Below are 57537 nucleotides of genomic sequence, written 5' to 3' on the forward strand. Positions count from 1 at the left end.
GCAGGTGTGGCGAACGTCGGATTGATTTCCGAGCCGCCCCATGGCGACAAAGGGTAACCGCATGGCGAAGCGAAACCGCCGAGTCGGTTACGGCCTGCCCGTCGTTCTGGCGATCGTCGTTCATGTCGCGGCGCTGTTATTGACGATGTTGCGCTTGCCGGAGAGTGAACCGACACCGAGCTCCTCGTCCGTCGTACAGGCGACGCTGGTCAGCGACGTCACCGTCACGGATCAGGCCCAGTACGCCAAGGAGGCGCGGGCGCGAGCGGCTCAGCGACAGGCAGAAGAGGCGGCTCAGCAGGCGGCCGAACAGCAGTCGCAGGAAGAAGCACAGCAAGCAGCCGAACAGCAGGCTCAAGAAGAGGCGCAGCAGCAGGAAGCCGAGCGCCAGGCGGCTGCCGAGCAGGCCGAAGCGGAATCCGAGCGTCGCCAGCAGGCGGCGAAAGAGGCCGCCGCCGCTCGCGCCGAGGCTGAAGAGCAGCAGAAGGCCGCCGAATCCCAGCGTCAGGCCGAAGCGAAGAAGCAGCAGGTCGCCGCCGAAAAGCGGAAAGCTGAAGAGGCCGAGAAGAAGGCCGAGGCGGAAAAGCAGAAAGCGGCAGCGGCAGCGGCCGAGAAACAGCGCCAGGCGGAAGCCGAGAAGGAAAAGGCCGAAGCGGAAAAACAGAAGGCTGCAGAAGCCGAGAAACAGCGCCAGGCGGAGGCCGAAAAGAAAAAGGCCGAAGCGGAAAAGCAGAAGGCGGCGGAAGCCGAGAAGAAAAAGGCTGAAGCGGAAAAGCAGAAAAAGGCCGAGGCAGAGAAAAAGCGCAAGGCTGAAGAAGCGGAGAAGAAACGCCAGGCGGAAGCGGCAGCGAAAAAAGCGGCTGCCGATGCGCTGAGCGATTCGATTTCCAACGAGCAGGAGCGGATTGCCAATGCCGAGCAGTCCGATCAAGCGTCGAATAGCTTCATCAATCTGGTCAAGCGGGCCGTCGAGGATCGCTGGCACTTGCCGGCCAACGCGGACGGTGGTTTGGTAGCACAGGTTCGCGTAAGACTGGGGCCGTCCGGTGAATTGCTGGCAGCCAGCGTCACCCGCAGCAGTGGCAATCCCAGTTTCGATCGATCGGCGACGCAGGCCGTTGAAGCCGCGGCACCGTTCCGCGAACTGCAACAGCTGGATGCAGGGTTGCAACGGCGGTTTCGCGACTTCAATCTCAAATTCACCCCCGGGGATGTACAGTGATGAAACGATGGATGTCTCAAGGATGGAAAACCCTGGCCGCCGGCTGGCTGGTGTCGTTGATAGCCCTGACCTGTATGGCGACCACCGCCCAGGCACAGAATCTGACCATCGAAATCAATCGCGGTAGTGATCAGGCAACACCGATCGCGGTCGTGCCGTTCGAGGTCAGCGGCCAGGGTTCGTTGCCGCAGGATGTGGCGCAGATCGTCAGTGATGATCTGGAACATAGCGGGCAGTTTTCACCCCTGAGCCGGAGCTCACTCGTCTCGTTGCCGAGCAGCAGCAAGGATGTTTTCTACGACGACTGGAAACGCGTCGATGCGCGCTATCTGGTGGTGGGCAACATCGAGCCCCAGGGTGATCAGTATCGTATCCAGTACGAGCTGATGGACATCCTGGGTGGCAAGCGCATGCTGGGCGAAACCGTGACCTCCTCCGAGGGTAACCTGCGGGCCAGTGCTCACTACATCAGCGATCAGATCTTCGAGGCGATTACCGGTATTCGGGGGGCGTTCTCGACCCGCATCGCTTACGTCTCGGCCAGCGGTGCCGGGAATAACAGTCGCTATGCGCTCCATATAGCCGATGCCGATGGCTACAACAGTCAGCAGATTCTGTCGTCGGATGATCCGATTCTGTCACCGGCCTGGTCGCCGGATGGCAAGAAGATCGCCTATGTCTCGTTCGAGTCCGGCAACTCAGCCATCTATGTACAGAATACCTCGTCGGGCGAGCGCGTACGGTTGACGTCATTCCGCGGCATCAATGGCGCACCCGCATGGTCACCGGATGGCCGCAAGCTGGCGATGTCGTTGTCCAAGGATGGCCAGCCGGAAATCTACGTCATGAATCTGGCGTCGCGTCAGCTCACGCGGCTGACCAATAATCGCGCCATCGAGACGGAACCGGATTGGACGCCTGACGGTCAGTCGCTGATCTTCACCTCCGACCGAAGTGGCGCCCCGCAGCTGTACCGCATGTCGGCCAGCGGTGGACAGGCCGATCGCATCACATTTACCGGGAGTTATAACTCGGATGGGCGCTTCTCGCCCGATGGCAAATCTCTTTTCATGGTGACCCGTGACGGCAGCGGTTATCACGTGGCGAAGCAGGACATGGACACGAGTCGTGTCACTGTCTTGACTGATTCACGTTGGGATGAATCGCCCAGTGTCGCACCGAATGGCACCATGGTAATCTTCGCTACCCAGCAAGGGGCGCAAGGTGTGTTGGGGGCAGTTTCTTCGGATGGACGTGCGTCCTTCCGACTGCCTTCGGCGCAGGGTGACGTACGCGAACCCGCGTGGTCGCCGTTTTTGAACTAAACGACTACAGTCAGTGTGTCATTCGACATCCGAGCAAGGAGATGACAATGCAAATGAATACCTACGCGAAGACATTAGCAGTCGCGCTGTCGCTAGCAGTAATGGCTGGTTGTTCCAGCAGTGGCGGTACCCAGGAAGGGGACATGAATGGCACCGCGGGCGGCACGTCCGGCCAGGGCATGACATCCGGCCAGGGCACTTCCGGCTCCCAGATGGGCGCCAATGACCAGAAGCCCAACGTCGACACTATCTATTTCGCATTCGACAGCGAAGAAATTCGCCCTGAATTCGAATCGGTTCTCGATGGCCATGCGCAGTACTTGATGGCGAACTCGAGCACCAACGTGACACTGCAGGGTTATGCCGACGAGCGCGGTACGCGTGAATACAACCTGGGTCTCGGCGAGCGTCGTGCGCAGGCGGTCGAGCAGTACTTGACCGTTCAGGGCGTCTCTCCGTCCCAGATCCAGATCGTCAGCTACGGTGAAGAGCGTCCGGCAGTTCAGGGCCACACTGAAGAAGCTTACGCCAAGAACCGTCGCGTCGTATTTTCGTACTAAGCACCGACGGAGAAAAGCATGAAACACGGTCTGAAAAGACTGTGCGGCGCGGGAGCCCTGGTGCTCCCGCTGTCCGTATGGGCTCAGCAACCTGCCGTTGATGACCTCACCGGTCAGTCGAACGGCTTCTATAGTCAGACGGAAGCTCGCCAAAGTGGTGGGGGGACGCTGACGATCCTCAATCAGTTGAAGGATAATCAACAGCAGATTCAGCAGCTTCGCGGCCAAGTCGAAGAGCTGCGCTACCAGTTGGATCAGCTGAAACAGCAGACCCAGCAGCAGTATCTTGACCTCGATGATCGCATCTCCGGCGGCGGGATGGGGGCAGGAGGTGGCGGCAATTCCGGTAGCGATCTGGATAACACCAGTATCGATAACGGTGCGGCCAACGATGTCGCGAGCGATAGCGGCGCAAACGCCAGCAACGCCGGGAATTCGACGCAGTCCTCGTCCAACGCAGGTGACAGCGGTGGCCAGTCTGGAGCCGGCGGTCAAGACGGCCGTGATGCTTACCAGGCGGCGTTTCAACAGGTTCAGTCTCGCCAGTTCGACTCGGCCATCACCGCTTTCCAGAGCTTCATCAGCGACTATCCGCAATCCAGTCTCGTGCCCAATGCACACTACTGGTTAGGTGAACTCTATTCCGCGCAGTCGCAGCTCGATCAGGCCGTCAAGGCATTCGACACGGTTATCAGCGACTATCCGCAGAGCAACAAGGTTCCGGATGCGCTATACAAGCTAGGGCTGTTGAAAGCGCGTCAGGGGGATACCGAGGGCAGCCGTCAGCTGCTGCAGCAGGCTCGTGACGATTATCCCGACAGCAACGCGGCCCAGATGGCGAGCGACTTTCTCAATCAGATGGGTAACTGATCGGATCAGGACACCAGCATGACGTGCCACATCGACTATCAGGCGCCAACCGGGCTACTCGACGGAAAGATCGTTCTGGTGACCGGGGCGAACGCAGGTATCGGCCGCGCTGCAGCCATGAGCTACGCGCATCACGGCGCCACGGTGATTCTACTGGGCCGCAGCGTCAGTCGTCTCGAAGTGGTTTACGATGCCATCGAGGCGATGAACGGGCCGCAGCCGGCGATTTTTCCGCTCAATCTCGAAAGCGCGACACCCCAGGATTATCTGGCAGTCGCCTCTAAGCTGGAAAAGGAGTTCGGCCGCCTCGACGGCTTGCTTCACAATGCCAGCATTCTGGGAGAGCGGGTATCGGTCGAGGCCTACGATCTGGAGCTATGGGCTCGGGTCATGCAGGTCAACTTCACCGCCACGTTAGGTCTGACGCAAGCGTTGCTGCCGCTGCTGGGGCGCTCCAGCAGCGCATCCGTCGTCTTTACCTCGTCTAGCGTCGGCCGCCATGGGCGCGCCAAATGGGGTGCCTATTCGACCTCGAAATTTGCCACCGAAGGTCTGATGCAGATTCTGGCCGACGAGCATCGCGACGCTGCCATTCGTTTCAACTCGCTCAATCCTGGCGCCACGCGCACGGCCATGCGTCAGTCGGCGTATCCGGACGAAAACCCTATGGAGCTTCGCACGCCGGAAGAGATCATGCCGACCTACCTGTGGCTGATGGGCTCATCCAGCGAGGGCGTCAGCGGCCAGGCATTCGACGCCCAGCCACCGAAGGCGAAAGCCTGAGCCAGACGCATACCTCAGATCGCCGCTCGACACTCCATTCACCTTGCTTCGAGCAACGCCAGCAGGGTGTCGGTGAGTTCCGCCGGCGTGGCAAACCACTGCGTGGCCGGCCACGCGTCAATATCGTCATCTTCCGCGATATAGCCATAGCGTACGGCGATTGCCGCCATGCCGGCGCTATTGGCGGCTTCCATGTCCCGCCGATGATCCCCGATGTACCAGCATCGCGGCGCGTCGACACCGATCTGTCTGGCCGCTTCCAACAGTGGGGCGGGGTCGGGCTTCCTGACGGGAAGATCATCCGCGCAGAGCATGACTCCCGGTGCCAGGCCGAGTGCCGCAATCAACGGTTCGGCGTAACGCCGCGGCTTGTTGGTGACAATGCCCCAAGGCCGTCCGGCCGCTTCCCATCGCGTCAGCAGCGGCACGAGTGCCGGAAAGACTTCGCTTTTCTCCGCGACGGCTTGCGCATAGCGCTCCAGCAGAAACTCGCGCGCGGTAGCATGTCGCGGATGGTCGACGGCCCATCCCACGGCCAACGTGACCAGAGCACTGCCGCCGTTGGACACCTGGGCCCGAATGTCCTCGTAGGGTAAACGCGCCAGTTCATGGTGCTCACGCAGCCGGTTGGTAGCCTCGGCCAGATCGGGGGCGGTGTCGACGAGGGTGCCGTCGAGATCGAACAGCAGCCCTTGCGGCAATGCCGTCGCGCTCATTTGTCGTCGCCGCTACCGGTTCGCTCTTCTCCGAACCATTCGGGGCGGACATGCACCATGTAGTTGACCGATACGTCGCTCGCGGTCAGCCGGTAGCGTCGTGATACCGGGTTGTAGGTCAGCCCCGTCTGCTTCTGCAGCCTCAGGCCGTGCTGACGGCACCAGCCGGACAGTTCGGAGGGGCGAATGAACTTGCGATATTCGTGCGTGCCGCGCGGCAGCAGGCCCAGTACGTATTCGGCGCCGAGGATCGCGAACGCATAGGATTTCGGATTGCGATTGATCGTCGAGAAGAACAGGTGGCCGCCGGGCTTGACCAGCCTGGCGCAGGCTTCGATCACGGAGCCCGGATCGGGCACGTGTTCGAGCATTTCGAGGCATGTCACCACGTCAAATTCACCGGCGTGCTCAGCCGCCATCGCTTCCACACTGATGTTCCGATAGTCGACTTCCACGCCGCTCTCCAGCTGATGGAGTCTGGCGACCGACAGCGGCGCCTCGCCCAGATCGATCCCGGTCACGTCGGCGCCACGCATTGCCATGGCTTCACTCAGAATGCCGCCACCACAGCCAACGTCGATCACGCGCTTGCCGGCCAGCGATACCTGAGAATCTATGAATCCCAGACGCAGCGGATTGATGTCATGCAGAGGCTTGAACTCACCTTCCCGATCCCACCAGCGGCTGGCCAATGCCTCGAATTTGGCAATTTCGGCCCGATCGACATTGTCATGGGGCGCCGCGTTATCGTGAGGTGATGGTGTCATGGACTGGTTTCCTTACCGGAATGTCGATGTATCGCTGAGTTGGCTGAGTTCATGCCACCGAAAGAGGGGATGCGCCGGTGCAGCGGTACCTGGCTTTACGATATTCTACTATGGACGGTAGCCAGGCTGGATGCCAAGTTAGCAAAAAGGGCTGGCAATAATCGACATGGCCTGTCGCCATTGTGCGACTGTGCTTTCGGTGTCTCGCCCGCTAAGCTAGCAGGAGACTCGATGTCAGGCTCCCCACGCCCGTTGATTTCATACCCAGGAAGGGAAGGACCTAAAGATGATTCGCAAGGCTGTACTGCCCGTCGCCGGATTCGGCACCCGTTGTTTGCCCGCTTCCAAGGCGATCCCCAAGGAAATGATCACCATCGTCGACAAACCGGTGATTCAATACGTGGTCACCGAGGCGGTGAAGGCCGGTATCAAGGAAATCGTCCTGGTCACGCACTCGTCGAAAAGCGCTATCGAAAACCATTTCGACAAGCATTTCGAGCTCGAGACGCAGCTGGAAGCCAAGGGCAAGGATGAACTGCTCGAGGAACTTCGCAATATCATCCCCGATGACGTCAATATCATCAGCGTACGCCAGCCAGAGGCTCTTGGCCTCGGTCACGCCATTCTCTGCGCGCGTCCGGTCATCGGCAACGACCCGTTTGCGGTACTGCTGCCGGACGTCGTGATCGACGACAACGGCATGGCCAGCAACGATCTGATGGGCATGATCAAGGCCTTCGACGAGACCGGTAAGGCCCAGATCATGGTCGAGACCGTGCCCAAGGAGCTGACTTACAAGTACGGCATCGTCGCGCTCGAAGGTGACGAGCCAGCTGCTGGCGAAAGCGCACCGTTGACCGGCATGGTCGAGAAACCCAAGGTCGAGGAAGCGCCGTCGACGCTGGCCGTGATCGGTCGCTATCTGCTGCCGGGCGAAATCTTCCCGATCCTGGCAGAGACGCCGCCGGGGGCGGGCAACGAGATTCAGCTCACCGATGCCATGGAAACCCTGCGCAAACAAAGCGGTGCCGCCGCCTACCGCATGCAGGGGCAAACCTACGACTGCGGTAGCCAACTGGGCTATCTCGAAGCCACATTGGCCCTGGGGCGGAAGCATCCGAAGCTGGGCGAAGGCTTCCGTCAGTTGATTCAGCAATACGCGGCTGAGGAGTAGACCCATGCGGGTGGTCGTACATGGTAGCGAACTGGCCGCGGCGACTGCCGCCGCCGCGTTGTGCTCGGTCGGGCATCAGGTTACCTGGATGCCACATGCCGACTTTCCCTGGGAAAGCCTGGCCAATGCCGACTGGCTGATCAGTGAACCGGGCCTCAGGGACCAGATTCAGGCCGGCCAGGAATCGGGACAGTTGGTGATCGTCGATGCCGTCCCCGACGATGCTGAAGCCGATGTTCACTGGCTGGCACTATCGCCGGATCAACGCGAGGCCGCCGAGAGCTACGTTGCGGCGGTGCCGGGGCGACAAAGCTCGCCGCTGATCATCGTCAACAACTCGACGTTTCCGGTGGGCCAGACAGAGAAGCTGGAAGCGCTGTTGGGGCACTCTTCGCAGGTGGCCGTGGCGTTGCCGGACCGGATCGAGGAAGGTCGCGCCTGGGAAACCTTCACTCGTCCGGCACATTGGCTGCTGGGTAGCGAGGACGACTGGGGAACTCAGCAGATCCGTGAACTGCTGCGTGCCTTCAACCGACGTCATGAAGTGTTCCAGTTGATGCCGCGTCGTGCCGCCGAGCTGACCAAACTGGCCATCAACGGCATGCTGGCAACGCGTATCAGCTTCATGAACGAACTGGCTGGCCTCGCCGACTCACTCGCCGTCGATGTCGAGTACGTGCGTCAGGGAATGGGCGCCGATACGCGTATCGGTTTCGAATATCTCTATCCCGGCTGCGGGTTCGGCGGCCCCAATTTCTCCCGGGACCTCGTGCGTCTGGCCGACGTGCAGCACTCGACGGGGCGCGAATCCCACTTGCTCGAACATGTGCTCGACATCAACGAGAGCAAGAAAGAGACGCTGTTTCGCAAGCTCTGGAATCATTTCGAGGGCGAACTGGAAGGTCGCACGGTGGCCATCTGGGGCGCAGCGTTCAAGCCGGGAACCGCCCGTATCGATCACGCGCCGGTGCTGACGCTGCTGGAAGCGTTGTGGGCGCAGGGCGTCAAGGTCAAGGTACATGACCCGGCGGCCTTGCATGCACTGGCCGCGCACTATCCCGACCATCCGCAGCTCGAGCTATGTGAAGGAGACTTTTACAGTGCTTGTGAAGGGGCCGATGCTCTGATGCTGGTGACGGAGTGGAAATGCTACTGGAATCCGGACTGGAGACGTTTGCTGCAGGCGCTCAAGACACCGCTGATTCTGGACGGCCGCAACATCTACGATCCGGCTTACGTGGCGTCTCGAGGATTCGTCTATCGGGGTATCGGCCGCCGGGCCTGATTGCGGGTCTTGGTCCGGGTTCTAACCCCGGCGGTAACTTTGTAGCTCGAGCGCCGGTCACGCTAGACCGGCGCTCGACCCGCCACCTCGCTGTTGAGTTGCGCATATTCCCAGTTCAGGTGGGGCCACAGCGCATCGAAATACTCGCCACGGTCGTGTCGATGATCGATTCGATAGGCCTCGTCGGCCAGGGCGATCCCCAGTAGCGGGGTCACATCATCCGGTAACTCGGCAGGTGACGAGGTTGCCAGACGCAGACCGCTCCGGGAATCGAGCACCAGCCAGCACCATCCGGCGGTGGTTTCCTGGATCCGTGCGCGCCATTGGCACTGCAGTCCGCCGATCCCACCGAAGGCCGCCTCGATTCGTCGGGCGAGCCTTTCCGGCATCTCCACGCTTCGCGCGCTCAGTCCATGCCAGAAGAACACCAGGTTCCAGGCTTCCTGCGCCGAGTCACGCACGTCAGCTTCCTCGGCTTTTGCCAGCGCAGCCAGTGAGCGCCCGTCGTCGGAAGCCAGTTGCGCATTGAGCTCGTCGATGTGACGTCGATGATGGTGACTGTAAAGCAGGTCGATCTGTGCCCGGGAGACCTCGGGTTCCAGCGAATGTCGCTCGAAGGGAAGCGCGGGCAACTCGAACCGGGAAGCGAAATGGGGCATCGTATTCATCGACAGTGGGAGAGGAACGGAGTAGCGGAAAAAGAGTCCGACAGAGATCGGCCGACGGCGGGCATGCTACCGCGAACCGGGATCGGATCGCCAATGCGATACGCATTGCGGCCGTGGCCGTTATCATGCGAACCGTACGCTGCCAAGCCTAGGCTTTGCGATGGCTTTCACGTAACGTAATCGCGTCAGCGGTTTACGCCCGGCTTGCGGCATTGAGCCTTCATTCCGCGGGTCTCGCTCGACAGGAACCTTTTTGGCATATTTTCATCAGTTCGAGATTCCAGGCGTCGAAGATCATCTCGATCGCAGAATCGGCGTCCGCAACATTATCGGAAAGGTACAAGACGGCCATGCCATCACGATCCGACGAGCATCGCGCTTCTCCGAGCATCGTCCCCGACCGCAACGATATGACGGTGCCCAGGGCCGGGACACATCATTATCGAGGGGCCGGCGGCCGTCGTGCCCCCAGGGTATGGCCGCTGTGGATCCTGCTTCTGTTGCTGATTGCCGGGGCCTGCGCAGGCGGCTGGCAACTCTGGCAGACAGTGCAGGCGCAGAATGCGCAGATCGACCGGCTCAACCAGCGGCTGGATTCCACCGGCTCGACGCTGGACGCATCCGGTGAAAGCTTGCGCGCCGAATTCGACCGCCTCCGCGATCAGCTCGATGGCACTCAGGCCGCCGTGGGCAGTCTGGAAACCCGAGTCGCCGATTTCCGGCAGGGCGACCAGAAGGCCGAGCAATTCGAATCGCTGCAGAAGACCGACCAGAACCTCAGGGAGCTGATCGGGGCGTTACAGTCCTCGTTCACCGCGCTGGAGAGCACTGGCAAGGATGAGCGGGGCGCAATGACAGCACGACTTGCCACGCTCGAGGAAGGCCAGCAACAGCGGGATGATCGACTCGCTTCGCTCGGTGACGCCGTCGATCGGCAGCAGCAGGCCAATCAAGAGCAAGCCGACCAATTCAGCGCGTCGATCGAACAACTTCGCCAAGATCAGCAGGCGCTTTCGCAGCAGCTCGGGACGACGGATGATTCGGATGTTCAGGCGGCAATCGACGGTCTGCAATCGACGGTGTCGAAGCTCGAGACACGAGTCGGTACCCTGGCCCAGCAGGAGTCTCCGTCTGCGGACGACGTCGACCAACTCAAGGGAGCGGTCACGGAACTTCGCCAGGGCCAGACCGCGCTCAGCGCGAGTCTCGAATCGTTGCAGTCGCGTATCAGCGATATGCCCACCGGCGCCAGCGCGTCCCAGATTCGCGACCTCAGGGAACGGCTGGGGTCGCTCGAGGCCAGTCGCGCTCAGCTGACGCGTCGCGTGACGTCGCTGATCACCAACGTTTCCAACCTACAGCGCGGCGGAGGTTGAGCCGATGTCTCAAGCTAGAGTCCTACGGATGGGACTGCTGTGCCTTGTGCTACCCGCGGCAGGGCATGCCTGGGCGCTCGATGTCACCGTCAAGGGATTGAGTGGCCCACCGGCGAAGAACGTCGTCGACATTCTCTCGGAGCTGGAAGCCGACAGCCAGGCCACCCGCGAACGTCTCGACGGCGTGGTACGTGATCGTGCCGAGAAGGCACTGCAGGCGTTCGGTTACTACAACGCCAGTCTCGCCACCCGTTACCCCAACGAGGATAACAAACGCGTCGTCATCGATATCAAACCCGGCGAGCGCACGCAGATCACTCAGGTCGATCTTTCGCTCGAGGGCGATGCCAAACAGGACGAGGCGTTCGAGCAGGTCATGGCGAGCAGTCCGCTCAAGGTCGGCGACCCGTTGCTGCACTCGCGCTACGACGGTTACAAGGGGAAGATTTCCACGCTGGCACTGGAACGAGGCTACTTCAATTCGCGCTTTCGCCAGCAGCGTATCGAAGTTCGGCCGTGGGAGAACAGCGCCCGCATCTTTCTCGACTTCGATAGCGGGACACGCTATCGCTTCGGCAACGTTCACTTCAAGGGCAGCCAGATCGAGCAGCGCCGGCTCAGAAACATGATTCCGTTCGAACCGGGCGATCCCTACATTGCCGGGGATCTGGCAACGCTCAATCAGAACCTGGGACAAACCAACTGGTTTGCCGGGGTCGCGGTGCGCCCGCGCGTCAATGAAGACGCTTCCCCGACGCCGCCCAGCCGATGGTGGAGCGCCGCAACCGGGCGTGACACGACGGCCGATAGCACCGAAGTCATGGGTGGCCCCGGCCTGAGTGCGGCCCGTGAATTGACTGACAGCCAGCCGACGATCGTGCCGGTCGATGTCGAACTGACGCCGGCGGATCGCCATCAGTTCGAGGTCGGGGTGGGGTACGCCACCGACGTCGGTCCGCGAACGCAGTTCACCTGGACCATGCCCTGGCTCAATCGTTACGGCCACAGTCTGACCAACTCGCTGTTTCTTTCGGCGCCGGAGCAGCGCGTCTCCGGGGAATATACGATTCCGCTCGCCAACCCGTTGCGGGACAGTTACCGCGTTCGCTACGGGCTCAAGAACATCGACAACGAAGACACCAAGAGCTTCGAGAGCTCGGTGCAGCTGGCACGCCACTGGGAGTTTTCCAATGGCTGGATCCAGGATCTCTACTGGCAGACCACTTACGAAGACTTTACCCAGGCCGATCAGGACGACGCCGTGCTGCTGCTCTATCCCGGCATCAGCTGGTCGCGCACCCGCAAGCGCAACGAGACCTTCCCGAGCTGGGGCGACAAGCAGCAGCTGACGCTGGAGTGGTCGGATCCATCCTGGGGTTCGGACGCTCGCTTCGTGCGAACCACCTTCGATTCCCAGTGGGTGCGCATGCTGGGTAGCGAAAACCGTTTCGTCGGTCGGATCGGCGGCGGCGCCATGGCCACCAACACCTTCGACAAGGTGCCACCGTCGCTGCGTTTCTTCGCCGGGGGCGATCAGAGTATCCGCGGCTACTCCTATGAAAGTCTGTCCCCGGAAAACGATGATGGAGAACTGCTGGGCGGCCAACACATGTTGACCAGCAGCGTCGAATACCAGCGTCATCTGACCGGCAACTTCTGGAGCGCCACGTTCGTCGATACGGGCAACGCCTTCGACGAATGGTGGCCAGATGAGCTCAAGACCGGCGCCGGTGTTGGCGTGCGCTGGATTTCACCCGTTGGGCCGATTCGTTTCGATATCGCCCACCCGTTTGACGACGAGGAGGATTCTTGGCGTCTCCATTTCTCCATCGGACCGGAGTTCTGATTCGGCTGCTGCTGTTCCTGATCCTGTGGCTACTGGGCCTGGTGCTGACGCTCATCGGACTGGGCCTGTCTCCCTGGGGCAGCCACTGGCTGTTCGATCAGGCGCAGTCGCGCGGCTGGGTCGAGGCGCAGCGTTTCGAGGGCGCCCCGCTCGACGAGCTGACCATCGACGGGTTGCACCTGTCGGCCGGCACGCTGGATGTGGCCGTGGATCACTTTCACCTCGCCTGGGCCGATGACTGCCTGCTCAAGGGACGCGTGTGTCTCGACGATCTGAGCGTGGTCGGTGCGCGTATCCGGATGAGCGAGAGTGATCAGCAACCGACGCCGCCTCCCGAAACGGACGGCGACAGCGGCATGCCCTCGATCTCGGTACCGCTACCGATCGAGATTCGCCAGGTGCGGCTGGATGACGTCAGCGTTCAACTGGCCGACGGCACCGACGTTCATTGGCAGCATTTCCAGACCGGCGCCGAAATGGCCGGCAATCACCTGAAGCTACTGCCGACGACGCTGAACCAGGCGCGCATTCGATTGCCGCAAAGCCCGGACCAGGCGCTGGCCATGCCCGATCTTGGCCCCGGCGTCGTGAGTCCGGACGCCATGCAGGCGGCGCTGGCCGTTCAGGCTGCCGACGAGGACGCGACTGGCGAACGCGCCGCGTCTCCGGCGACGCCGGCTACTGTCGCCTCTGGAGCCGCATCGTCGACAGCCGGTGCCGACGCTGACTCCGACGATCGGGTGGCAGCCGTACTGGCGCCATTGACGCTGGCCGCGGCGGCCAACGTGGCGGATGGGGATACCTCGCAGCGCGACGCTCGCGTCGAACGGATCGAGCAGACGCTGCATGATCTTCGCCAGCAGCTACCCGACATTCAGCTGCCGCTGGAAGTCGAGGCACCCAGCCTGACGATCAGCGATGTCAGACTCGACGGGCCGAGCCCACAGCAACTGAACCGGCTGGAGCTAGCGTTCTCCGCCGTTGACCGCAACATCGAGATACAGAGACTGATGGTGGATGCCCCTGACGGCCACGTCGAGCTCACGGCGAGCGCCGAACTGCAGGGTGATATCCCGCTCTCGCTATCGCTGAATGGCCGCGTCACGCGGGCGCCGATCGACGGGCAGACGGTTGCACTCGACGCTTCCGGCACGCTCGCCGATCTCGACGTCAAACTACGCACCGACGGCGAAGCCAGAGCCGCGATCGATGCTCGAGTGCAGGCCTTCGAACCAGGTCTGCCGTTTTCGCTACACGTCGAAACGGGCCAGCTGCGCTGGCCGTTGGCGACGAGCCCGTTCGCGTCTCTACCCGACTCGGGCGAAGGGCTCGACGTTGCCGCAACCATCGACCCAACGGCTATCGAGGCCGCGCGGGCGGTGCGTGGCGTTGCCGCCGCCGATTCTGCGCCGCCGCAATACCAGCTCGACCACCTGACCCTGGATGTCGATGGCACTCTCGAGAACTATCGCGCCGCGGTGGATCTTGCCGGGCAGGGACAGGGACTGCCGCCCGTCGCGCTGACGGTGGCCGGAGAGGGCGATCTGAGTCATTTCCAGTGGCAGCCGATGCACGTCGCCAGTCAGGGCGGCGAGCTTAATAGCCAGGGCACGGTACGCTGGACGCCGGTGCTCTCGGCGAGCGTGAACCTCGATTTCAAAAAACTACCGCTGGGCGCTTTCACCCAGGCCGTGACCGGAGAGCTGAACGGTCAGACGCGCGCGGCATTCGCCATGCGCGACGATGGCGGCTGGCAGCTGTCGGTCCCTCAGTTGGCGATCGATGGCAGGCTCCAGCAGCGAGCGCTCAAGCTGAATGCACAGATCGATGGCAACAGCGAGATGCAGTGGAATATCCGCGAGCTGGATTTCCGTCAGGGTACCAATCGGGTCACCGCCAGCGGGCGCGTCGACCAGAATCTCGATATCGACGGCCGTATCGACGCCCCCGCGCTGGGCACGATTCTGCCAGCACTCTCGGGCGCCCTGCGAGGCCAGTTCGAGGGGCGTGGCACCCTGGAACGCCCGCAGATCGCCATCGATCTGCAGGGCAGCGGTATCGGCTATGCGGAGAACCGCCTCGATCGATTGACGTTGAAAGCCAATTCCACCGGGACGCAGGATCCGCAGTTCGACGTCGATTTCAATACCGCTGGCATTCAGGCCGGCGGTCAACAGATCAGCGCCATCGATCTGGGCCTGCAGGGCCGGCTGTCCAGCCATCAGCTCTCTCTCGACGTGAGCGGCGGTGAAGGTCTGCCGCTCTCGCAGGCCTCCATTCGCCTGCAGGGGGGCCTCGACAGCGCATTCCAGCATTATAAAGGCGCATTCTCGCGGCTCTCGGCCTCGACCGACTACGGCGATATCGCGTTGCGCGACTCGCTGGGCTTCAATGCCGACTTGACCCATTCCAGCGCCATGATTTCGCCGTTCTGTCTCGATCGGCAGCAAGGCGGGGCGCTATGCCTGACCGAACGCATGACCGCTTCCGCGGACCAGGGCCGAGCGGCGCTGTCGATCGATGACATTCCGATGGCACTGCTCGACGACTTCATGCCCGATGGTTGGCAGATCGACGGCCAGACCGGCGGCAAGCTGATTGCCAGCTGGTCACGTGGCGGTCAGGCCTGGGCCGCCAAAGCCGATATCGACAGCAACGTCGCGGTCAGCGGCGTCGATGCGCGCGGCGCGCCGTGGCAAGTGCCGGCGGCAACGATGTCGCTGTCGCTGGATGCCAATCAGCAGCGGGCCCGGACCCAGCTCGATCTGCAACTGGAAGACGCGGGGCGAGTTCAGCTCCAGGCCCAAGTCGACGACCCGGCCGGCGACGGCGCGCTGCAAGGGCGGCTGCAGATGAGTGATCTCCGCTTCAGTCCCTATCGGCCGCTGGTGGCAGGCATCGATCAACTGGAAGGGGCCGTCAACGGCGATGTCTCGCTCGGTGGCACGCTGGCCATGCCCGCGTTGAATGGCGATGTCGTCATCGATGGCGTCAAGGTCAAGGGTGGCGTATCGCCGGTCGCGGTGACCGATGCCAAACTGACGCTGGCCCTGCAGGGCCAGTCGTCGACGCTGCAGGGCTTCGTGCAGAGCGACGACGGCCGCCTCGAGCTGACCGGCGATGCCAATTGGCGAGATCCGGCCAACTGGCGAGCCAACGTCAATATCGATGGCACCGACTCGCCGCTGCTGGTGGCGATGCCGGCCTACGGTCGGCTGCGGGTGTCGCCGGACCTGCAGATTCATGCGATGCCGCAGCGACTTCAGGTACGCGGCGACGTGACCGTGCCGTGGGCGCGTCTGGAGATCGGCCAGTTGCCTGCCTCGGCACAGGCGCCCAGCAGCGATACCGTGATCATCAGTGAAGAAGATGATCGCCAGCAGCAGGCAGCCGCCGCCGCCCGGGAGAGCGAAGACGGGGCGGGTACCGCACAGGCTTTGGCCGATGCCGGCATGCAGCTCGATGTTCGCGTCAACCTGCATCTCGGGCCCGACATGAAGCTGGAAGCCTACGGCCTCGAAGCCGGGCTCACCGGCGATCTACAGGTTCGCCAGGGCACCGGCCCGGTCCAGCTGTATGGCGACGTCAATCTGACCGACGGCACGTACACTTCTTTCGGTCAGGATCTGATCATTCGCCAGGGGCAGGTGCTGTTCAGTGGCGCGGCCTCGCAGCCAAGCCTGCAGTTCGAGGCGATTCGCAATCCCGACACCACCGAGGACGACGTGGTCGCCGGGCTGCGGGTCACCGGTTCGGCATCGGCGCCACGGCTGACGATCTTCTCCGAGCCGGCAATGACGGAAAGCCGAGCGCTTTCCTACATTCTGCGCGGGCGAGCACCGGAGGACGCCGGCGGCGGTGACGATGCCCTGACTTCGGCATTGATTGGGCTGTCGCTCTCTCAGACCGGTAGCGCGGTGGGTCAGGTCGGCGAAGCGTTCGGGGTCCAGGATCTGAGCCTCGATGCATCGGGATCCGGCGACGACAGTCAGGTCGTGGTCAGCGGATATGTCTTCGATGACTTGAAGGTGAGTTACGGCGTCGGCATATTCTCTCCCATCGCCGAATTGACGCTTCGCTACCGCCTGATCCAGAACCTCTATCTTCAGGCGGTCTCCGGTGCTGCGCAGGCCGTGGATTTGATCTATACCTTCAGCCTTGGCCGTGCCACCGGCAATTGAAGGCCACCGGCAATTGACCCTAACGGCGTCCGACACCTCGGACGCCGACTTCGACATCTGGGAGATGACCATGTTTCAACGACGTTCCGAATCGCTCCCCACCGCGGAAACAGCACTCCCGGGGCGCGATACGCCCATCGCCATCAGCGGCGAGCACCTGATCAATGGCGCCTCGATGCAGCCACCGTTTCCGGCGGGGACCGAGCAGATCGTGCTCGGGGCCGGCTGTTTCTGGGGCGCCGAACGCCTGTTCTGGGAACAGGAAGGCGTCGTCGTGACGGCGGCGGGCTATGCCGGCGGTGTCACGCCGAATCCGACCTATGAAGAGACATGCTCGGGCAGGACAGGCCACACCGAGGTCGTTCTGGTCGTCTATGACCCGGCTCGAGTGACGCTTCAATCCCTGCTGAGCACCTTTTGGGAAGCGCACGACCCCACTCAGGGCATGCGCCAGGGCAACGACATGGGCACGCAGTATCGCTCGGCGATCTATACCACCAGCGACGCACAGCAGACGGCAGCGCAACGGAGTCGAGACGAGTATCAATCGGCGCTGCAGGCGCGCGGGCTAGGGGTCATCACCACCGAGATTCGGCCGTTGGATACGTTCTACTACGCCGAGGAGTATCACCAGCAGTATCTGGCCAAGAATCCCAACGGCTATTGCGGACTGAAGGGAACCGGCGTGACCTGTCCGCTGCCGGCCTGACCGCACGTTCGGTCGGCTTCGGTACAGGGTTTCCTGCCTGTCCCGACTCACTGATCCTGCCGAGCGGGACGGGCAGCCGGTTCGGATGGGCGGGATCTCGGTTCAGAAGGACAACTCGGCGGCTCGGACGGGCAGGGTGCCCACTGCTGGAGCTGGGCCCCGATCCGACGGGCCAGCCAGGAGCGCAGCCGACCGCCACACACTTCGACATATCCAACATGGCCACCGTATCGCGCGATCTCGACCCGAACCGATGAGGAAGGGGCCGGCAGGCGCGAGAACAGATCTCGTGGCATGAACGGGTCGTCGGCGGCGTGCAGCACCAACGTGGGTGTTTCGATCTCGCCCAGCAGCGGGCCCGCCGAGGCGCGGCAATAATAATCGCTGGCCGAACGGAAACCGTGCATTGGCGCGGTGATATCGTTGTCGTAGGCCCAAAAACTGTTCAGGTGCCGAATATCCGAGGAGGTGATCCTCAGCGGTAGCGACATCGTCTGTAGCCGAGTCATCACCTTGCGTTTGAGCTGTCGCAGCAGATAGCGCTGATAGACCCGCGCGAAGCCGCGATCGAGTGTGTCGGCGCTCGCGGCCAGATCCAGCGGGGCATTGATCGCGATGGCGCCGGCCAGCGGCAGCTCATCGGCGCTGTGTTCGGCGACCAGCTTGAGCAGCATGTTGGCGCCCAGGGAAACACCCGCCGCCACCATCGATGCACCGGGATAACGCTGCGCCAGCAGATCGATGATCCAGCGGGCGTCTGCGGTATCGCCGGAATGGTACGCCCGCGGCAGTCGATTCGGCTCCCGACCGCAGCCCCGAAAATGCATCAGCACGGCACGCCACCCGAGATTTGACGCGGTGTACAGCAGTTCTCTCGCGTACGGCGAATCGAATGATCCTTCCAGGCCATGAAAGAGCACGAAGATCGGCGCGTCGTCGCGGGTAGGCACGGGGCTCGCCCATGCCAGCTCCACGAAATCGCCGTCCGGCAGATTCACGATCTCGGGATCCTGCCTCAATGATCGCCCCCGCAGCAGGCGCGGCAGCAGCGTCTGCACATGCGCATTGCGAAGCCACCACGGCGGATCGAAGTCGGCCGCGGCGATCATGCCGGACGGGCGAGTCTCACTCATCGGGAATCGGTGCGCCCTGGGTCAGGTTGTCGTGACCTTGCCCCGTGATGATCACGTTGTCCTCGATCCGGATGCCGCCATGATCCGCGAGCCGGTCGATGGCCGCCCAGTCGATGGCACGGCTTTGCGAGCCCTGACGGAAGGGTTCCAGCAGCATCGGGATCACGTATAGCCCCGGTTCGATCGTCACCACCATGCCTTCGTCAAGCGTGCGGGTCAGGCGCAGCGCCGGATCGGCCACCGGCGGCGGCAACGGCGTCCCCCGGCTATCGCGCTGCCGGCCACCGACGTCATGAACCTGTATGCCCAGGCTGTGGCCCAGGCCGTGGGGGCAGAAAGCGCGCGTCAGCCCGCTTTCGACCGCCGCGGCCGGGCTCATCGAGGTCAGCCCGGTATCGACCAGGAGTTCGGCGAGATATTGATGCATGTCGAGGTGTAGCTCGACGAAATTGAGCCCCGGCGCCAGCTGCGCGATCAGGCGGTGCTGGTAGTCGGTCACGCCCTGAACGAGACGCTCGAATAGCGGGTCGGCGTGAATGGAAGCCCAGGTTCGGGTGATGTCCGCGGCGTAGCCGGCGTGCGCGTGGCCGGCGTCGACCAGCAGCGACTTCGGCGTCGCGGGCGCCGCGGAGGCGTAGTGCTGGTAGTGGAGAGTGCCGGCGTGGTGATTGATGCCGATGATGTTCTGATAGGGGACCTGGGATTCCCGCTGACGCGTGGCGGCCAGATAGGCGAGCTGGATGTCGAGCTCGCCGGCACCCATCGCGAAGGCGTCGCGCGCTGCCTCGTGGCCGGCCAGCGCCCACTGGTTGGCGACGAACAGACAGTGGCGCTCGTAATCGTCCTTGCGCATGCGCAGCTCATCCAGAGCGGCGATCAGTGCCGGCGGATTGAGTTCCGCCCCTAGTGGCATCGACGAGGCGTCCAGGTTGCCGATCACCGCCAGTCGACGAGCGGAAACCTCCTGCGGGGGCGGCCAGCCGGTATCACGAAGCGGCTGCAACGCCAGGACTTCTGCCAGCACGCCCGCTGGCGCGGGTGTCGGAAGATGCCAGAAATCCGCCGGCGCATAGTAGTACCAGCGCGGAGCGCGACCCGGCTGAACCAGCAGCCAGTCGTGCTGATGATGGCTGGCGCCGGTCCAGTGGACGAAGTGACCGTAGCCTCTGAACGACGCTTGCTGGTCGTCGGCAAAGAAGGTGCCGGCATGGCCGCTGTAGATAAGCACCGCATCGAAACCTTGTTCGGCCAGAATCGTGGCGTAGGCGGCCTGCAGGCGTTCCAGATGAGCGCGTTGAAGGGCTTCGACGGTGTTGTTGTCAGACGTCATTGAGCGTCTCCTGTCCTAGGGCTCATCGATGAGCAGCAGAAAGTTGCGTCAGCAGGCCCGCTAACGAAGGGTGCCGGCTATCGTGGCGAAAGTAGAGGCGCAGCGACAGCGACACGTCCCAGCGCTGGTCGCCGGCCCGTGTCAGATCGCCGGTCTCGAGCAACTGCCGAACCGTGCGCCAGGGCAGCCAACCGAGGCCGTAACCCTGCTGCACCAGTTCACGAATATTGGAGGTCTGGACGCTTTCGTTGAGCGTCGAGAGATGCACCTCCTGACGCGATCGCGTCCAGTGTGCCTGCAGTGCCGCGGCGATCAGGCCGCCGGAATGATAGGCGATATGCGGCAGCGGGCTTCGCTTGTCCCCCGGCAGCGCATAACGCGGCTGGCCGCCGGGATTGGCCACGCTTACCGGCACCAAACGCTCTTCGCCGATCTCCAGATAGCGTACGCCGGTCAGATCCAGGTCCAGCGCCGTGCGCCCCTGTGGCCAATAACACAGCGCCAGATCGACCTCGCCACGTTCCAGCGCGTGAAAGTAGTCCTCGATCAGCCAGCCGGTCGCGCGCAGGTAAGGTTCGACCTGCTGGCTGATTGCGTTCGCCTCCAGCCAGGCGGGGACGAAATGCGTCACCAGACTCTGGGGCGCCGCCAGTTTGACGCGACGGGCGTCCTCTCGGTCGAGATTCTTCAGCCGCTCCCGGGTCACTCGTACGCGCTCGCTGATCTGCTTGCACAGAATCAGAAATTCCTCGCCGGCGGGGGTCAGGCTGAGCGGCAGTGTCTGACGATTGACCAGCGTGGCGCCCATTGATTCTTCGAGCAGCTTGATGCGTCGCGAAAAGGTCGGCTGGGTGACATTCTGTTGATCGGCGGCACGGGAAAAATGACGCGTTTCGGCCAAGACGATGAAGTCTTCGAGCCAACGTAGTTCCATGGTGTTCTCTATCGTCAATCACGCTGTTGCGATGTCGCGGACGGCGGGTTGGCACATCACCTCATCTGCACAGAGCCGGTTGCGGCCAGCCTAACCGATACGCCATGTGGCGACCATCATCGACGGCCATCAGATGCGTCCCTCCTCGACGGCGTGGCAGGCGACCTGGTGGCCGCGATCCAGCGTGATCGGGGTAGGGGCCGCCTCGCGGCAACGCCGGTTGGCATGCGGACATCGATCGCGGAACACGCACCCCGAAGGCGCCTGCAGCGGCATCGACAGCTCCCCGCTCAGTCGCAGCTGGCCGGGGAAGGCATCGTCCAGTCGTGGGCTCGCCGCCAGCAGCGCCCGGGTATACGGATGGCGGGGGCGCGCGAACAGCGTATCGGCGTCAGCCAGTTCGCAAATCGTACCCAGATACATCACCGCCACCCGAGTGGCGAAATGCTCGACGACCGCCAAATCATGGGTGATGAAGAGATAGGTCAATCGATGCGAGGCCTGGGCGTCCATCATCAGATTCAGGACCTGGGCCTGCACCGAGACGTCGAGCGCCGAGACGGGTTCATCGGCCACCACGAACTCGGGATCGACGCTCAGCGCCCGGGCGATGGCGATGCGCTGGCGCTGCCCGCCGGAGAACTCATGCGCGAAACGATCGCCCCAGCCGTTATCGATGCCGACATCGTCCATCAATGCCTCGACCTTCGCCTCGACCCGGTCGCGAGACCAGTCGGGGTGATGGATACGAACCGGTTCCTCCAGCGCCTGTCGCACCGTCAGACGGGGATTGAGCGAGGCGTAAGGATTCTGGAAGATCATCTGCATGCGCCGCCGAAACGGCTGCCACTGCCTGGCATTCAGATGATCGATACGCCGGCCGTCGTAATGTACTTCACCGTCGCTGGGCGTGACCAAGCCCATGATCAGGCGTGCCAGCGTCGACTTGCCACAGCCCGATTCCCCCACCACGCAGAGCGCGTCGCCACGCTGGATATCGAGATCGACCCCGTTGACGGCATAAATTCGCTCTCGCCGCCAGCCACGCTGACGCCTGTCGAATCGCCACGGCAGGAGGCGTTCCGGATGCAGGGCGAAGCGCTTGCGCAGCTGCCGAACGCTGACCAGCGGCTCCGGCGTGTCGGCAGCGCGACCCAGCGTCTCCAGTGTGGGCTGGGTCATGTCGCGCGCTCCTCGGCCGGCTCGCGGGCGATCAACTCGGCGACCCAATGGCAGGCCACCTGACACTCCCCGGAGCGAACGGGCTCGGGTACGTTTTCGATACAGTCTCGGCGCGGCACTCCTTCGGGCGTGATGCGATAGGCGCAGCGGGGATGAAAGGCGCAACCGCTGGGCACCTCGGAGAGCGTCGGCATCGAACCGGGGATCTGATGCAGGCGCTGTCTCGGCAGTGTCATCTGCGGCAGGGCATTGATCAGGCCCTGAGTGTACGGGTGCTGCGCGTCGTTGATGATCTCGCGGGTCGGACCCTGCTCGACGATACGCCCGGCGTACATCACCAGCGTCCGTTGTGTCAGCTGGCCGATGACGCCCAGATCGTGGGAGATCACGATCAACCCGACGTCGTGTTCATCGCACAGCCGCTTGAGCAGGGTGATGATCTCGGCCTGAATCGTGACGTCGAGCGCCGTGGTGGGCTCGTCGGCGATGATGATATCCGGCTCCAGCAGCAGGGCGATGGCAATGACCACGCGCTGACAGAGTCCGCCGGAGAGCTGATGCGGATACTGCTCGAGACGGCGTTCGGGTGACGACACCTGGACCTGACGCAGCTTGTCGATGGCGACGATCCTGGCCCGGCGAGTCGAGAGTCGTCGGTGCGCCTTGAGGCTTTCGATCATCTGCTGACCAATGGTCAATACCGGGTTGAGCGTGGTCAATGGGTCCTGGAATATCATCGCCAGGCGATTGCCGCGCAGTCGTCGGAACTGCCTTTCGGACAGCGAGGTCAACTCGCGCCCTTCGAAACGGACCTTGCCGGCCACGATACGTCCGGGGCGCGAGAGCAATTTCAGCAGGCTGAAAGCGAGCACCGACTTGCCGGCGCCGGACTCGCCGACGATGCCCAGCCGCTCGCCTCGCTGGAGCGAGAAGCTCAAGTCACGAACCGCGCGTATTTCCCCCCGCCGTAGCGGGAAGCGGACATCGAGATGTTCGACTTCCAGCAGTGCCATGGGATTGGCCCTCATAGTGGTCCTTCAGGCAGGCGCGGATTGAGCGTATCGCGCAGCCAGTCTCCCAGCAGATTGACCACCAGCACGAATGCCACCAGGAACAACCCCGGCAGCAGCGTGATCCACCAGGAGCCGGACTGCAGGTAGTCGAACCCGGACTTGATCAGCGAGCCGAGCGACGGCTGGGTTTCCGGCATGCCCAGGCCCAGGAACGAGAGCGCCGCTTCGGCCATGATGGCGTTGGCGATCTGCACCGTGGAGATCACCAGAATTGGTGTCAGAGTATTGGGCAGAATGTGTCGCAACATGATGCGACGCCCCGAATAACCCAGCACGCGAGCGGCATCGACGTAATCCTTGTGCTTTTCCACCAGCACCTTGGCCCTGACGGTACGCGCGTACTGGGGCCATTCGCTCAAACCGATGACCAGAATCAGTATCACCACGCCGTAGTCGCCGTAGAACGCGCCGCCAAACGCTGTCTTGACGACCGCCCCGATAATGATGGCCATCATCAGCGTCGAAAACGACAGCTGGATATCGGCCAGACGCATCAGCAGGGTGTCGATGACACCGCCGCGATAGCCGGCAAGCAGTCCCAGCGCCGTGCCCAGTATCGCCTGGAGCATCACCGCGCCCAGGCCGATCGCGATCGATACCCGGGCACCGTAGAGGATGGTCGACAGCAGATCCCGGCCCTGGGCGTCAGTCCCCAGCGGAAAGCCGGGCTCGCTCCCCGCGAGCCAGAACGGCGGCAGTTCGGAGTCGAGCAGATCGATCTGGGCCAGGTCGTAGGGATTGCTCGGGGCGATCCAGGGCGCTGCCAGGATGCTTGCCATCATCAGCACGAACAACGCCAGACAGAGCTGGGCCAGGCGGTCGCGGCCCAATCGATAGACGAAGTAGGAGTCGCCAAAGCGTCGCCAGCGCGTCTCAGTCCCGAGTCGGTTCTGCTTCATGCCGGCCTCCCGCTGATCGTGATGCGCGGGTTCAACACGCGATAGAGTAGATCGACGAGGGTATTGATGACCACGAAGATGGCGCCGATTACCATCAGGTAGGCGACGATCAGCGGCATATCGGCGCGTTCGATCGCGTCGAGAAACATCAGCCCGGCGCCAGGCCATTGAAAGACGGTTTCCGTCAGCAGGGTGTAAGCCGCCAGCGTGCCGATCTGAACGCCGCCCAGGGTGATCACCGGTAGCAGCGTGTTTTTCAGCGCGTGCAGAAAGTAGATGCGTGACGGCCGGATGCCTCGCGCCCGGGCATATCGCACATAGTCGGACTCCAGCACCTCCAGCATTTCGGCGCGGATCAGACGCACGAACAGCGGCAGCATGACGAAGGCCAGCGACAGGGCGGGGAGCAGTAGATAGAGCCAACCTCGCCATGAGGCGAAATTGGTGCTCCAGACACCCCAGACGTGTACCGGGCTGCCCCGTCCGTAGGCGGGCATTCCGCCTTGGGTGGAGAGCGCCTGATTGAGCCAGCTGCCCCAGCCGGTCCCCTCGGGAAATAACGTCACGTGAATACCGATCGAAAAGAGCTGGATCAGCACCATGGCCGTCAGGAACACGGGTACCGAAATGCCCACCACCGAGAGACCCATCAGCGTCCTCGATAGCCAGCTGCGCGGGCGAATCGCGCAGTAGACACCCATCGGCGCCGCCAGCAGCAGCGTGATCACCGCGCTGGTCGCGATCAGCTCGAGGGTCGCCGGCAGGTAGCGTGCGATCACCTCGAGCGCCGGCTCGTGGAAGAAGTAGGAGTTGCCGAAATCCAGGCGCAGGGCGTTACCCGCGAAGTGCAGATACTGCAGCCATAGCGGGTCGTTCAATCCCAGCGACTGACGCAGCGCCATGATATCGGCGTCCGTCGCCGCCTGCCCCAGCAGCTGGCGCACCGGATCGCCCAGGCCACTCTGAAGGGTGAAGCCGATCACGCTGATGACGAACATCACCATGATCGCCTGGCACAGTCGTCGAATCAGAAACATGATCATCGGGGGTGAACGACCACGTCGCCCAGATAGGGCATGTTGATCACGTTCAGCACCGGCGCGATATCGACGCGATCCGACGCCGCCCAGGCAAGATTCTGCCAGTACAGGGGGATGAAGGGGGCGTCATCGTGAATCGACTGCTCGGCCTGCTTCAGCAGGCGCGCGCGAGCCTCCGGCTGCATGGTGAGGTTCGCCCGTTCGACCAGCGCATCGATTGCCGGATTGCAGTACTCGCTGGCGTTGTAGTGGCCGGCGCCGGTCTCAGGATCGGTGCAGAACGTGAGGTACTCGAAGAAATTGGCCGAATCGCCGGTATCCGAGTACCAGCCCATCATCATCATGTCCGCGGCGCGCTTGTCGTATTCGGCCCAGTACTGGTTCTTGGGCAACGTCTCGAATTCGACGGTGACGTTGATCTTGGCCAGCATGGCAGCCACCGCCAGCGCGACCTGCGCCGTCTGAGCGTCATTCACGTAACGGTTGTTGGGCGCCATCAGGGTGACCGTAAAGCCCTTGGCGTAGCCGGCTTCACGCATCAGTTCACGCGCCTTGCCAAGATCGTAACGCGGTTGCAGCGTCGCCACATGACCCGCATAGCCCTCAGGCGACATCTGTGCCGCCGGCGTCGCGAAGCCTTTCAGCAGGCGCTCGGCGATGGCCGTCTGATCGACGGCGTAAGTGAACGCGCGACGTACCCGACTATCCCGGAAAGCCGGAACCCGCCGTTCGTTGAGCTGCAGCATGGTGATACGGGTGCCGGGCATGGAGACCAGTTGGATCCCATCGGCATGGCGAAGCCGCTGCATCGCGTTGAAAGGCACCGGCGAGATGAAATCGACATCGCCGGCGCGCAGCGCAGCGACCCGGGTGGCATTCTCGGCGATCGGCGTCATTACTAGATGATCGACGTTGCCGGGCGACTGGGTACCCCAGTAGCCGGGAAAGCGTTCGAACTCGGTCCTGATCCCGGGATGGCGCTTCTCGATCTCGAACGGTCCGGTCCCGGACAGGTGATTCGAGGCAAACGAATTGCCGTTCTTGACGATTTCGGCCTTGTCGCGTCCGTCCGCCGAGGTGCCGGTGTAGAACCGGCTATCCATCGGGAAAAGATAAGTGGCGAGGTTGAGCAGCAGCGGGTAGGGCTTGCGCGTATGCAGATCGACGGTGAAATCGTCGATCGCTTCGGCCCGTTCGATCGGTTCGAATATTGCACGGAAGTCCGGGCTGCGCCTGAGACGTTGCAACGTCCATACGACATCCTTGGCCGTGAAAGCATTACCACTATGAAATGTCACGCCGTGACGCAGGTGAAAGCGCATCGTGGTGTCGTCGATCCGTTCCCAGCCGGTCGCTAGGCGAGGTTCGAGCTCGAGATCGCGATCCCAGCGCACCAGCGGATCGAAAGTCAGGTGCGACAGCTGGAGCATGCGAATGGAGAGCTGCTCGTGGATATCCAGCGATACCGGGGCGGTGTCGTAAGCCACTCTGAGCGTGATGCCTTGATCATCGTCGACGACGCCATTATCGGCCGGCTTGTCGCCGGCCAGCGCCGAACACGACAAGGGCAACCATAGACTCACGATCAGAGCGCAGAGCCGCGTGCAGGCCGGGGCGCCGGATGAAAACAGGGTGAGACGCATTAAAAGTCCGCTGTGCAGGCCCGTTATCCCACTACCTTACTGATAGATGTCCGACGGGCCCAATCGAAATCGCGCAACGCGGCATTCAACCCGTGAATGACGAGCGTCCCGTCAGCCGATGATCGGCGTGCGCTGACAGGACGAGACGCGAAGGGGAGATCAGCTTTCGGCGGGGAACGTCGGCTGGATCCGGATGGCGCCCATCTCGTCGGCGCGCGATACCGTGCAGCCGAGATCGTTGACGCGCCCATCGGTGAGGCCGTAGACCCAGCCATGCACCGACAATGGCTGGTTGCGCTCCCAGGCGCGCTGAATGATCTTGGTACGACACAGGTTGGCCACCTGCAGACGAACGTTGTGTTCGCACATCCGATCGATCTGCTCTTCCAAGGGCAGTGACTCGAGGGTGGGGCGATGCTGCTGGTAGAGCTCGCTGATGCTGTTGAGCCAGTAGTCGACGATGCCGTGTTCTCCCCCGGTGATCGCCGCCTTGACCCCGCCACAGCCGTAGTGTCCGACGACCATGATGTGCTTGACCTTGAGCACGTCGACGGCGAACTGGACGACCGACAGCGCGTTCATGTCGTTGTGGTAGATCAGGTTGGCGACATTGCGGTGAACGAATACTTCGCCGGGCGGCAGATCGACGATCTGATTGGCAGGCACGCGGCTGTCGGAGCAGCCGATCCAGAGATAGTCGGGATTCTGCTGCTGAGAAAGCTGCGCGAAGAAGTTCGGATCTCGCTGCTGAACCCCGTCGGCCCAGCGTCGATTCTGTTCGAGTAGCGTGTTGATATCGCTCATGGCAGCACCCTGAGATACGTGAATCGGCGGACGTCTTGTCGCGCCGGCAAAGCGATGATTCTAGGCTATCCGAGGGGATTTTCGAAGGCATGGCGAAGGCGTGCTGAAGGAGGGGCTCAACGGACCCGATGGCATCACCAACGCTAGCATCCTATCCCCAAAGCTTTTTTTATATCGCCCTCATAGGCACGGTCTTTTTCGACAGACGACCGAGGCTGGTATCATCGCGGCATTATGTTCCCAAGATCTTGTTTCAAGGAGTTTCACCGTGGCGAATTACGATTACGATCTCTTCGTGATAGGAGCCGGTTCCGGCGGCGTGCGTGCCGCACGAACGGCCGCAGCGACGGGCGCCAGAGTCGCGGTTGCCGAGGACCGCTATCTCGGCGGCACCTGCGTCAACGTAGGCTGCGTACCGAAGAAGCTGTACTCCTATGCGGCGCATTTCCATGACGCGTTCGAGGACAGCGCGGGATTTGGCTGGACGATTCCGCAGGCACCGACGTTTGACTGGGCGACACTGCGCGACAACAAGATCGAGGAGATCAAGCGCCTTAACGGTATCTACAGTCGATTGCTGGATGGCGCCGGCGTCACGCTGATCAATGGTCGTGCCAAGGTCGTCGATGCCAACGCCGTCGAGATCAACGGCGATCGCATCACCGCCGAGAAGATACTGGTGGCGGTGGGCGGCTGGCCCTGGACGCCCGAGTTCGAGGGCAGTGAACACACCATCAACTCCAACCAGGTATTCGATCTCGACAGCTTTCCCAAGCGCTTCCTGGTGCTGGGCGGTGGCTACATCGCCGTCGAGTTCGCCAGCATCTTCAACGGCCTCGGCGCGGACACGAGCCTGATCTACCGTGGGGAGCTATTCCTGCGTGGTTTCGATCGGGAAGTGCGAGAGTTCACCCGCGACGAAATGGTCAAGAAAGGGGTCGACCTGCATTTCAAGACCAATATCGAGCGCATTCGCAAGGTAGAGAGCGGGCTCGAGGTGACGTTGACCAGCGGCGAGCAGTTTGAAGTGGACGCCGTACTCGCCGCCACCGGCCGTCGGCCCCACCTGGAAGGGCTGGGACTGGAGGCGCTGGGCGTCGAGCTCAACACCGACGGTACGCTCAAGGTCAACGAACGCTACGAATCCTCGGTGCCCTCGATCCTCGGCCTGGGTGACGTGACCGGCGGCCCCGAATTGACCCCGGTTGCGCTCGCCGAGGCAATGCACCTGGTCCAGCACCACTTCACCCAGAACGTGGGCGGCAAGACGCCAGCACCGCTCGACTATCAGAACATCGCGACGGCCGTGTTCTGTCACCCCAACATCGGCACCGTCGGCCTATCCGAAGAAGAGGCGCGGGAGCGTTTCGAGGCAGTGCGCATCTACAGCGCGGATTTCCGTCCGATGAAGCACACGCTATCCGGCAGCGACGAGCGTTGCCTGATGAAGCTAGTGGTTGATGATGAAAGCGATCGTGTCGTCGGTGCTCATATGGTGGGCGACGACGCAGGCGAGACCATTCAGGGAATCGCGATCGCCGTGCGCGCTCGGCTGACCAAGAGCGATTTCGATGCCACGGTGGGTATTCATCCCACCGCCGCGGAAGAGTTCGTCACCATGCGCAGCGTGACGCGACGCTGATCATTGCCGATCGCTGAACCTCAAATTGGCCGCCGGGCAGGGCGGCTATCGCTTCGGTTCATCGCATTTCGTCAATCGGCAGGCGCCGGTCATGCAGCAACGGCGGCAGGTCGCCACAAGCCCGCTCTCTTGGCGTCGCTGCTACATCGAAGCCCCGTACCTCATCGCTTCCCGGGATTTCCCCGACTACTTTTCCTCACGGACCTTCGCTCGTCGTCTAGACTTCGGGTATCGAGGCAGTCGCAAGCCCGCCAGCATATAAATATTATTTATTGAATATGCGCGGCTAAATAACCTGTCGTTTGAAGGTTGGCTGACTCACTGTTATTCTGAATCCCAAATTCGCCATAGCGACGATGACGATGACCAACCCCAACCCGGCATTTACGCCCTCGGCAGATCTGGCAAGGCCTACCGTGGCTGATGCCGTCGTCGGCAAGCCTGACATGCCTCTCTTCATTCGCAAGCCCACCACGGAAGATGGCTGGGGTATCTACGAGTTGGTCAAGGCGTGCCCACCGCTCGATGTCAATTCCGGCTACGCTTATCTGCTACTGGCAACGCAGTTCCGTGACAGTTGCGCTGTCGCGACCACCGAGGACGGCGAAATCGTCGGCTTCGTCTCGGGTTACGTCAAGGCTGCAGCTCCCGACATCTATTTTCTATGGCAGGTGGCCGTGGGAGAAAAGGCTCGCGGTACCGGCCTGGCACGTCGTCTGGTAGAAGCCGTGCTGACGCGATCGGAGCTGTCGGGATTGAATCACCTGGAAACCACCATCACACCTGACAACCAGGCCTCGTGGGGGCTGTTTCGTCGGTTGGCCGATCGGTGGCAGGCGCCGCTCATCAGTCGCGAATATTTCTCTACCGATCAGCTGGGGGGCGAACACGATCCGGAGAATCTCGTCCGCATCGGCCCGTTCGATCCGCAGCGCATTCAGGGCTGACGCATCTGACGTTGCGCGCCGTTTTCTCGCTCGGCTTTTCCGCCTGATCGTTTACGTATTCACTGCGACTGTCCCAAGTCAATCACTTCACTATCGATATCCATCCACTGAGGAGGTTGTATGCAGACCCAGATTTTCGAACGCATGGAATCAGAAGTCCGGACCTATTCCCGCTCGTTTCCGGTCGTCTTCGGCAAGGCCCAGGGTGCCCGGCTGACCGACGAGGACGGCCGCGAATACATCGACTTTCTGGCCGGTGCCGGCACGCTCAACTACGGCCACAACCATCCCAAGCTGCAGGAAGCGTTGGTCGAGTACATTACCTCCAATGGCATCGTTCATGGCCTGGACATGTGGTCGACGGCCAAGCGCGACTATCTCGAGGCGCTGGAAGAATTGATCTTCAAGCCGCGCGGACTGGACTACAAGGTTCATTTGCCCGGCCCGACCGGCACCAACGCCACCGAAGCGGCCATTCGCTTGGCCCGGGTCGCCAAGGGACGCCACAACATCGTTACTTTCACCAACGGTTTCCACGGCGTGACCATGGGCGCGCTGGCGACGACCGGTAACCGCAAGTTCCGCGAAGCCACCGGGGGCATTCCCACCCAGGGGGCCAGCTTCCTGCCGTTCGACGGCTACCTCGGCGAAGGCGTCGACACGCTCGACTATTTCGAGAAGCTGCTGGGCGACAAATCCGGCGGCCTCGATGTGCCGGCCGGTGTCATCGTCGAGACGGTGCAGGGCGAGGGCGGTATCAACCCCGCCGGGCTGGATTGGCTCAAGCGGCTCGAGGGCATCTGCCGCGCGCACGACATCCTGCTGATCGTCGACGACATTCAGGCGGGCTGTGGTCGTACCGGCAAGTTCTTCAGCTTCGAGCACGCCAATATCGTGCCCGACATCGTGACCAATTCGAAATCGCTGTCCGCCTATGGCCTGCCGTTTGCCCACGTGCTGATGCGCCCCGAGCTGGACAAGTGGAAGCCGGGCCAATACAACGGCACCTTCCGCGGCTTCAACATGGCCTTCGTGACGGCTACTGCCGCGCTCAAGCATTTCTGGAGCGACGACCAGTTCGAGCTCGAGGTGCAGCGCAAGGGCCGCATCGTCCAGGAGCGCTTTGCCAGAATTGCCGCTTCGCTGACCGAGATGGGCTATCCGGCAAGCGAGCGCGGCCGCGGGCTGATGCGTGGCATCGACGTTCGCGACGGCGAGGTGGCGGACAAGATTACCGCCAAGGCCTTCGAGAACGGCTTGATCATCGAAACTGCCGGCCAGGGCGGTCAGGTCATCAAGTGCCTCTGCCCGCTGGTGATCAGCGATGAAGACCTACTCGAAGGTCTGGACATTCTGGAGCGCAGCACTCGGGAAGCTCTGGCTTAAACGCGACACTGACCCGGAAAAGCGGCCCTCAGGGGCTGCTTTTCATTCCCTGTATCACTTACCAGGAGTTGTGATCGATGATCGTACGTAATCTTCAAGAGTGCATGAAAACCGACCGTTTCGTGGAAGCCGAGAACGGCAACTGGGACAGCACCCGCTTGATGCTGGCCGAGGATAACTGTGGCTTTTCGTTCAACATCACCCGAATTCATCCGGGCACGGAAACCCACATTCACTACAAGAATCACATCGAAGCGGTATTCTGCTACGAGGGTGAAGGGGAAGTGGAAACCATCGCCGATGGCAAGATTCATACCATCAAGGCAGGCGACATGTACCTGCTGGACCAGCACGACGAGCATTGGCTGCGCGGCAAGGAGAAGGGCATGACCGTCGCCTGCGTCTTCAGCCCGGCATTGACCGGTCGCGAGATCCATCGTGAAGACGGCTCCTACGCGCCGGCGGACGACTGATTCGACCCGAGTGAAGTGCCAGCGTCAACGGGGCGCTACCAGCCTATGACGCTGACAAAAAAAAGACCGCCGAAAGGCGGTCTTTTTTCGTTTCTAGGCGTCGTTCAACCCAACGCTAGCGACACCAGCGGCTCTGCCATCGGTAGACGGCTGTCCACGGACATCATCACGCTCAACGCCGTCACCACCATGATCGAGATGCCGAAGACCTTGCGGGCCCAGGCTTCGTTATTGGTGGTCCGGAAGCCTCTGAGCGTAATACTGAGCCAGTAACCGCCGACGGCAACGGCAACGATGGCGTAAGCCCATCCCGTATAGCCGGCGACCGACAGCATGACCGAGGCGATCACGAACAGCACCGTGTAGATAACGATATGTCGCTTCGCGACGGCGATACCGCATTTCACCGGAAGCACCGGTATCGATGCCGAGGCGTAGTCGTCGAACCGAAAAATGGCGATGGCGTAGGAGTGGGGCATCTGCCACATGCTGAAGATGATCAGCAACAGCAGGGCACCCAGATCGAACGTCCCCGTTACCGCACAGTAGCCGATGACCGGCGGCGATGCCCCGGACAGACTACCGATCAGCGTGCTGTAGACCGAATTCCGTTTGAGATAGAGGCTGTAGGCACCGACATAGATGGCGAAACCGAATGCCGCGAATCCTGTGGCCATGGGCGTGGTCATCCACGCCAGCAGACCGAAGCCGACAACGCCCATCAGACAGCCCAGCAGCAGGGCGATCGGAATCGAAATCTCGCCGGTCACCATGGCACGAGACTGGGTACGCGCCATGTGGCCATCGATATCGCGGTCGATCACGTTATTGAAAACGCAGCCGGACGCGACGACCAACGACGTGCCGAGTACCGTTGCCAGGAACAACCACAGATCGAAACGGCCACCGGCGGCCAGAAAATAGCCGCCGATGACTGTCACGAGATTGCCGAAGATGATGCCGGGCTTGGTCAGCGCCAAATAGGGCTTCAAGGCCATTTGCAGGTTAGCCCAGCATCATGTTGATGTGGATGTTGTGCATGATCCACAGAGAACCGCCGACGATCAGCGTCAGAATACCGATAGTGAAGACGAAGGAAATCACGTTCCAGCCGCCTTCGGACTTGGTATTCAAGTGCATGAAGAGAATCAGCTGCACGAGCACCTGGATGATGGCGGTAACGACAACCGTGATCATCATTGCCGGGATGCCGAAGCTGCCGGTCATGACGACGCCGAATGAAATCAGCGTCAACACGATCGAAAGCGCGAGCCCGATAATGTATGACTTGTAGCTGCCGTGACTGGCGCCGTCGTGCGAGGTGTGAATATCGCTCATGTCACATGGCTCCTATCAGGTAGACGAAGGAGAAGACGCAGATCCAGACGATGTCCAGGAAGTGCCAGAACAGACTGAGGCACAGCATCCGCGGCATGGTCACGCTGTCGAGTCCGCGCTTGGAGATCTGGAAGAACATGATCGCGATCCAGATCAGACCGAATGTCACGTGCAGGCCGTGCGTCCCGACCAGGGTAAAGAATGCAGACAGGAACGCGCTGCGGTCCGGACCGGCACCTTCGGCGATCAGATGATGGAATTCGTAGATTTCCATCGAGATGAAGCCGGCGCCCAGTAGAAACGTCACTGCCAGCCATTTCAGAACCGCGCCGCGGTCACCGGCATTCTGCGCCAGTACCGCCAGACCGAAGGTGAAACTACTGATCAACAGCAGGAAGGTCTCGACCAGCACGAAGGGCAGTTCGAAGATCTCCTGGGACGTCGGGCCGCCGGCGGTCGCCGTGGCCAGCACGCCGAAGGTCGCGAACAGCGAGCCGAAGATCACCAGGTCGCTCATCAGGTAGATCCAGAACCCGAAGACCTTCATTGCGCCTGCGTCGTGGTGCTCATGCCCGTCGTGGGCATGAGCGTCATGTTGCTTGATTGTGTCGGTTGCCATGATTAAGCCTGCATCTCCAACCGTTTGTGGTATTCACGCTCGGTCCTTTCGACCTCGGCAGCGCTGACGTGGTAGTCGGTATCGTTATTGAAGATACGGAACATGAACGTCACGAACATGCCAATGGCGCCCACGCCTACCAGCCACCAGATGTGCCAGATCAGCGCGAAACCGAAGAAAAGGGCGAACAGCGACATGATCGGACCCTCGGCCGTGTTCTTGGGCATGTGAATGTCCTCGAACTTGGTCGCCAGCTCGCGCTTGAAGCCACCCGGCTGCTGCTTCATCTCCCAGTAGCTGTCGATGGACGCGACATCGGGCAGGTAGGCGAAGTTGTAGTTCGGGGGCGGAGAGGAGGTGGACCACTCCAGCGTACGCCCATCCCACGGATCGCCGGTCAGATCACGGTTCTTCTCGCGATCGCGAATACTGACGACGAGCTGGATCACGATGCAGGCAATACCGCAGGCGATGATCACCGCGCCAAACCAGGCCACGATCATCAGCGGCTGCCACTCGGTCTGTTCATAGGACTGCATCCGGCGCATGGCACCGAAGAAGCTCAGCGCGTACAGCGGCATGAACGCGACGTAGAAGCCGATCAGCCAGCACCAGAAGGAGCGCTTGCCCCATTTTTCACTCAGCGTGAAGCCGAAGGCTTTCGGGAACCAGTACGTGAAGCCGGCCATCATCCCGAACACCACGCCGCCGATGATGACGTTATGGAAGTGAGCGATGACGAACAGACTGTTGTGCAGCACGAAGTTGGCGCCCGGTACGGCCAGCATGACACCGGTCATACCGCCCAGGGTAAAGGTGATGATGAAACCGATCGTCCAGAGTACCGGCGTCGTGAACTGGATGCGCCCGCGATACATGGTGAACAGCCAGTTGAATATCTTCACCCCGGTCGGAATCGCGATGATCATCGTCATGATGCCGAAGAAGGCATTGACGTTGGCTCCCGCACCCATGGTGAAGAAGTGGTGCAGCCATACGATGAACGACAATACGGTGATCGCCGCCGTGGCCCAGACCATGGTCTTGTAGCCGAACAGACGCTTCTTGGTAAAGGTCGCGATGACCTCGGAGAAGACGCCGAATGCCGGCAAGATCAAGATATAGACTTCCGGGTGGCCCCAGGCCCAGATGAGGTTGACGTACATCATCTGGCTGCCGCCCATATCATTGGTGAAGAAGTGCATGCCCAGATAGCGATCCAGGGTCAGCAGGGCAATGGTCACGGTCAGGATCGGGAACGACAGAATGATCAGCACGTTGGTGCAGAGCGCGGTCCAGGTGAAGATCGGCATGCGGAACAGGGACATGCCTTTGGTGCGCATTTTCAGGATGGTGACGAAGAAGTTGATCCCCGTCAGCGTGGTCCCGATACCTGAGAGCTGCAATGCCCATATCCAGTAATCGACGCCGACATCCGGACTGTATTGCAATTCCGATAATGGCGCGTAGGCCAGCCAGCCGGTCTTGGCGAACTCACCGATGACCAGCGACATGTTCACCAGAATCATGCCCACCGCGAACAGCCAGAAACTCAGGTTGTTCATGAACGGGAAGGCCACGTCACGGGCGCCGATCTGCAGCGGCACGACCAGGTTCATCAGACCGATGACCATGGGCATGGCGACGAAGAAGATCATGATGACACCGTGAGCGGTGAAGATCTGATCGAAGTGGTGGGGCGGCAAGTACCCTTCGGCGCCACCAGCGGCCAGAGCCTGCTGAGTCCGCATCATGATCGCATCGGCGAAACCGCGAACGAGCATGACCAGGGCAACGAGAAAATACATTACACCGATCTTCTTGTGATCGATGGACGTCACCCAATCGGTCCAGAGATAGCCCCATTTGCCGTAATAGGTAATCAAACCGACGACCAGCGCACCAATGATGCCGATGGCCGCCGCGGTGACCATGATGATCGGCTCATGGAAGGGAATCGAATCTAAACTGAGTTTTCCAAACATGACGTTACTCCGCTGCCTGCGCACTCATGGGCATTGAAGACTCCCGTGCTTCGTTGTGCTCGCCATGGTTGTCCGTACCCCCATGACCCGCTTTGTAACTTTTGATCAGATCGCCGTAGAAATCCGGCGAGACCTGCGAAAAGTATTCTACTGGATTGGCAATCGAGGGCTTGGCGATCTGGTCATAGTTCTCCGGGAACATCATGCTCTTGGGAGACTGTTTGACCTTGTCGACCCACGCCTGATAGTCCGATTCCGTCGCCACATTGGTGTCGAACAGCATTTCGGAGAAACCTTCACCGCTGTAATGCGTCGAACGACCACGGAAGGAGCCCGTCTCATTGCCTTCCAGATACACGTCGTTGTCCATTCCGGCCATGGCGTAGATCTGGCTGCCCAGGGTGGGAACCATGAACGAATTCATGACGGTGCCCGAGGTCACGCGGAAATGAATCGGCGTATCTACCGGGATGGTCAGCTCATTGACCGTCGCGATGCCTTCGTCGGGATAGACGAACAGCCATTTCCAGTCGAGCGAAATCGCATCGATGGTCATGGTTTCGTCTTCACTGGCGATCGGCTTGTGCGGGTCGTAAGAGTGCGACGTCTGCCATGTCAGGATGGCAAGGAAAAAGATGATGACGCACGGAATGGCCCACACGAATATCTCGATGATGTTCGAATGTTCCCAGTTCGGCGTGTACTTGGCCGCGAGGTTGGTCCCGCGATATTTCCACGCAAACAGAATGGTCATCACGATGACCGGAATGACCACGATCAACATCAAGCCAAAGGCCGTAATGATCAGCGATTTAAGACCCTGGCCGACCTGGCCGGTCGGGTCCATCAAGGCGGATCCACAACCACTCAACAACAATGGCGCGGTTAACCACGTCATCACACTCAAATACTTGAGGGAGTTCCTTTTTCTCATCTCACGACCCCAGTGGAGGAAAGCTTTTCGGCCCTGCAACAATCGGTTAGCGGCCTGCATCATACGCTGCTAGCCAGGGCTGACAACTCTGACAAGACGCGCAGTGGCGCACCGAGCATCGGACGTCGCCAACGAAGTAGGGATTTCGCGGTCGGTAGTGTACCGAAAAATTGGCTTATCATCAGACGATGACGCCAAACTCGTCATCAATGTGGCGATATGTCGCAGACCGTCGCGGTCTGATCGCCGTCATTTCAGCTTAAGCGTAGCGCAACTCCATGGTGATGTACGCATGAGAGATGTACGGATTCCGGCCGCGCGTAGATGCACGAATCCGCGACGGTGAGAAACCGGTTGCTGAAAATCCTGAAGCGGACGTGTCCGGTGCTGCTCCCAGGTGCCAGGCCCTACTTCGCATAATATATATTATGTTAAATACATGATGCTGGGCGTGAATCTGCTCGGGATACTCCACCAACTTGTTACGCCTCTCTCGTTCACTCGCTCAAACCCTGGCGGCCTCCGGTGGCTCCCGTCGACGCTAGCGCGTAGAATATGCCGCTCTCGATACTTGCCCGGGAATATCGATGCACGATTCGGATGTACTCCTCAAGCAGGCAGACCAACAGTGTCAGGAACGCGGCGTTCGATTCACGCCGATTCGCCGACGCGTGCTGGAGATGATCTCCGGAACGCCCGGCGGCCTCAAAGCCTACGATCTGCTCGATCGCCTTTCGGACGAACATGCCGCGGCCAGACCGCCGACGGTCTATCGCGCCCTGGATTTTTTGATCGAGCAAGGTCTGGTTCATCGCATCGAGTCACTCAACGCCTATATCGCCTGTCCATGCCCCGAGCATGTGCATCGATTTCAGCTGCTGATCTGTCGTCACTGCGGCCGCGTCGAAGAGCTGCATCAGGAAGCCGTGGGAGAAATGCTATCCCGCACGGCCCGCGAACGCGGATTCACGATCCAGCGACAGACTATCGAGCTGCTGGGTGCCTGTGATGCCTGTCTCGAGAAAGCCTGATCGCGCAACGATCGAACACGCCTAACGGAAAACCTCATGTCCGGACTTTTTCACGATCTCGAACGCTCGGCATCTGGCGCTCAGGTAGCGATGGATGACTTGCTGTCGGCCGCCAAGTGGAACGATGACGGCCTGATTCCCGCCATTGCACAGCAGCATGATAGCGGCGAAGTGTTGATGATGGCCTGGATGAACCGTGCGGCTTTGGAAGAGACGCTATCGACCGGACGCGTGTGCTATTGGTCTCGCTCACGCCAGGCCTTTTGGCGCAAAGGGGAAACCTCGGGTCAGCAGCAACAGTTGGTCGAGGCGCGTTTCGACTGCGACGGCGACACCGTGTTGCTCAAGGTCGATCAGTCCGGACCGGCCTGCCATACCGGTCGCCGCAGCTGCTTCTATCTCAGGCTGACACCTACCGTTGCCGAGATCGACCGGGAGCCGTTGATTTCTCCCGACCAACTCTACGCCGGGAAGCGCTGAGGCCCGCCGTGATCGCCAAGCTCGCCACCTGGCTGCTGACCGCGCTGATCCAGATCTACCGCTACGGAATCAGCCCCCTGCTCGGCCCGCGCTGTCGTTTCTGGCCCACCTGCTCCAGTTATGCGCTGGAAGCCATCCGTCTATATGGGCCATGGCGTGGTGGCTGGTTGGCTATTCGCCGACTGTCGAAATGCCACCCGTTTCATGCCGGCGGTGTCGATCCCGTTCCCGAACCCAGCGGCTGTCATTGCCAGTCCGACAACGGCATTGATGACGACGCGGGCAGTCACGCTGGCGACGATCAAGACGCACCCGATCGCCGCCACTGAGGGTTGGCCACGATCGCGATCAGTGAAGTTTCTGTTCGGTTCGCGCTTCACGCGCGATGGCATAGATTCGCTCGATCATGGCATGCAAGCCATTGCTGCGGGTTGGGGACAGATGCTTGTCGAGTCCCAGCTCGGTGAGAAATTCGGGCTCGCCGTCGAGAATTTCCTGCGGCTCACGATCATCGTAGAGTCGCATCAGAATGGCGATCAGACCGCTGACGATGGCGGCATCGGAAGTCGCCCGGAAGTGCAGCCGCCCCGCCTCTTGCGTGGATCGCAGCCAGACATTGGATTGGCAGCCTTCAATCTTGTAAGCCACGATCTTGTCTCCCTCCGGGTATTCCGGGAGTTGGCGGCCCATATCGATGATGTACTGGTACCGATCCATCCAGTTGTCGAACATCGAAAACTCGTCCTGCAATTCGGCCTGGGCCTCGCGGATACTCATAGCGCCTCCTGTGATGAATGTCGTCATTATAGGGCTTGGACGATCGAATCCCCAGAGATGCGCCCTCTCCCATTACATAGTCATTTTTACGTATACAGTTTACGTAAATCGCCTATGCTATCTCTCAGGAGCCATCAGAAGCTCCGGCATCATCAGCAACGCAAGGGAAATCGACATGGCACGTAATGGTATTCGTTACGACGACGTCTGCCGCGCCATCGACACGCTGCAACAGCGTGGCGAAACGGTCAGCGTCCAGAAAATTCGTGAGCTTCTCGGCACGGGCAGCTACACCACGATCAGCGATCACCTTCGAGAATGGCGTCTCCGCCAGAGCGGCGGCTCGGTGCAGTCCATTCCGCGCAACCTCGAGCGTCCCGAAGGTCTCGACACCTGGGTGGCGGATATCTGGGACAAGGCGCAGCAGGCGGCCTACGAAAAACTGGCGATCTATCGGCAGGAGGCGGACGACCAGATCCGTGAAGCCGACGAAATCGGCCAGCAGGCTCAACGCCAGAGTGAAAACGCCGAGCAGCGGCTACAGGCGCTCAATGACCATATGCTGCGCGTTCAGGAACGCCTCGAGAGCAAGACCACCGAAGCTGCCCATCTCCAGGCCGAGCTGCAGTCGTTGCACTCTACCCAAAGTCAGCAGCAAAAGCGGATTCTTCAGCTCGAGCAGACCTGCCAGCGCCACCAGTCCAGCCTGGAACAGGCCGAGAAGCAGCACCGCGACGCGATCGCCAAGCAGCATCAGGCTAACCAGGCCAAGCTCGCCCAGGAAGAAAAGCGTCATGAGTCCGCCGAGGCTCGCCTCATGGGCTTGCTGGAGGATGCACGGCAGGAGCGCCTGAAGCAGGAAAAACAGTACGAGCAACGTCTGGCGTCACTCGATCAGCGCTGCGAACGCTTGCAGCACGACCTCTCCGAACAGCGCCGCCAGTATGGGCAGCTGCAGGAATCCCTGCGCGCCGACAAGGTGCACATGGAGCAGGCCGAGAGCGAAAAACGCGTCAGCGACGATCGGGTCAAATCCATCCAGCAGGAGCGCCAGCGCCTCGAGAGCGAGCTCAAGAACCTACGCGCGGCCAACCGAGAACTCCACGATCGACTGTCTCGCGCCGCTCTGCCGCCCACGGCGAGTTGAGGCGAGGCCCTTTCCAGAGGGCGTCGGTCGTTGGTCAGTGGTCGTCGGTCAATGAGTGTCGGGTGGCAACAGCCCCGCTTCCTCGTAATAGCGTCGCGCTCCCGGGTGAAGGGGCGCGGTCAAGCCATTGTCGATCATGCCCCTCGGCGTCAATCTTGCCAATGAAGGGTGCGAGCGACGAAAGCCATCCAGGTGCTCGAACACGCTCTTGACCAGCTGATAGACGCTCTCTTCACTCACATCCGCCCGCGTCATCAGTGTCGCCCTAACGCCGAAAGTGGTCGTGTCGTCCGGCGTATTGGCGTAGGTGCCGCCGGGGATCACGGTAACGCTGTAGTAAGGCGTTTCGGCAATCAGCCTGGCGACGTCCGGCCCCGATACCTCGACCAGATGTGCGCCGCAACGTCGCGTCGCGTTGTCGATCGCTCTCGAGGGATGACCGACGACGTAGAAAAACGCATCCAGCTTGCCGCTGCACATCACCCGGGTCATGTCTTCCGGCTTCAGCTCGCTAGCCAGTGTAAAGACGCTTTCCGTCTCACCCTTGACCTTCAGCAAAGCATCCAGCGTGGCACGATGGCCGGACCCGGGGTTGCCGACGTTGACTCGCTTGCCCATCAGGTCATCGAACCGGCGGATCCCGGGCGACGTGGCGACGACCGTGAAAGCCTCTGCGTGCAATGAGAACAGCGCTCTCAGCTCGGGGCTGGGGCCGCTGTCGTAGAACTCTGCGGTGCCCTGCAGCGCGGCGTACTGGATGTCCGACTGGACAATGCCGAAATCGAAGTCACGGGTCCGCACGCCGTTGGCGTTGTAGAGCGAGCCCCCGGTCGACAGTGCCTCACAGTCCGAACCGGTGGACTGCTGATAGAGACGACAGATGGCTTGGCCGACCGTCAGATAGACGCCGGAAGCGTCGCCGGTGCCGATCACGATCGGCGCGCCAGCCCAGCTAGCACTTCCCCAGCACATCAACAGACATGCCACGAAATAACGGCCCGCCCGCCCTGTTGTCGTCGAACGCATCCGCATCTCTCCGCAACGATACCCTGCCGAGCTGGAACGCCCGGCGCTAATTCAGCGTATCGGCCGCGGCAGCCAAAGCTGAATGCAGCCGCGAGACTGACCCATGACTGGCGAGGCCATGACGCGACCGGTAAGCAGTCGCGCCGGTGGCGCGTGAGATGGTCAGGCGGACGCGGCGGCTGGTCAGAGGCACGCGTTGGTTGCTCAATAGTACGCGTTGGTGGTGTCGGTGTGATCGGTCACGTCGCGAATGCCGGCCAGCTCGGGGATCCGCTCCATCAATGTCTTCTCGACCCCTTCCTTCAGCGTCAGATCGACGGCCGCACAGCCCTGGCAACCACCGCCGAACTGCAGCACGGCAATCTGCTCCTCGGTCAGCTGGATCAGCCGGATCTCGCCGCCATGCGACGCCAGCCCCGGATTGATCTCGCTGTAGAGGATGTAGTTGACCTGGTCTTCCAGCGGGCTGTCGGCATTGACCTTCGGCATCTTGGCGTTAGGCGCCTTGATCGTCAGCTGGCCGCCCATGCGATCCGGGTTGAAATCGACAACGGCCTCTTCCAGAAACGGCACGCTGTTCTTGTCGAGATAGACGCTGAATCTTTCCAGCTCGAGTCGTTCGTCGGTCGGCTCTTCTTCTCCCGGACGGCAATAGGCAAGGCAGGTCTCGGCGTATGGCGTACCGGGCTGGGTGATGAAGACCCGCACGGCGATATCGTCGACACCCTGCTTGGCCAGTAGATCGGCCAGATATTCCTGGCCGCTTTCGGTGATCTGAATCGGTTGGCTCATGGGACTGCGAACTCTGCTTGAGATGTACCATTATGGTAGGAAAAAGCGGGCATCAAAACAATCCCGAGTGATTTAGTCAGGCTTATTGATGCCGGCCGCGGTCTATCGCCCGAGTCCCGCCACCCGTGCCTTTCTGATACCATGCGGCCCCTCGGCGTCTCGGACGGGACGCGATCCGTTCCCCTGCTTCTGGAGAGTCGTCGCCATGACTGCCATTATCCCCGCTTCTTCGCCGGATTCGTCTAGTCAGACGCTGACCAAGACGCTGGGCGAGCGCATCGTGATTCTCGATGGCGGCATGGGGACGATGCTGCAGGATCATCGCCTCGAGGAGGCGGACTTCCGCGGTCAGCGCTTCGCCGACTGGCCCAGTGAGCTCAAGGGCAACAACGACCTGTTGACGCTGACGCGACCGGATATCGTCGAATCGATCCATCGCGCCTATCTCGAGGCCGGTGCCGACATCGTCGAAACCAACACCTTCAACAGCACCCGGCTCTCCCAGTCCGACTACGGCATGGAGTCGCTGACCGTCGAGCTCAACCGTGAGGCGGCACGGCTGGCGCGCGAGGTCTGCGACGCCGTCGCCGAGGAGACCGGCGTGCCGCGCTATGTCGCCGGCGTATTGGGCCCGACCTCGCGCACCGCGTCGCTGTCGCCGGACGTCAACGACCCCGCCCGCCGCAACGTCACGTTCGACCAACTGCGCGACAACTATATCGAGGCCGCCACGGCGCTGATCGACGGCGGCGCCGATCTGATCCTGATCGAGACGATCTTCGACACGCTCAACGCCAAGGCGGCCATCTACGCCCTTGAGGCGCTGTTCGAGTCACGCGGCGAGCGCTTGCCGGTGATGATCTCCGGCACCATCACCGACGCCTCCGGACGCACGCTGTCCGGCCAGACCACCGAAGCATTCTGGAACGCCGTGCGTCACGCCCAGCCGCTCTCGGTGGGCCTCAACTGTGCGCTGGGTGCCGAAGAACTCAGACCCTACCTGCAGGAACTTGCCGCCAAGGCCGACACTTTCGTGTCCGCCCACCCCAATGCGGGCTTGCCCAACGAATTCGGTGAATACGACCAGACCGCGGAAGAGATGGCGGCGATCGTGGGTGAATTCGCCCAGAGCGGCCTGATCAACGTCATCGGTGGCTGCTGCGGTACCACGCCGGAGCACATTGCAGCCGTCAAGCGCGCTGTCGAGGGCGTGGCGCCGCGCGCCATCCCCGAGCGCCCCGCCGCCTGCCGACTCTCCGGTCTCGAGCCGTTCAACATCGAAGCGGACTCGCTGTTCGTCAATGTCGGCGAGCGCACCAACGTGACCGGCTCGGCGCGCTTCAAGCGCCTGATTCAGGAAGAGGACTACACTACCGCCCTGGAAGTGGCGCTGGAACAGGTCGAGAACGGCGCCCAGGTGATCGACATCAACATGGATGAAGGCATGCTGGAGTCCGAGGAAGCGATGGTGCGCTTCCTCAACCTGATCGCCGGCGAACCCGACATTGCCCGCGTACCGATCATGGTCGACTCCTCGAAATGGTCGATTATCGAGGCCGGCCTCAAGTGCATCCAGGGCAAGGCGATCGTCAACTCGATCTCACTGAAAGAAGGCGAAGCGTCGTTTCGCCATCAGGCCAACGAGTGCCGTCGCCACGGTGCCGCCATCGTGGTGATGGCGTTCGACGAGCAGGGTCAGGCCGATACCTTCGCGCGCAAGACCGAAATCTGCCAGCGCGCCTATCGGCTGCTGGTCGACGATATCGGTTTCCCCGCCGAAGACATCATCTTCGATCCCAATATCTTCGCCATCGCCACCGGGATCGAGGAACACAACAACTACGCCGTCGATTTCATCGAGGCGACGCAGTGGATTCACGAGAATTTGCCCCACGCGATGATCTCCGGCGGCGTTTCCAACGTGTCGTTCTCGTTTCGTGGCAACAACGCCGTGCGCGAAGCGATCCACTCGGTGTTCCTCTACCACGCCATCAAGGCCGGCATGTCGATGGGCATCGTCAACGCCGGCCAACTGGCCGTCTACGATGATCTGCCGAGCGAGCTGCGCGAAGCCGTCGAGGACGTGGTGCTCAATCGCCGTGACGATGGCACCGAACGACTGCTGGAGGTCGCCGAACAGTATCGAGGCGACGGCGGAGGCACCGCCAGGAAAGAAGACCTGGAATGGCGCAGCTGGGAAGTCAACAAGCGGATCGAACACGCCCTGGTCAAGGGCATTACCGCTTACATCGAGGCGGACGCGGAAGAAGCCAGAGCCGCGGCCGAACGCCCGATCGAGGTGATCGAAGGCCCGCTGATGGACGGCATGAACGTGGTCGGCGACCTGTTCGGCGCCGGCAAGATGTTCCTGCCCCAGGTGGTCAAGTCGGCGCGGGTCATGAAGCAGGCAGTTGCCTATCTGATTCCCTACATCGAAGCGGAAAAGTCCGGCGAGGTGCAGTCCAAGGGCAAGATCATCATGGCGACCGTCAAGGGTGACGTTCATGACATCGGCAAGAACATCGTCGGCGTGGTACTGCAGTGCAACAACTACGACGTGGTCGATCTCGGGGTGATGGTGCCCGCCGAGAAGATCCTCAAGACTGCCCGCGAGGAGAACGCCGACATCATCGGCCTATCCGGTCTGATCACGCCGTCGCTCGACGAGATGGTCCACGTCGCCAAGGAGATGAAGCGCCAGGGTTTTCAGCTGCCGCTGCTGATCGGCGGCGCCACCACCTCGAAAGCCCACACGGCAGTCAAGATCGCGCCGCAGTATGACGAGCCGGTGATCTACGTCAGCGACGCCTCTCGCGCCGTGGGCGTTGCCAGCCGCCTGCTCTCGCCGGCGCAGAAGCCGGGCTACTTTGCCGATATCCAACACGAATACGATCAGGTCCGCGAGCGCAACGCCAAGCGTCGTCCCAAGGCCTCGGACATCGGTTACGCCGCTGCCAGAGAGCGACGCTTCAAGATCGACTGGGAGCACTTCGAGCCGGTCAAGCCGATCCAGCCCGGGCTCACCGTGTTCGAGGACTACGACCTCGAGGAACTGGTCGACGTCATCGACTGGACGCCGTTCTTCATGACCTGGCAGCTGTCGGGCAAGTATCCCCGAATTCTCGAAGACGAGGTGGTCGGCGAAGCCGCTCGCAACCTGTTCCGCGATGCCCAGGTCATGCTGCGCAAGCTGATCGACGAGCGTCACATCCAGGCCCGTGGCGTGATCGGTCTGTGGCCCGCCAACAGCGTCGACGACGACGTGATCGAGGTCTATGCCGACGAGAGCCGCGAGACCGTGATCGAGCGCCTTCATCACATTCGCCAGCAGAGCACCAAGGGTCGCGACGGCATCTGTCACAGCCTGGCCGACTTCATCGCGCCGCGCTATCGAGAGAACGGAGAACCCAGCGACAAGCTCGACTGGATCGGCGGATTCGCGGTGACCTCCGGCCACGGCGCCGACGAACTGGCCAAGCGTTACGAAGCGGCCGGCGACGACTACAACGCGATTCTGGTGCAGGCGCTGTCGGACCGTCTGGCGGAAGCGTTTGCCGAGCGGCTGCACGCGCGCGTGCGCAAGGAGTTCTGGGGCTACGTGCCGGAGGAAACACTGGACAATGACGCCCTGATCGCCGAGAAATATCAGGGCATCCGCCCTGCGCCCGGCTATCCGGCGTGCCCGGATCACACCGAAAAGGCCACCCTGTTCCGTCTCCTTGCCGCCACCGAAAACACCGGCATCACGCTGACCGAAAGTTTTGCCATGTGGCCGGCGGCGGCGGTTTCGGGCTGGTACTTCGCCCATCCGGAATCGAAATATTTTTCCACCGGCAAGATCGGTCGTGATCAGGTCGAGGGGCTGGCACAGCGCAAGTCGATGCCGCTGGCAGAGCTGGAGCGGTGGCTATCGCCCGTGCTCTCCTACGATCCGGATGCTTCCCAGGCCGGTGACAACGAACGGGATTCGAGCTCTGCGCTGGCGTCGTGACGACCAGTCCGTAATAACGATAAAGCAACAAATTATGAGTATTTATTCTTTTGTAGAATAAAGCGCCCGCGGTAAGGTGCACTCATTGGCAATCCATGACTAGCAGGATCAGGCCCGATGTATCGCTACGATTCCTATGACCAGACGCTCGTCGACGAGCGCGTTGCGCAGTTCCGTGACCAGATGGACCGCTATCTCGCCGGCAAGCTCGGTGAAGAGGAGTTTCGTCCGGTTCGTTTGCAGAATGGTCTGTACATTCAGCGCCATGCGCCGATGCTGCGGATCGCTATCCCTTACGGCATGTTGAGCAGCCATCAGCTCCATGCGTTGGCGACGATCACTCGCCGCTACGATCGCGGCTACGGCCACTTCACCACCCGCCAGAATCTGCAGCTCAACTGGCCGGCGCAGGAAGACGTCCCCGATATCCTGGCGGATCTGGCCAAGGTTCAGATGCACGCGATCCAGACCAGCGGCAATTGCATTCGCAACACCACCAGCGACCAGTTCGCGGGTATCGCCAAGGATGAAGTGGTCGATCCACGCCCCTGGTGCGAGCTGATTCGGCAGTGGTCCACGCTGCACCCTGAATTTGCCTATCTGCCGCGCAAGTTCAAGATTGCGGTGACCGGCGCCACCCATGACCGCGCAGCGATTCATGTCCACGACATCGGCCTGCGACTGTTCCTGAACGACGCCGGCGAGCTGCGCTTCCGCGTGCTCGCCGGCGGCGGCATGGGGCGTACGCCGATGATCGGCGAAGTGGTCCGTGCCGACCTGCCCTGGCAGCACCTGCTGACCTATCTCGAAGCCATCGTTCGCGTCTATAACCAGTTCGGTCGTCGCGACAACAAGTTCAAGGCGCGAATCAAGATCCTGGTCAAGGCGCTGGGCGTCGAAGAATTCGCCCGCCGCGTCGAGGCCGAATGGGCCCATCTCAAGGATGGCCCGCAGACGTTGAACGACGACGCGGTGGATGAAGCCAAGACCCACTTCCCCGAGCCGGCGCGTCGTCCGGTGGCCGAGTCCGCGATCGTCGCGTTCGATCAGCTGCGGCATGACAACCGCGCCTTCGCCCGCTTCGTGACCAACAACGTCATGGATCACAAGGTACCGGGCTACAAGGCGGTCACCCTGTCGTTGAAACGACGCGAAGCGGCGCCGGGCGATATTACCGCCGATCAGATGGATGCCGTGGCCGATCTCGCGGAAACCTTCGGTTTCGGTGAACTGCGCGTCACTCACGAGCAGAATCTGGTGCTGTCGGACGTCCCCGTCGACGAGATCGAAGCGCTATGGCAGCAGTTGGACGCGCTGGGCATGGCCAACCCCACCGTGGGTACGTTGAACGACATCATCTGCTGCCCGGGCGGGGATTTCTGTTCGCTGGCCAACGCGGTGTCGATCCCCATCGCCCAGGCGATTCAGGAGCGCTTCGAGGATCTCGATTTTCTCTACGACCTCGGCCCGATCGATCTCAATATCTCCGGCTGCATGAACGCCTGCGGTCATCACCATGTCGGCAACATCGGCATTCTCGGTGTCGACAAGAAAGGCGAGGAGTACTACCAGATATCGCTGGGCGGCAACGCCGACGACGATGTCTCGCTAGGCAAGATCCTGGGCCCCTCCTTCTACCGTGAAGACGTTCCCGACGTCATCGACAAGGTACTGCAGGTCTACGTCGAGAAGCGTCTGGATGAAGAGCGCTTCCTCGATACCTACCGCCGTGTCGGCCATCAGGCTTTCAAGGAGCGTGTCTATGCAGCCTGAACAGGAGCTTCAAGAAGCCCATCAACACGCCCAGGAAGCCGTCACTGCCACGAGTGCGCTGATCAAGCTTGGCAAACCGGCCGCCGACACCTGGGTGCTCTTCCGCGACGCGGAAAGCCTGCCCGAGAGCCGCCCCGCTATCGTGCCGCTCGCCTTGTGGCAGCAGCATGCGAATCAGGACGACCTGGCCCCGTGGCTGTCAAGCGACACCGAGTTGACACCGGAACTGGTCGCCGAGCTGGAACGGACGGCCCTGATCGCGATCGACTTCCCCGCCTTTACCGATGGCCGAGGCTATACGCTGGCGCGACTGCTGCGGGAACGTTTCGGATACGCCGGCGAAGTGCGCGCCATCGGCGACGTCCTGATCGATCAGCTCTACTACATGAGCCGCTGCGGCTTCGATGCGCTGGCACTGCGTGAGGACCAGGAACTCGAGCCGGCCCTGAAGGCGCTCAAGGCTTTCACCGTCAGCTATCAGCCGGCCGTGGATCTGAGCGAACCGCTCTTTGCTCGACGCCTGAAAGAACGATAGATCAGCGAAGGTCTTACCCGTATCTCCCAATGACCCCGGCCCTGGCCGGGGTCATTGCGTTTAGTCGAATCGGTCCTGCTAACCGCATCAACCACGGCGTTTCTGTTGACGCTCACGATTGTTGGCCCGCGCCCGTTCGGACTTGCGCAGCATCACGAAGGTCGCGCCCAGACCGCCTTGATGGGCCGGCGCCGAACAGAACGCCTGAACCTGTTCGAACTGTTTCAACCAGTGGTTGAGATAGGAACGCACCACGTTGGACCGGCCATCGTCATCCCGCGAACGTCCGTGCACGATGAGAACGCTGCGCAGATCGTGCTCGTAGGTGTCGCGGAGGAAGCCGAACACCGCACGACGGCATTCGATCACCGGCATGCGAAGAAGATGCAGACGTGCTTCGGCGGCATAGCCACCGTGACGCAGCCTTTCGAGCACCCCAATCTGGATGCCGTCGCGGCGGAACTCGATCGGATCGTGAGCGCCTAACAGGTCGACGAACTCGTCGGACAGGAAGTCTCGCTGGTCGTCACCGGCCTGCTGCGCACTGGCACGACGCGCCAGCTGGGCCTCAGACGGCGACGCTTGAGCCCGGGCGAGCGCGGCCTTGTCGCGCCCTTTTCTAAGAGGCTGCACATCGTTACCCAAAGCATCACGGAATGCCTGGTGGTCGTTGGTCGCGTGACTCATGATGGCTTTCCTCCGTCGATACCTCATTGGTGCTTCTACTTCAAATGCTAGCACGGGGTTCGGGAGCTCGATCAACGGCGTATCGTTTCTTCTCCAGCGCTGCGCCGTCTGCACATTGTGTATGCTGGCGGCAGTGCTTCTTGAAACGTCTCTTGAATCGTCTCTCGAAACGTCTTTCGACACGCCTACCCAGCTTCTCCACCTAGATCAGGGTCTTTCATGACAAGACGTCTTCTCATCGGGTTTTTCGTCCTGCTGATCACGGCGATCGCCATTGGCGGCGGATATTTCTGGTATACCTTCATAAGCCCCTACGGCTACCAGCCCGCGGAAACCGCGGTCATTGACGACCGGGTGCCGGAGCAGGACGTATTCGTCTACGGCACTTTGCGCTATGACTGGTTGCGCTGGGTCATCATGGGAACGCCGGCTGACACGCGCGATGCCACGTTGAAGGGATACCGCCGGCAGGATCTCGACATTCTGCCGCAGGCGGACGCCGAGGTGCCGGGGGAAGTGCTGACGGTCAGTCCCGATGCCCTGAAAGCCCTGGATCGTTACGAACGACTGGGAATTCGCTATACCCGGGAGAGCGTCAAGCTCGAAGACGGCACCATCGCCTGGGTCTATCGGCGCATACCGGAACAGGCCCGCGCCGCCGCGGCGCAGCCGTGATTGAGGCTGTGTCGCCATAACCGCTACAATGCGGGTCCGATAACGTCGCGCTAGCATGGCCGGTATTGAGATGGCCCTTGTTGAAATGGCCCACGCTGATAGATGCCGTGACGACAGATGGCGTGCTGACAAGCCCGCGCGAATAGATTTCGTGCTGACAGAACAAGGTTATGCCTCACCGATGCCTACGCTGACGCTGTACCACAATTCGCGTTGCTCGAAGTCCCGCGAAGCGCTTGCCCTGCTGGAGTCCCGCGGCGTCGAAGTCATCGAACGCCGCTATCTGAACGATCCGCTTTCCCGCGAAGAGCTGGAGGGGCTGGCACTGCGTCTGGGCGACGATGCCGATCAGATACTTCGCCGTGAAGAGACGGAGTGGCAGATGCGGGGCATCGACGAGCCCACACGCGCGCAAATCATCGATGCCATCGTCGAGCATCCGCGCCTGATGCAGCGGCCGATCGCCGACGACGGCGAGTATGCCGTAGTCGGGCGCCCACCCCAGGCCGTTCTCCAGCTGATCTAACGTTTCAGTACCGACACCACCCGTGCGCCCGAGGGAATTTCATGACTGATCGTACCGCCAACCGCGGCTCTGCCGTCCCTTACGTTCTCGTTCTCTACTATTCACGTCAGGGCGCGACGAAAACCCTGGCGGAGCAGCTGGCTGCAGGCATCGAGAGCGTCTCGGGCATCGAGGCCCGACTCCGGACCGTCCCGCCGGTTTCTCCGGTCTGCGAAGCGACCGCGCCGGAAGTGCCAGACGAAGGCGCCATTTACGTCGACGAAGACGATCTACGCCACTGCGCGGGTCTGGCGCTGGGCAGCCCGACTCGATTCGGCAACATGGCGGCACCGCTCAAGTATTTTCTCGATACCACCAGTGGCCTGTGGATGAACGGCGTGCTGGTCGACCGACCGGCTACCGCTTTCACATCGACGGCCAGTCTGCACGGTGGCCAGGAAAGCACCCTGTTGACCATGCTCATACCGCTGCTGCATCACGGCATGGTCTACGCCGGCGTTCCCTATAGCGAGACCGCCCTGCTGAGCACTCAGAGCGGCGGAACGCCCTACGGCACCAGTCATCTGGCGGGACCCAATGCGGACCGTGAAGTCGATGCCGATGAGCGCGCGCTGGCCATGGCCCAGGGGCGCCGCCTGGCCGAACTCTCGCTGGCGCTCGAGTCGATGCGGGATGCGCGTTCATGACTTTGTCATCGTCCCCGACCGCTGACGCCACCGCCCTGAACGCCGCTCGCCGGGGGGTATGGATCGCCTATGCCGCGTTGCTGGCCCTGCTGGTGGTCAGTGGCATCTGGCACTACGTGCAGCAGCACGCCCAGGCGGCCGCGATACTGGTTCGAATTCTGCCGCTAGTGCTGTTCCTGCCGACGCTGCTGATGCAGCGGCGTCGTGGCCATATCTGGCTGACGGCGCTAGGCGTTCTCTATGTCGTTCAGGGGATCATGATCGTTGCCAAGGGCGGGGGCTCGGTGCTGGTCGGCGCCGAGATTCTGGCCGCCGCCGGCCTGTCGATCATGGCCTATCGGTACGTTCGCTTGCGCGGCCGGATCGATCGTCCCACCTCGTGAGACCATCCAGCGTACTGATTCTGGCTATGCTGGTACTCAGCGTGGCCAGCAATCTGTTGGATTGGCCGATCTGGCCGGCGGCAATACTGGCTTGGCTGGCCACGCTTAGGCTATTCCGCGAGCTGCCACGAACCTCGCGTCGCCAGGCCGGCACCCTGTTCGGCGTCGGCCTGCTGCTATGGGCGGTAGCGCTGATACGCGGCACACCCTATCCCCTGCTGCATGCCCTGACCATCAACCAGTCACTGCTGATGATGTTTGCCGGGGTCAGCTTTCTGACCATGGCAACGCCGCCGACCGATAGCGACGATCAGCGCTCGGGCAGCATGCTCGGCACGATGCTGGGCGCACACCTATTCGGTGCTGCGATCAATCTGTCGGTGGTCTTCCTGTTTGGCGAGCGGATGCAGCGCGACGGCAAGCTGACCCGCTCGCAGGCGCTCATCGTCGGGCGTGGTTTCACCGCCGCTGCCGCCTGGTCCCCTTTCTTCGTCGCCATGGGCGTCGCCCTGACCTACGCCCCGGGGCTCGACTATCTGAGCCTGCTCCCGTGGGGGCTGTTGGCGGCGGCTCTGCTGCTCGCGCTCAACTGGATCGACATCTGGCGATTGCATGCCCCTTTCGTCGGCTACCCGATCGGGAAAAGTGCGCTGCTGATGCCTTGTATACTGGCCGTCGTGGTCATCGCATTGCATCTGTGGCGACCCGATCTCTCCATTCCGCTGATCATCGCCATCGTCGCGCCAGTGTTCTCGTTTCTGCTGATGCCACGCGATCATCGACGTGACCGGATGCGCCACCAGTTCACCCATGGACTCCAGCGGCTGGCACCCCAGTTCGCCCTGTTTCTGGGTGCCGGCGTCATCTCGACGGGGCTAGCCGCCCTGTTGGCCAGCCTGCCTGACGGGCTCGATCTGCCGATCGATCATTTCGGCCACTGGCAGGCCTGGTTTGCGCTGGGCGTGATCGTGGTGATCTCCTTTTCCGGTATTCATCCGCTGATCGGCATCGCGACGCTGGCGCCGCTGATCGCCCCGCTGCATCCCGATCCCACCCTGCTCGGCATGCTGTTTCTGATGTGCTGGGCGCTGGGAACCGGCAGCAGCCCACTGTCCGGCAGCAACCTGGCCATCTGCGTGCGCTACCAGATTGCCGTGCGCGACATGCTGCGCTGGAATCTACCCTATGCCGTTCTCGGCTGGTGCTGTTGCGGGCTAGTGCTGGCGCTTCACGCGGCCCTTGGCTAATGCCACGTCGACCCGGTGCAGCGATACGCCGGGCCAAGGTGATGAGCGGAGCCAGAAACCGATACCAGAGACCAAATCAGGGGATGAGCCTAATGACTAAGAGCCGGGGGCATCATCACCGTGCTCGGTCAGGCTACAATGGTCACCATTCATAGCGTACGCATGGAGAATCACTGATGAGCGACCTCGCCGGTATGCGACGGGATTACGAAGGCGAAGCCCTGGCGCCGGAAAATACTCCCGACACGCCACTTCCCCTGTTCGAGGATTGGCTGAACCAGGCCATCGAAAGTGAAGGGTTGGACGCCAACGCCATGACCCTGGCGACGGTCGACAGCGAGGGGCATCCCCACGCCCGTGTGGTGTTGCTGAAAGGTTTCGACCCGCAGGGTTTCCGCTTCTATACCAATTATCAGAGCCAGAAAGGCAATGAGCTCGCCCACGTGCCCAATGCCGCGGTCGTATTCTGGTGGCCCGCTTTGCAACGACAGGTCAGGGTCGAGGGCAGCGTCGAAAAGGTAGATGTTCAGCAGTCTGACGACTATTTCTCCAGCCGCCCTCGCAAGAGCCAGCTGGCCGCCTGGGTTTCGCAGCAGAGCGTCGAGATTCCCAACCGGGACTGGATGCAAGAACGCCTGGCACGCTTCGAGCAGGTCTACACCGACCAGCCGGTCGAGCGGCCGCCGCACTGGGGCGGATATCTGCTCGTGCCGCAGACGATCGAGTTCTGGCAGGGGCAGCGCAGCCGGCTGCATGATCGCGTGCGCTACACCCGTCGAGACAGCCAGGCCACCGAATGGCATCGCACCCGTCTGGCGCCGTGATGGCCTTCGGGAAACCTGCTCGACGTGCCAGTCTGTGGCTTCTCAGACTGAGTTTTCCTAGCCTGTGGCTTCCTGAACTGAGATCTCTGAGGCAGTGATCTCAGAGGCTACGGTTTCCCGAACTGAGATTTCCAAGCCCAGAACGCAAAACGCCCGGTCATCATGACCGGGCGTTCTTTTGGCATTGACGCGGGGCTGCGTTAGTCGGCAGTACCGTCAGTCCATTCGGCGACGACATCGGGATGCTCGTCGACCCACTTCTTGGCGTTCTCGTAAGGATCCGAACCGTCTTTCTGGTTCATGAGCATGACTTCGCCCATCTGATCCGGCGTCCAGTTGAAATTGTCGAGAATTGCATAGGCTTGCGGCATCTCGTCCTTCAGGCCCTTATGCACGACGGTGCTGATGTGCTCGGCATCGCCATAGGCCTTCTTCGGATCGTCGAGATACTTGAGATCCCAGCGCGCGAACATCCAGTGCGGCGTCCAGCCGGTCACCACGATGTCCTCGTGATTCTTGACCGCATCGGCCAGCGCCGAAGTCATGGCGGCACCGCTGCTCGACTGCAGCTGCAGCTTGTCGATGCCGTACTCGTCGATGGCATCTTCGGTCTGTGACATCAGGCCCGCGCCCGGATCGATCCCCACAATCTTGCCGTCGAATTCATCGGCGTGATCGTTCAGTTGATCGATCGAGTCGATATCGGTGTATTCCGGTACGACCAGCCCAAGCTTGGTCCCTTCCAGGTTGGGCCCGAGATCTTCGACATCATCCTGAACTTTCTTGAGATAGTCGCCGTGTGTCGTCGGCAGCCAGGCAGCCACGATGGCGTCGGCATCGCCGGTTCCCACGGCCTGCCACATCACGGCGGCACCCAGAGAGTTCATTTCGACGTCGTACCCCTGTTCTTCGAGTACGGCGCGAATCACGTTGGTAGAAGCGACTTCGGATGCCCATTCGACGTAGGCCAGCTTGATGGTTCCCTTGTCGTCCTGGGCCTGAGCGACACCGGCGGTCATGCTGATGCCGGCGGCCATCATCAAGGCGCCATAGCGAACGGCTTGCGACATTACGTTACGTGTCATCGACTTTCCCCTTCTTGTGGTTTGCGTACCGCTACCGATGCTGCCGGCGAAACGCTGGCAGCATCGGACTCCTGCTCTTCAATCTCTAACACTTCAAACTCTGGCTTTCGGGACTCTGACTTTCGGGACTCTGGCCTTTGAGAATCTGACGCTGCTTTATGCTTATTTCGTTTTCTTTTTACCGCTGAAAGACTGCGTCAGGCGGTCCAGCAACATCGCCATGATCACGACCGCGATACCGGCTTCGAAACCCTCGCCGGGGCGCAAGCGCTGGATCGCGCGCCATACTTCGCTACCCAGGCCGTTGGCGCCGATCATCGCCGCGATGACAACCATCGACAGCGCCAGCATGATAGTCTGGTTGATACCGCCCATCAGTGTCGGCAACGACAGTGGCAACTGAACCTTGACCAGCTTCTGGCTACGCGTGGAGCCATAGGCATCCGCCGCCTCGATCAGGTCTTTCGGCACCTGCCGAATCCCGAGAGTGGTAAAGCGGATCGCTGGCGGCATCGAGAAGATCACCGTGGCGAAGATGCCGGATACCGAGCCGATGCCGAAAAACGGAATGGCCGGGATCAGGTAGACGAACGCCGGCATCGTCTGCATGAAATCGAGAATGGGCATGATCACCCTATAGAAGCGATCGGATATCGCTGCCAGAATTCCCAGCGGCAGCGCGATCACGATGGCGATCAAAGTGGCGATGACCACCAGCGTCAGCGTCTGGATCATCGGATCCCAGAGACCCAGATTCCAGATCAGGCCCAAGCCCAGCAAGGCGCCGATCGCCAGACGACGACCGCCGACTTTCCAGCACAGCAGCGCGACCAGCAAGATCAGCGCCCATTCAGGCAACCACATCAAACCGTCGTTGAGCAAATTGATGCCGGCCTGCGTCCCCCGGGAAATCGCCCGGGTCACGCCGGAAAACTCGGTGGTCAGAAAGTCGAGTCCGCTCTCGATCCAGTCGCCCAGCGGAATTCTTGGAATATCGAAATCCATCAGTGTTCTCCCGTCTGCGCCAGTTGTTCGAGTACGGCACCCTTGACCACCACGCCGAGCAGCCGCTGCTCGTCATCGATGACCGCCACGGGAAAACTCTTGCCCTTGAACATCGGATACAGCGTAGCCAGCGGTTCTTCCGGGCCCACGTGAGGGAAATCCGTCACCACCAGATCACGAATCGTATCCTTACCGGCCTTGGCGGCTTCCTCGACGCTTTCCGCCTCCAGAATCCCCAGCAACTTGCGCTCGCGATCGGTGACGTAGATCGAATCCAGCGAGTTCTCGCTCATCTTGCGCAGCACCGTACGCGGGCCGTCATCATGACGGGCCGTGGCACGAACCGGGCGCATCACCCGACGGGCCGTGACGACGCGGGACCGATCGACGCCTTCGGTGAAACGCGCCACATAGTCATCGGCGGGGTTGGTCAGCACCTCTTCCGGCGTGCCGATCTGCACGATTTCGCCATCCCGCAGCAGAATGATGCGGTCGCCGATATTGAGCGCTTCGTCGAGATCGTGGGTGATGAAAATCGTGGTCTTCTTCATGCGGTGCTGCAGCTCGATCAGCTCCTGCTGCATGTCCCGCCGGATCAGCGGGTCGAGCGCGGAGAAGGCCTCGTCCATCAACAGCACGCTGGAGTCGTTGGCCAGCGCTCGGGCCAGCCCGACACGCTGCTGCATGCCGCCGGAAAGCTGGCTGGGGTAAGCATGCTCCCAGCCGTCGAGTCCGACCTGCTTGAGCGAGTTCCTGGCTTTCTCGGCCCGTTCGGCCTTGGCGATTCCGCGAATCTCGAGTCCGTATTCGGCGTTCATCTGCACCGTGCGGTGCGGGAACAGTGCGAAGTTCTGGAACACCATCGAAAAATGCCGACGACGGCAGTGCAGCAGGGCTTTGTCGCTCAGCTGAGGGATATTTTCCCCGCCGATGATGATGTCGCCTTCGGTCGGTTCGATCAGCCGGTTCAAGCAACGGATCAATGTCGACTTTCCGGAACCGGAAAGCCCCATGATGACCAGAAGCTCACCTTCGCGGACGTCGAAGTTGATGTTGGAGAGACCGAGCGTCTGCCCGGTTTTCTCGAGGATCTGGGCACGATTGAGACCCTCGTCACGCAGCTTGAGCGCTTTCTTGGTGTCGTCGCCGAACACCTTGCTCAAGTTTCGCACTTGAATCTTGGTTTGCTGTGTGTCGGTCATGTCAGGCCTAGGTTGGCAAAGCAGAAGAAGTCCTCTACGACGTCGTTAAGACGCGTGTCGAACGGTATCTGTTAGTGTTATTAGGTTTCGCATCATACGGTTTTATCGATAACCCTTCAAACGACAATATCCTATAATTGAATGGGCGTTCAACTTCCATCACCCCTTCTTCTCCCTCGTTCACGTTCAATCCAGCGCCGTCTCCAGACGGTGACGCTGCCATTCGCTCTGGGGATCGTTCAGCCGCAGCGTGGCTTCGAGCACGCCCTCCTCGACATTGGTGCGCAGCTCGAATCCCAGTCCGGCCAGCAGACGCCGCATCGGCAGGTTGTCGCTCAGAATCGTCCCCACCATCGCCAGGGTCCCCACCTGTCGGCTGTAGTCGATCATCTTCTGCATCAGGCGGCGCCCCAGGCCAACGCCATGAAGATCGTCCCTGACAATGATCGAGAACTCGGTGCGTATGTTGTCGGGATCGTTCCAGACCCGCACGACGCCAAGCATCTCCTCGCCGGCTGGCGCATTGTCGTCCGCCTTGGTACTCGGGGCCTCTGTTTGGTCGACCGCTTCACGACGCCGCACCGCGATGAACGCCATCTGGCGGTCGTAATTGATCTGGCTCAGCTGGGCCAGATCCCGGGTCGACAGCACCGCCTTGTGGTGGAAATAGCGGTAGCGGATGCTCTGTTCGGAAAGAAAAGTGTGGAAATGGGTGATCAACGGCGCGTCTTCACCCCGGATCGGGCGGATGTCGACTTCCATCCCTTTCAGCACTACCGTCTCCCGCAGCTGTTCCGGATACGGCATGATCGCCTGCGTCG

At 61.5% G+C, this 57537-nt stretch carries 53 protein-coding genes (1 of these 53 only partly in view); 28 read left to right on the forward strand and 25 right to left on the reverse strand.

The window, feature by feature from the left end; all coding sequences use genetic code 11:
* Positions 1 to 61 precede the first annotated feature (61 nt).
* Genes tolA through BTW08_RS09390 form a run of 5 tightly spaced genes read left to right on the forward strand, consistent with a single transcriptional unit; the run spans position 62 to position 4760 of the window.
* Positions 62 to 1222, forward strand: a complete 1161-nt coding sequence (tolA, locus tag BTW08_RS09370) for a cell envelope integrity protein TolA (RefSeq protein ID WP_075562414.1) — start codon at positions 62 to 64, stop codon at positions 1220 to 1222.
* 11 nt (positions 1223 to 1233) lie between these two features.
* A complete protein-coding gene (gene tolB, locus BTW08_RS09375) occupies positions 1234 to 2547 on the forward strand; it encodes a Tol-Pal system beta propeller repeat protein TolB (RefSeq protein ID WP_075562415.1) in 1314 nt (437 codons plus the stop codon).
* Between the two features lie 47 nt (positions 2548 to 2594).
* Positions 2595 to 3107 (forward strand): peptidoglycan-associated lipoprotein Pal, encoded by a 513-nt coding sequence (pal, locus tag BTW08_RS09380; protein WP_075562267.1) that lies wholly within the window; start codon positions 2595 to 2597, stop codon positions 3105 to 3107.
* 18 nt (positions 3108 to 3125) lie between these two features.
* Entirely contained in the window at positions 3126 to 3977 is an 852-nt protein-coding gene (ybgF, locus tag BTW08_RS09385; protein ID WP_075562268.1) for a tol-pal system protein YbgF, read from the forward strand.
* An 18-nt stretch (positions 3978 to 3995) separates the two neighbouring features.
* Positions 3996 to 4760, forward strand: coding sequence for a YciK family oxidoreductase (locus tag BTW08_RS09390; RefSeq protein ID WP_075562269.1), 765 nt, complete (start codon positions 3996 to 3998; stop codon positions 4758 to 4760).
* A gap of 38 nt (positions 4761 to 4798) precedes the next feature.
* On the opposite strand, the gene BTW08_RS09395 is transcribed toward BTW08_RS09390, so the two are convergent.
* Both BTW08_RS09395 and ubiG read right to left on the reverse strand, forming a co-directional pair.
* Positions 4799 to 5476 (reverse strand): HAD-IA family hydrolase, encoded by a 678-nt coding sequence (locus BTW08_RS09395; protein WP_075562270.1) that lies wholly within the window; start codon positions 5474 to 5476, stop codon positions 4799 to 4801.
* Complete coding sequence (ubiG, locus tag BTW08_RS09400; RefSeq protein WP_075562271.1) at positions 5473 to 6243, reverse strand: bifunctional 2-polyprenyl-6-hydroxyphenol methylase/3-demethylubiquinol 3-O-methyltransferase UbiG; 771 nt, start codon at positions 6241 to 6243, stop codon at positions 5473 to 5475. The genes BTW08_RS09395 and ubiG overlap by 4 nt, the downstream gene beginning before the upstream one ends.
* A gap of 286 nt (positions 6244 to 6529) precedes the next feature.
* Here ubiG and galU point away from each other — a divergent pair, with 286 nt between their 5' ends.
* Positions 6530 to 7417 (forward strand): UTP--glucose-1-phosphate uridylyltransferase GalU, encoded by an 888-nt coding sequence (gene galU / locus BTW08_RS09405; protein ID WP_075562272.1) that lies wholly within the window; start codon positions 6530 to 6532, stop codon positions 7415 to 7417.
* A gap of 4 nt (positions 7418 to 7421) precedes the next feature.
* Positions 7422 to 8702, forward strand: coding sequence for a nucleotide sugar dehydrogenase (locus BTW08_RS09410; RefSeq protein ID WP_075562273.1), 1281 nt, complete (start codon positions 7422 to 7424; stop codon positions 8700 to 8702).
* 62 nt (positions 8703 to 8764) lie between these two features.
* Here BTW08_RS09410 and BTW08_RS09415 read toward each other — a convergent pair whose 3' ends face one another.
* Positions 8765 to 9361: a Fe-Mn family superoxide dismutase gene (locus BTW08_RS09415; protein ID WP_075562274.1), complete on the reverse strand. Its 597-nt coding sequence runs from the start codon at positions 9359 to 9361 to the stop codon at positions 8765 to 8767.
* Between the two features lie 359 nt (positions 9362 to 9720).
* Here BTW08_RS09415 and BTW08_RS09420 point away from each other — a divergent pair, with 359 nt between their 5' ends.
* The 4 genes from BTW08_RS09420 to msrA all read left to right on the forward strand — a co-directional run bounded on the left by BTW08_RS09420 (position 9721) and on the right by msrA (position 17482).
* Complete coding sequence (locus tag BTW08_RS09420; RefSeq protein ID WP_075562275.1) at positions 9721 to 10746, forward strand: hypothetical protein; 1026 nt, start codon at positions 9721 to 9723, stop codon at positions 10744 to 10746.
* 4 nt (positions 10747 to 10750) lie between these two features.
* A complete protein-coding gene (locus tag BTW08_RS09425; protein ID WP_075562276.1) occupies positions 10751 to 12592 on the forward strand; it encodes an autotransporter assembly complex family protein in 1842 nt (613 codons plus the stop codon).
* Complete coding sequence (locus BTW08_RS09430) at positions 12556 to 16773, forward strand: translocation/assembly module TamB domain-containing protein (protein ID WP_246837686.1); 4218 nt, start codon at positions 12556 to 12558, stop codon at positions 16771 to 16773. Before BTW08_RS09425 ends, BTW08_RS09430 begins: the two co-directional genes overlap by 37 nt.
* 64 nt (positions 16774 to 16837) lie before the next feature.
* Entirely contained in the window at positions 16838 to 17482 is a 645-nt protein-coding gene (msrA, locus tag BTW08_RS09435) for a peptide-methionine (S)-S-oxide reductase MsrA (RefSeq protein WP_075562417.1), read from the forward strand.
* 47 nt (positions 17483 to 17529) lie between these two features.
* Here msrA and BTW08_RS09440 read toward each other — a convergent pair whose 3' ends face one another.
* From BTW08_RS09440 to can, 9 genes are all read right to left on the reverse strand, one after another.
* Positions 17530 to 18615, reverse strand: coding sequence for a hydrolase (locus BTW08_RS09440; protein WP_083627792.1), 1086 nt, complete (start codon positions 18613 to 18615; stop codon positions 17530 to 17532).
* Positions 18608 to 19945 carry a Xaa-Pro dipeptidase gene (gene pepQ, locus BTW08_RS09445; protein WP_075562277.1) on the reverse strand — a complete coding sequence of 446 codons (1338 nt, stop codon included), beginning with the start codon at positions 19943 to 19945 and terminating at the stop codon, positions 18608 to 18610. Before pepQ ends, BTW08_RS09440 begins: the two co-directional genes overlap by 8 nt.
* A gap of 22 nt (positions 19946 to 19967) precedes the next feature.
* Positions 19968 to 20879, reverse strand: coding sequence for a LysR family transcriptional regulator (locus tag BTW08_RS09450; RefSeq protein ID WP_075562278.1), 912 nt, complete (start codon positions 20877 to 20879; stop codon positions 19968 to 19970).
* Positions 20880 to 21008: 129 nt separating this feature from the next.
* Positions 21009 to 22061 (reverse strand): oligopeptide/dipeptide ABC transporter ATP-binding protein, encoded by a 1053-nt coding sequence (locus tag BTW08_RS09455; protein WP_075562279.1) that lies wholly within the window; start codon positions 22059 to 22061, stop codon positions 21009 to 21011.
* Complete coding sequence (locus BTW08_RS09460) at positions 22058 to 23074, reverse strand: ABC transporter ATP-binding protein (protein ID WP_075562418.1); 1017 nt, start codon at positions 23072 to 23074, stop codon at positions 22058 to 22060. The genes BTW08_RS09455 and BTW08_RS09460 overlap by 4 nt, the downstream gene beginning before the upstream one ends.
* Before the next feature lie 11 nt (positions 23075 to 23085).
* Complete coding sequence (locus tag BTW08_RS09465; RefSeq protein ID WP_075562280.1) at positions 23086 to 24033, reverse strand: ABC transporter permease; 948 nt, start codon at positions 24031 to 24033, stop codon at positions 23086 to 23088.
* Positions 24030 to 25076: an ABC transporter permease gene (locus tag BTW08_RS09470; RefSeq protein ID WP_075562281.1), complete on the reverse strand. Its 1047-nt coding sequence runs from the start codon at positions 25074 to 25076 to the stop codon at positions 24030 to 24032. The genes BTW08_RS09465 and BTW08_RS09470 overlap by 4 nt, the downstream gene beginning before the upstream one ends.
* A complete protein-coding gene (locus BTW08_RS09475) occupies positions 25073 to 26716 on the reverse strand; it encodes an ABC transporter substrate-binding protein (protein ID WP_075562282.1) in 1644 nt (547 codons plus the stop codon). The genes BTW08_RS09470 and BTW08_RS09475 overlap by 4 nt, the downstream gene beginning before the upstream one ends.
* A gap of 159 nt (positions 26717 to 26875) precedes the next feature.
* A complete protein-coding gene (can, locus tag BTW08_RS09480; protein WP_075562283.1) occupies positions 26876 to 27520 on the reverse strand; it encodes a carbonate dehydratase in 645 nt (214 codons plus the stop codon).
* A gap of 268 nt (positions 27521 to 27788) precedes the next feature.
* Here can and gorA point away from each other — a divergent pair, with 268 nt between their 5' ends.
* From gorA to BTW08_RS09500, 4 genes are all read left to right on the forward strand, one after another.
* Positions 27789 to 29162, forward strand: a complete 1374-nt coding sequence (gorA, locus tag BTW08_RS09485; protein ID WP_075562284.1) for a glutathione-disulfide reductase — start codon at positions 27789 to 27791, stop codon at positions 29160 to 29162.
* A 362-nt stretch (positions 29163 to 29524) separates the two neighbouring features.
* Entirely contained in the window at positions 29525 to 30109 is a 585-nt protein-coding gene (gene ectA, locus BTW08_RS09490) for a diaminobutyrate acetyltransferase (RefSeq protein ID WP_075562285.1), read from the forward strand.
* Positions 30110 to 30229: 120 nt separating this feature from the next.
* Positions 30230 to 31495, forward strand: coding sequence for a diaminobutyrate--2-oxoglutarate transaminase (gene ectB, locus BTW08_RS09495; protein WP_075562286.1), 1266 nt, complete (start codon positions 30230 to 30232; stop codon positions 31493 to 31495).
* 77 nt (positions 31496 to 31572) lie between these two features.
* Positions 31573 to 31968, forward strand: a complete 396-nt coding sequence (locus tag BTW08_RS09500; protein WP_075562287.1) for an ectoine synthase — start codon at positions 31573 to 31575, stop codon at positions 31966 to 31968.
* Between the two features lie 104 nt (positions 31969 to 32072).
* Here BTW08_RS09500 and cyoE read toward each other — a convergent pair whose 3' ends face one another.
* Genes cyoE through cyoA form a run of 5 tightly spaced genes read right to left on the reverse strand, consistent with a single transcriptional unit; the run spans position 32073 to position 36904 of the window.
* Positions 32073 to 32966, reverse strand: coding sequence for a heme o synthase (gene cyoE / locus BTW08_RS09505; protein ID WP_075562288.1), 894 nt, complete (start codon positions 32964 to 32966; stop codon positions 32073 to 32075).
* 7 nt (positions 32967 to 32973) lie between these two features.
* On the reverse strand, positions 32974 to 33306 hold the full coding sequence (cyoD, locus tag BTW08_RS09510; protein ID WP_075562289.1) for a cytochrome o ubiquinol oxidase subunit IV: 333 nt from the start codon (positions 33304 to 33306) through the stop codon (positions 32974 to 32976).
* A gap of 1 nt (position 33307) precedes the next feature.
* Positions 33308 to 33925 (reverse strand): cytochrome o ubiquinol oxidase subunit III, encoded by a 618-nt coding sequence (gene cyoC / locus BTW08_RS09515; protein WP_075562290.1) that lies wholly within the window; start codon positions 33923 to 33925, stop codon positions 33308 to 33310.
* 2 nt (positions 33926 to 33927) lie between these two features.
* The gene (gene cyoB / locus BTW08_RS09520; protein ID WP_075562291.1) at positions 33928 to 35910 is read right to left on the reverse strand and encodes a cytochrome o ubiquinol oxidase subunit I; all 1983 of its coding nucleotides are present in this window, start codon (positions 35908 to 35910) and stop codon (positions 33928 to 33930) included.
* 4 nt (positions 35911 to 35914) lie between these two features.
* A complete protein-coding gene (gene cyoA / locus BTW08_RS09525) occupies positions 35915 to 36904 on the reverse strand; it encodes a ubiquinol oxidase subunit II (protein WP_348638914.1) in 990 nt (329 codons plus the stop codon).
* 527 nt (positions 36905 to 37431) lie between these two features.
* On the opposite strand from cyoA, the gene BTW08_RS09530 reads away from it, so the two are divergent.
* The 3 genes from BTW08_RS09530 to yidD are packed head-to-tail and all read left to right on the forward strand — an operon-like array spanning position 37432 to position 38684.
* Positions 37432 to 37875, forward strand: a complete 444-nt coding sequence (locus tag BTW08_RS09530) for a transcriptional repressor (protein WP_075562293.1) — start codon at positions 37432 to 37434, stop codon at positions 37873 to 37875.
* A gap of 36 nt (positions 37876 to 37911) precedes the next feature.
* Entirely contained in the window at positions 37912 to 38355 is a 444-nt protein-coding gene (gene hisI / locus BTW08_RS09535; RefSeq protein WP_075562294.1) for a phosphoribosyl-AMP cyclohydrolase, read from the forward strand.
* 11 nt (positions 38356 to 38366) lie between these two features.
* Positions 38367 to 38684 carry a membrane protein insertion efficiency factor YidD gene (yidD, locus tag BTW08_RS09540; protein ID WP_139313626.1) on the forward strand — a complete coding sequence of 106 codons (318 nt, stop codon included), beginning with the start codon at positions 38367 to 38369 and terminating at the stop codon, positions 38682 to 38684.
* Positions 38685 to 38703: 19 nt separating this feature from the next.
* Here yidD and BTW08_RS09545 read toward each other — a convergent pair whose 3' ends face one another.
* The gene (locus BTW08_RS09545; protein WP_075562295.1) at positions 38704 to 39132 is read right to left on the reverse strand and encodes a SufE family protein; all 429 of its coding nucleotides are present in this window, start codon (positions 39130 to 39132) and stop codon (positions 38704 to 38706) included.
* Between the two features lie 175 nt (positions 39133 to 39307).
* On the opposite strand from BTW08_RS09545, the gene BTW08_RS09550 reads away from it, so the two are divergent.
* Positions 39308 to 40279: a DNA-binding protein gene (locus BTW08_RS09550; RefSeq protein ID WP_075562296.1), complete on the forward strand. Its 972-nt coding sequence runs from the start codon at positions 39308 to 39310 to the stop codon at positions 40277 to 40279.
* A gap of 48 nt (positions 40280 to 40327) precedes the next feature.
* On the opposite strand, the gene BTW08_RS09555 is transcribed toward BTW08_RS09550, so the two are convergent.
* Together BTW08_RS09555 and nfuA are read right to left on the reverse strand one after the other, a co-directional pair.
* The gene (locus BTW08_RS09555) at positions 40328 to 41305 is read right to left on the reverse strand and encodes a TAXI family TRAP transporter solute-binding subunit (protein WP_210403231.1); all 978 of its coding nucleotides are present in this window, start codon (positions 41303 to 41305) and stop codon (positions 40328 to 40330) included.
* A gap of 204 nt (positions 41306 to 41509) precedes the next feature.
* On the reverse strand, positions 41510 to 42097 hold the full coding sequence (gene nfuA / locus BTW08_RS09560; RefSeq protein WP_188113769.1) for a Fe-S biogenesis protein NfuA: 588 nt from the start codon (positions 42095 to 42097) through the stop codon (positions 41510 to 41512).
* Between the two features lie 205 nt (positions 42098 to 42302).
* Here nfuA and metH point away from each other — a divergent pair, with 205 nt between their 5' ends.
* From metH to BTW08_RS09575, 3 genes are all read left to right on the forward strand, one after another.
* Positions 42303 to 46088 (forward strand): methionine synthase, encoded by a 3786-nt coding sequence (gene metH / locus BTW08_RS09565; RefSeq protein ID WP_075562299.1) that lies wholly within the window; start codon positions 42303 to 42305, stop codon positions 46086 to 46088.
* 117 nt (positions 46089 to 46205) lie between these two features.
* Positions 46206 to 47861 (forward strand): nitrite/sulfite reductase, encoded by a 1656-nt coding sequence (locus BTW08_RS09570; protein ID WP_075562300.1) that lies wholly within the window; start codon positions 46206 to 46208, stop codon positions 47859 to 47861.
* Positions 47851 to 48396 carry a DUF934 domain-containing protein gene (locus BTW08_RS09575; RefSeq protein ID WP_083627794.1) on the forward strand — a complete coding sequence of 182 codons (546 nt, stop codon included), beginning with the start codon at positions 47851 to 47853 and terminating at the stop codon, positions 48394 to 48396. Before BTW08_RS09570 ends, BTW08_RS09575 begins: the two co-directional genes overlap by 11 nt.
* Positions 48397 to 48483: 87 nt before the next feature.
* Here the strand turns inward: BTW08_RS09575 and smrA are convergent, their stop codons facing one another.
* Positions 48484 to 49083 carry a DNA endonuclease SmrA gene (gene smrA / locus BTW08_RS09580; protein WP_075562301.1) on the reverse strand — a complete coding sequence of 200 codons (600 nt, stop codon included), beginning with the start codon at positions 49081 to 49083 and terminating at the stop codon, positions 48484 to 48486.
* A gap of 219 nt (positions 49084 to 49302) precedes the next feature.
* Between smrA and BTW08_RS09585 the strand changes: the two genes are divergently transcribed.
* From BTW08_RS09585 to pdxH, 6 genes are all read left to right on the forward strand, one after another.
* Positions 49303 to 49758: a gamma-glutamylcyclotransferase family protein gene (locus tag BTW08_RS09585; RefSeq protein WP_075562302.1), complete on the forward strand. Its 456-nt coding sequence runs from the start codon at positions 49303 to 49305 to the stop codon at positions 49756 to 49758.
* A gap of 151 nt (positions 49759 to 49909) precedes the next feature.
* Positions 49910 to 50284 carry an arsenate reductase family protein gene (locus BTW08_RS09590; RefSeq protein WP_246837689.1) on the forward strand — a complete coding sequence of 125 codons (375 nt, stop codon included), beginning with the start codon at positions 49910 to 49912 and terminating at the stop codon, positions 50282 to 50284.
* Positions 50285 to 50325: 41 nt separating this feature from the next.
* On the forward strand, positions 50326 to 50970 hold the full coding sequence (gene wrbA / locus BTW08_RS09595) for an NAD(P)H:quinone oxidoreductase (protein ID WP_075562304.1): 645 nt from the start codon (positions 50326 to 50328) through the stop codon (positions 50968 to 50970).
* A complete protein-coding gene (locus tag BTW08_RS09600) occupies positions 50967 to 51353 on the forward strand; it encodes a DUF2069 domain-containing protein (RefSeq protein ID WP_075562305.1) in 387 nt (128 codons plus the stop codon). The genes wrbA and BTW08_RS09600 overlap by 4 nt, the downstream gene beginning before the upstream one ends.
* On the forward strand, positions 51350 to 52600 hold the full coding sequence (locus BTW08_RS09605) for a hypothetical protein (protein ID WP_246837690.1): 1251 nt from the start codon (positions 51350 to 51352) through the stop codon (positions 52598 to 52600). Before BTW08_RS09600 ends, BTW08_RS09605 begins: the two co-directional genes overlap by 4 nt.
* 173 nt (positions 52601 to 52773) lie before the next feature.
* Positions 52774 to 53424 (forward strand): pyridoxamine 5'-phosphate oxidase, encoded by a 651-nt coding sequence (pdxH, locus tag BTW08_RS09610; RefSeq protein ID WP_110691812.1) that lies wholly within the window; start codon positions 52774 to 52776, stop codon positions 53422 to 53424.
* A gap of 200 nt (positions 53425 to 53624) precedes the next feature.
* Here pdxH and BTW08_RS09615 read toward each other — a convergent pair whose 3' ends face one another.
* The 4 genes from BTW08_RS09615 to BTW08_RS09630 all read right to left on the reverse strand — a co-directional run.
* On the reverse strand, positions 53625 to 54509 hold the full coding sequence (locus tag BTW08_RS09615) for a glycine betaine ABC transporter substrate-binding protein (RefSeq protein WP_075562308.1): 885 nt from the start codon (positions 54507 to 54509) through the stop codon (positions 53625 to 53627).
* Positions 54510 to 54671: 162 nt separating this feature from the next.
* Entirely contained in the window at positions 54672 to 55514 is an 843-nt protein-coding gene (locus tag BTW08_RS09620; protein WP_075562309.1) for a proline/glycine betaine ABC transporter permease, read from the reverse strand.
* Positions 55514 to 56716: a glycine betaine/L-proline ABC transporter ATP-binding protein gene (locus tag BTW08_RS09625; protein ID WP_075562310.1), complete on the reverse strand. Its 1203-nt coding sequence runs from the start codon at positions 56714 to 56716 to the stop codon at positions 55514 to 55516. The genes BTW08_RS09620 and BTW08_RS09625 overlap by 1 nt, the downstream gene beginning before the upstream one ends.
* A 186-nt stretch (positions 56717 to 56902) precedes the next feature.
* Positions 56903 to 57537, reverse strand: partial view of a bifunctional acetate--CoA ligase family protein/GNAT family N-acetyltransferase gene (locus BTW08_RS09630; protein ID WP_075562311.1) — the end only. 2158 nt of this gene lie beyond the right edge of the window; only the last 635 of its 2793 coding nucleotides appear in the window; its start codon lies off the right edge, out of view; its stop codon occupies positions 56903 to 56905.

It is taken from the genome of Salinicola sp. MH3R3-1 (assembly GCF_001937155.1).
In the GTDB taxonomy this organism is placed as follows: Bacteria; Pseudomonadota; Gammaproteobacteria; order Pseudomonadales; family Halomonadaceae; genus Salinicola; species Salinicola halophyticus.

Bases quoted from the DNA above. Each gene is read 5' to 3' on its own strand.
- tolA (WP_075562414.1), top strand. From the start codon at position 62: ATGGCGAAGCGAAACCGCCGAGTCGGTTACGGCCTGCCCGTCGTTCTG.
- tolB (WP_075562415.1), top strand. From the start codon at position 1,234: ATGTCTCAAGGATGGAAAACCCTGGCCGCCGGCTGGCTGGTGTCGTTG.
- pal (WP_075562267.1), top strand. From the start codon at position 2,595: ATGCAAATGAATACCTACGCGAAGACATTAGCAGTCGCGCTGTCGCTA.
- ybgF (WP_075562268.1), top strand. From the start codon at position 3,126: ATGAAACACGGTCTGAAAAGACTGTGCGGCGCGGGAGCCCTGGTGCTC.
- BTW08_RS09390 (WP_075562269.1), top strand. From the start codon at position 3,996: ATGACGTGCCACATCGACTATCAGGCGCCAACCGGGCTACTCGACGGA.
- BTW08_RS09395 (WP_075562270.1), bottom strand. From the start codon at position 5,476: ATGAGCGCGACGGCATTGCCGCAAGGGCTGCTGTTCGATCTCGACGGC.
- ubiG (WP_075562271.1), bottom strand. From the start codon at position 6,243: ATGACACCATCACCTCACGATAACGCGGCGCCCCATGACAATGTCGAT.
- galU (WP_075562272.1), top strand. From the start codon at position 6,530: ATGATTCGCAAGGCTGTACTGCCCGTCGCCGGATTCGGCACCCGTTGT.
- BTW08_RS09410 (WP_075562273.1), top strand. From the start codon at position 7,422: ATGCGGGTGGTCGTACATGGTAGCGAACTGGCCGCGGCGACTGCCGCC.
- BTW08_RS09415 (WP_075562274.1), bottom strand. From the start codon at position 9,361: ATGCCCCATTTCGCTTCCCGGTTCGAGTTGCCCGCGCTTCCCTTCGAG.
- BTW08_RS09420 (WP_075562275.1), top strand. From the start codon at position 9,721: ATGCCATCACGATCCGACGAGCATCGCGCTTCTCCGAGCATCGTCCCC.
- BTW08_RS09425 (WP_075562276.1), top strand. From the start codon at position 10,751: ATGTCTCAAGCTAGAGTCCTACGGATGGGACTGCTGTGCCTTGTGCTA.
- msrA (WP_075562417.1), top strand. From the start codon at position 16,838: ATGACCATGTTTCAACGACGTTCCGAATCGCTCCCCACCGCGGAAACA.
- BTW08_RS09440 (WP_083627792.1), bottom strand. From the start codon at position 18,615: ATGAGTGAGACTCGCCCGTCCGGCATGATCGCCGCGGCCGACTTCGAT.
- pepQ (WP_075562277.1), bottom strand. From the start codon at position 19,945: ATGACGTCTGACAACAACACCGTCGAAGCCCTTCAACGCGCTCATCTG.
- BTW08_RS09450 (WP_075562278.1), bottom strand. From the start codon at position 20,879: ATGGAACTACGTTGGCTCGAAGACTTCATCGTCTTGGCCGAAACGCGT.
- BTW08_RS09455 (WP_075562279.1), bottom strand. From the start codon at position 22,061: ATGACCCAGCCCACACTGGAGACGCTGGGTCGCGCTGCCGACACGCCG.
- BTW08_RS09460 (WP_075562418.1), bottom strand. From the start codon at position 23,074: ATGGCACTGCTGGAAGTCGAACATCTCGATGTCCGCTTCCCGCTACGG.
- BTW08_RS09465 (WP_075562280.1), bottom strand. From the start codon at position 24,033: ATGAAGCAGAACCGACTCGGGACTGAGACGCGCTGGCGACGCTTTGGC.
- BTW08_RS09470 (WP_075562281.1), bottom strand. From the start codon at position 25,076: ATGATCATGTTTCTGATTCGACGACTGTGCCAGGCGATCATGGTGATG.
- BTW08_RS09475 (WP_075562282.1), bottom strand. From the start codon at position 26,716: ATGCGTCTCACCCTGTTTTCATCCGGCGCCCCGGCCTGCACGCGGCTC.
- can (WP_075562283.1), bottom strand. From the start codon at position 27,520: ATGAGCGATATCAACACGCTACTCGAACAGAATCGACGCTGGGCCGAC.
- ectA (WP_075562285.1), top strand. From the start codon at position 29,525: ATGACCAACCCCAACCCGGCATTTACGCCCTCGGCAGATCTGGCAAGG.
- ectB (WP_075562286.1), top strand. From the start codon at position 30,230: ATGCAGACCCAGATTTTCGAACGCATGGAATCAGAAGTCCGGACCTAT.
- BTW08_RS09500 (WP_075562287.1), top strand. From the start codon at position 31,573: ATGATCGTACGTAATCTTCAAGAGTGCATGAAAACCGACCGTTTCGTG.
- cyoE (WP_075562288.1), bottom strand. From the start codon at position 32,966: ATGGCCTTGAAGCCCTATTTGGCGCTGACCAAGCCCGGCATCATCTTC.
- cyoD (WP_075562289.1), bottom strand. From the start codon at position 33,306: ATGAGCGATATTCACACCTCGCACGACGGCGCCAGTCACGGCAGCTAC.
- cyoC (WP_075562290.1), bottom strand. From the start codon at position 33,925: ATGGCAACCGACACAATCAAGCAACATGACGCTCATGCCCACGACGGG.
- cyoB (WP_075562291.1), bottom strand. From the start codon at position 35,910: ATGTTTGGAAAACTCAGTTTAGATTCGATTCCCTTCCATGAGCCGATC.
- cyoA (WP_348638914.1), bottom strand. From the start codon at position 36,904: ATGCAGGCCGCTAACCGATTGTTGCAGGGCCGAAAAGCTTTCCTCCAC.
- BTW08_RS09530 (WP_075562293.1), top strand. From the start codon at position 37,432: ATGCACGATTCGGATGTACTCCTCAAGCAGGCAGACCAACAGTGTCAG.
- hisI (WP_075562294.1), top strand. From the start codon at position 37,912: ATGTCCGGACTTTTTCACGATCTCGAACGCTCGGCATCTGGCGCTCAG.
- BTW08_RS09545 (WP_075562295.1), bottom strand. From the start codon at position 39,132: ATGAGTATCCGCGAGGCCCAGGCCGAATTGCAGGACGAGTTTTCGATG.
- BTW08_RS09550 (WP_075562296.1), top strand. From the start codon at position 39,308: ATGGCACGTAATGGTATTCGTTACGACGACGTCTGCCGCGCCATCGAC.
- BTW08_RS09555 (WP_210403231.1), bottom strand. From the start codon at position 41,305: ATGCGTTCGACGACAACAGGGCGGGCGGGCCGTTATTTCGTGGCATGT.
- nfuA (WP_188113769.1), bottom strand. From the start codon at position 42,097: ATGAGCCAACCGATTCAGATCACCGAAAGCGGCCAGGAATATCTGGCC.
- metH (WP_075562299.1), top strand. From the start codon at position 42,303: ATGACTGCCATTATCCCCGCTTCTTCGCCGGATTCGTCTAGTCAGACG.
- BTW08_RS09570 (WP_075562300.1), top strand. From the start codon at position 46,206: ATGTATCGCTACGATTCCTATGACCAGACGCTCGTCGACGAGCGCGTT.
- BTW08_RS09575 (WP_083627794.1), top strand. From the start codon at position 47,851: ATGCAGCCTGAACAGGAGCTTCAAGAAGCCCATCAACACGCCCAGGAA.
- smrA (WP_075562301.1), bottom strand. From the start codon at position 49,083: ATGAGTCACGCGACCAACGACCACCAGGCATTCCGTGATGCTTTGGGT.
- BTW08_RS09585 (WP_075562302.1), top strand. From the start codon at position 49,303: ATGACAAGACGTCTTCTCATCGGGTTTTTCGTCCTGCTGATCACGGCG.
- wrbA (WP_075562304.1), top strand. From the start codon at position 50,326: ATGACTGATCGTACCGCCAACCGCGGCTCTGCCGTCCCTTACGTTCTC.
- BTW08_RS09600 (WP_075562305.1), top strand. From the start codon at position 50,967: ATGACTTTGTCATCGTCCCCGACCGCTGACGCCACCGCCCTGAACGCC.
- BTW08_RS09615 (WP_075562308.1), bottom strand. From the start codon at position 54,509: ATGACACGTAACGTAATGTCGCAAGCCGTTCGCTATGGCGCCTTGATG.
- BTW08_RS09620 (WP_075562309.1), bottom strand. From the start codon at position 55,514: ATGGATTTCGATATTCCAAGAATTCCGCTGGGCGACTGGATCGAGAGC.
- BTW08_RS09625 (WP_075562310.1), bottom strand. From the start codon at position 56,716: ATGACCGACACACAGCAAACCAAGATTCAAGTGCGAAACTTGAGCAAG.